Annotated in this window: 45 protein-coding genes, 1 tRNA gene and 1 pseudogene (3 of these 47 only partly in view); 16 read left to right on the top strand and 31 right to left on the bottom strand. The window is 53.6% G+C overall.

What is annotated here, in order from left to right:
• The 4 genes from H7849_RS07195 to H7849_RS07180 all read right to left on the bottom strand — a co-directional run.
• Nucleotides 1-173, bottom strand: the start of a protein-coding gene (locus H7849_RS07195) for a glycine betaine ABC transporter substrate-binding protein (protein ID WP_349627458.1). 664 nt of this gene lie to the left of the window's left edge; only the first 173 of its 837 coding nucleotides appear in the window; its start codon is at nucleotides 171-173; its stop codon lies off the left edge, out of view.
• A 92-nt stretch (nucleotides 174-265) separates the two neighbouring features.
• Nucleotides 266-907, bottom strand: a complete 642-nt coding sequence (locus tag H7849_RS07190) for an ABC transporter permease (protein ID WP_186745285.1) — start codon at nucleotides 905-907, stop codon at nucleotides 266-268.
• Entirely contained in the window at nucleotides 904-1662 is a 759-nt protein-coding gene (locus tag H7849_RS07185; protein ID WP_186745283.1) for an ATP-binding cassette domain-containing protein, read from the bottom strand. The genes H7849_RS07190 and H7849_RS07185 overlap by 4 nt, the downstream gene beginning before the upstream one ends.
• A 67-nt stretch (nucleotides 1663-1729) precedes the next feature.
• Nucleotides 1730-2557, bottom strand: coding sequence for an ATP-binding protein (locus H7849_RS07180; RefSeq protein WP_186745281.1), 828 nt, complete (start codon nucleotides 2555-2557; stop codon nucleotides 1730-1732).
• Nucleotides 2558-2829: 272 nt separating this feature from the next.
• Here H7849_RS07180 and gap point away from each other — a divergent pair, with 272 nt between their 5' ends.
• The 6 genes from gap to H7849_RS07150 all read left to right on the top strand — a co-directional run bounded on the left by gap (nucleotide 2830) and on the right by H7849_RS07150 (nucleotide 7852).
• Entirely contained in the window at nucleotides 2830-3834 is a 1005-nt protein-coding gene (gap, locus tag H7849_RS07175; RefSeq protein WP_186745279.1) for a type I glyceraldehyde-3-phosphate dehydrogenase, read from the top strand.
• Between the two features lie 171 nt (nucleotides 3835-4005).
• The gene (locus tag H7849_RS07170) at nucleotides 4006-4380 is read left to right on the top strand and encodes a RidA family protein (protein WP_186745277.1); all 375 of its coding nucleotides are present in this window, start codon (nucleotides 4006-4008) and stop codon (nucleotides 4378-4380) included.
• A 156-nt stretch (nucleotides 4381-4536) separates the two neighbouring features.
• The gene (locus H7849_RS07165; RefSeq protein ID WP_186745275.1) at nucleotides 4537-5751 is read left to right on the top strand and encodes a phosphoglycerate kinase; all 1215 of its coding nucleotides are present in this window, start codon (nucleotides 4537-4539) and stop codon (nucleotides 5749-5751) included.
• Nucleotides 5752-5896: 145 nt separating this feature from the next.
• Nucleotides 5897-6151 (top strand): GIY-YIG nuclease family protein, encoded by a 255-nt coding sequence (locus H7849_RS07160; protein ID WP_251106675.1) that lies wholly within the window; start codon nucleotides 5897-5899, stop codon nucleotides 6149-6151.
• 177 nt (nucleotides 6152-6328) lie between these two features.
• Nucleotides 6329-7081, top strand: a complete 753-nt coding sequence (tpiA, locus tag H7849_RS07155) for a triose-phosphate isomerase (protein WP_186745274.1) — start codon at nucleotides 6329-6331, stop codon at nucleotides 7079-7081.
• Nucleotides 7082-7354: 273 nt separating this feature from the next.
• On the top strand, nucleotides 7355-7852 hold the full coding sequence (locus H7849_RS07150) for a YdeI/OmpD-associated family protein (protein ID WP_349627474.1): 498 nt from the start codon (nucleotides 7355-7357) through the stop codon (nucleotides 7850-7852).
• A 208-nt stretch (nucleotides 7853-8060) separates the two neighbouring features.
• Here the strand turns inward: H7849_RS07150 and H7849_RS07145 are convergent, their stop codons facing one another.
• The 5 genes from H7849_RS07145 to H7849_RS07125 form a co-directional block, all read right to left on the bottom strand.
• Complete coding sequence (locus H7849_RS07145) at nucleotides 8061-8468, bottom strand: hypothetical protein (protein ID WP_186745270.1); 408 nt, start codon at nucleotides 8466-8468, stop codon at nucleotides 8061-8063.
• Nucleotides 8469-8617: 149 nt separating this feature from the next.
• Nucleotides 8618-11743 (bottom strand): type 1 glutamine amidotransferase family protein, encoded by a 3126-nt coding sequence (locus H7849_RS07140; protein ID WP_186745268.1) that lies wholly within the window; start codon nucleotides 11741-11743, stop codon nucleotides 8618-8620.
• Nucleotides 11744-11814: 71 nt separating this feature from the next.
• Nucleotides 11815-12684 (bottom strand): hypothetical protein, encoded by an 870-nt coding sequence (locus tag H7849_RS07135; protein WP_186745266.1) that lies wholly within the window; start codon nucleotides 12682-12684, stop codon nucleotides 11815-11817.
• Between the two features lie 272 nt (nucleotides 12685-12956).
• Nucleotides 12957-14663, bottom strand: coding sequence for a 30S ribosomal protein S1 (locus H7849_RS07130; protein WP_186745264.1), 1707 nt, complete (start codon nucleotides 14661-14663; stop codon nucleotides 12957-12959).
• Nucleotides 14664-14735: 72 nt separating this feature from the next.
• Nucleotides 14736-16910, bottom strand: a complete 2175-nt coding sequence (locus H7849_RS07125; RefSeq protein WP_186745263.1) for a tetratricopeptide repeat protein — start codon at nucleotides 16908-16910, stop codon at nucleotides 14736-14738.
• A 166-nt stretch (nucleotides 16911-17076) separates the two neighbouring features.
• Between H7849_RS07125 and H7849_RS07120 the strand changes: the two genes are divergently transcribed.
• Nucleotides 17077-20550, top strand: a complete 3474-nt coding sequence (locus H7849_RS07120) for a glycoside hydrolase family 38 N-terminal domain-containing protein (RefSeq protein WP_186745261.1) — start codon at nucleotides 17077-17079, stop codon at nucleotides 20548-20550.
• Between the two features lie 252 nt (nucleotides 20551-20802).
• On the opposite strand, the gene H7849_RS07115 is transcribed toward H7849_RS07120, so the two are convergent.
• The 6 genes from H7849_RS07115 to H7849_RS07090 form a co-directional block, all read right to left on the bottom strand.
• Nucleotides 20803-21801, bottom strand: a complete 999-nt coding sequence (locus tag H7849_RS07115; RefSeq protein WP_186745259.1) for a phospholipase D-like domain-containing protein — start codon at nucleotides 21799-21801, stop codon at nucleotides 20803-20805.
• Between the two features lie 3 nt (nucleotides 21802-21804).
• The gene (locus H7849_RS07110; protein ID WP_186745257.1) at nucleotides 21805-23655 is read right to left on the bottom strand and encodes an ABC transporter ATP-binding protein; all 1851 of its coding nucleotides are present in this window, start codon (nucleotides 23653-23655) and stop codon (nucleotides 21805-21807) included.
• 159 nt (nucleotides 23656-23814) lie between these two features.
• The gene (locus H7849_RS07105; protein WP_186745255.1) at nucleotides 23815-25023 is read right to left on the bottom strand and encodes a hypothetical protein; all 1209 of its coding nucleotides are present in this window, start codon (nucleotides 25021-25023) and stop codon (nucleotides 23815-23817) included.
• A gap of 4 nt (nucleotides 25024-25027) precedes the next feature.
• On the bottom strand, nucleotides 25028-26104 hold the full coding sequence (locus H7849_RS07100; protein WP_251106674.1) for an alkaline phosphatase family protein: 1077 nt from the start codon (nucleotides 26102-26104) through the stop codon (nucleotides 25028-25030).
• A gap of 192 nt (nucleotides 26105-26296) precedes the next feature.
• A complete protein-coding gene (locus H7849_RS07095) occupies nucleotides 26297-27694 on the bottom strand; it encodes a tetratricopeptide repeat protein (RefSeq protein ID WP_186747281.1) in 1398 nt (465 codons plus the stop codon).
• Between the two features lie 131 nt (nucleotides 27695-27825).
• The gene (locus H7849_RS07090) at nucleotides 27826-31635 is read right to left on the bottom strand and encodes a TonB-dependent receptor (protein WP_186745252.1); all 3810 of its coding nucleotides are present in this window, start codon (nucleotides 31633-31635) and stop codon (nucleotides 27826-27828) included.
• A gap of 528 nt (nucleotides 31636-32163) precedes the next feature.
• On the opposite strand from H7849_RS07090, the gene H7849_RS07085 reads away from it, so the two are divergent.
• The 3 genes from H7849_RS07085 to H7849_RS07075 all read left to right on the top strand — a co-directional run bounded on the left by H7849_RS07085 (nucleotide 32164) and on the right by H7849_RS07075 (nucleotide 39538).
• Nucleotides 32164-35793, top strand: a complete 3630-nt coding sequence (locus tag H7849_RS07085; RefSeq protein ID WP_251106672.1) for an FG-GAP-like repeat-containing protein — start codon at nucleotides 32164-32166, stop codon at nucleotides 35791-35793.
• A 189-nt stretch (nucleotides 35794-35982) separates the two neighbouring features.
• Nucleotides 35983-37698, top strand: a complete 1716-nt coding sequence (locus H7849_RS07080) for a CRTAC1 family protein (RefSeq protein WP_186745250.1) — start codon at nucleotides 35983-35985, stop codon at nucleotides 37696-37698.
• A 70-nt stretch (nucleotides 37699-37768) separates the two neighbouring features.
• Entirely contained in the window at nucleotides 37769-39538 is a 1770-nt protein-coding gene (locus H7849_RS07075; RefSeq protein WP_186745249.1) for a CRTAC1 family protein, read from the top strand.
• A 2-nt stretch (nucleotides 39539-39540) separates the two neighbouring features.
• Here H7849_RS07075 and H7849_RS07070 read toward each other — a convergent pair whose 3' ends face one another.
• The 4 genes from H7849_RS07070 to H7849_RS07055 form a co-directional block, all read right to left on the bottom strand.
• Nucleotides 39541-40005, bottom strand: coding sequence for a GlcG/HbpS family heme-binding protein (locus H7849_RS07070; RefSeq protein WP_186745248.1), 465 nt, complete (start codon nucleotides 40003-40005; stop codon nucleotides 39541-39543).
• A gap of 50 nt (nucleotides 40006-40055) precedes the next feature.
• The gene (locus H7849_RS07065) at nucleotides 40056-41729 is read right to left on the bottom strand and encodes a tetratricopeptide repeat protein (RefSeq protein ID WP_251106671.1); all 1674 of its coding nucleotides are present in this window, start codon (nucleotides 41727-41729) and stop codon (nucleotides 40056-40058) included.
• 103 nt (nucleotides 41730-41832) lie between these two features.
• The gene (locus H7849_RS07060) at nucleotides 41833-43185 is read right to left on the bottom strand and encodes a Gfo/Idh/MocA family protein (RefSeq protein WP_251106670.1); all 1353 of its coding nucleotides are present in this window, start codon (nucleotides 43183-43185) and stop codon (nucleotides 41833-41835) included.
• A 96-nt stretch (nucleotides 43186-43281) separates the two neighbouring features.
• Entirely contained in the window at nucleotides 43282-44583 is a 1302-nt protein-coding gene (locus tag H7849_RS07055) for an FG-GAP repeat domain-containing protein (protein ID WP_251106669.1), read from the bottom strand.
• Nucleotides 44584-44799: 216 nt separating this feature from the next.
• Here H7849_RS07055 and H7849_RS07050 point away from each other — a divergent pair, with 216 nt between their 5' ends.
• Both H7849_RS07050 and H7849_RS07045 read left to right on the top strand, forming a co-directional pair.
• The gene (locus tag H7849_RS07050) at nucleotides 44800-45972 is read left to right on the top strand and encodes a Gfo/Idh/MocA family protein (RefSeq protein ID WP_186745246.1); all 1173 of its coding nucleotides are present in this window, start codon (nucleotides 44800-44802) and stop codon (nucleotides 45970-45972) included.
• A gap of 85 nt (nucleotides 45973-46057) precedes the next feature.
• Entirely contained in the window at nucleotides 46058-48019 is a 1962-nt protein-coding gene (locus tag H7849_RS07045; protein WP_251106667.1) for a CocE/NonD family hydrolase, read from the top strand.
• A 7-nt stretch (nucleotides 48020-48026) separates the two neighbouring features.
• Here H7849_RS07045 and H7849_RS07040 read toward each other — a convergent pair whose 3' ends face one another.
• From H7849_RS07040 to H7849_RS07025, 4 genes are all read right to left on the bottom strand, one after another.
• Nucleotides 48027-49664, bottom strand: a complete 1638-nt coding sequence (locus H7849_RS07040; RefSeq protein ID WP_186745243.1) for an L-lactate permease — start codon at nucleotides 49662-49664, stop codon at nucleotides 48027-48029.
• 131 nt (nucleotides 49665-49795) lie between these two features.
• The gene (locus tag H7849_RS07035; protein WP_186745242.1) at nucleotides 49796-50464 is read right to left on the bottom strand and encodes a hypothetical protein; all 669 of its coding nucleotides are present in this window, start codon (nucleotides 50462-50464) and stop codon (nucleotides 49796-49798) included.
• 257 nt (nucleotides 50465-50721) lie between these two features.
• Nucleotides 50722-51141: a PqqD family protein gene (locus H7849_RS07030; protein WP_186745241.1), complete on the bottom strand. Its 420-nt coding sequence runs from the start codon at nucleotides 51139-51141 to the stop codon at nucleotides 50722-50724.
• A 219-nt stretch (nucleotides 51142-51360) separates the two neighbouring features.
• Nucleotides 51361-51825 (bottom strand): PqqD family protein, encoded by a 465-nt coding sequence (locus tag H7849_RS07025; RefSeq protein WP_186745240.1) that lies wholly within the window; start codon nucleotides 51823-51825, stop codon nucleotides 51361-51363.
• A gap of 240 nt (nucleotides 51826-52065) precedes the next feature.
• Here H7849_RS07025 and H7849_RS07020 point away from each other — a divergent pair, with 240 nt between their 5' ends.
• From H7849_RS07020 to H7849_RS27060, 3 genes are read left to right on the top strand one after another with little or no spacing between them, the layout of a single operon-like run.
• Nucleotides 52066-52845, top strand: a complete 780-nt coding sequence (locus H7849_RS07020; protein WP_186745239.1) for an SDR family NAD(P)-dependent oxidoreductase — start codon at nucleotides 52066-52068, stop codon at nucleotides 52843-52845.
• A gap of 14 nt (nucleotides 52846-52859) precedes the next feature.
• Nucleotides 52860-53330 (top strand): catalase, encoded by a 471-nt coding sequence (locus H7849_RS27065; protein WP_285288933.1) that lies wholly within the window; start codon nucleotides 52860-52862, stop codon nucleotides 53328-53330.
• Entirely contained in the window at nucleotides 53327-53485 is a 159-nt protein-coding gene (locus H7849_RS27060) for a catalase-related domain-containing protein (RefSeq protein ID WP_285288932.1), read from the top strand. Before H7849_RS27065 ends, H7849_RS27060 begins: the two co-directional genes overlap by 4 nt.
• A gap of 383 nt (nucleotides 53486-53868) precedes the next feature.
• Here H7849_RS27060 and hemQ read toward each other — a convergent pair whose 3' ends face one another.
• From hemQ to H7849_RS06980, 8 genes and pseudogenes are all read right to left on the bottom strand, one after another.
• A complete protein-coding gene (gene hemQ / locus H7849_RS07010) occupies nucleotides 53869-54714 on the bottom strand; it encodes a hydrogen peroxide-dependent heme synthase (protein ID WP_186745238.1) in 846 nt (281 codons plus the stop codon).
• A gap of 61 nt (nucleotides 54715-54775) precedes the next feature.
• The gene (locus H7849_RS27355) at nucleotides 54776-54943 is read right to left on the bottom strand and encodes a sigma factor-like helix-turn-helix DNA-binding protein (RefSeq protein WP_432756544.1); all 168 of its coding nucleotides are present in this window, start codon (nucleotides 54941-54943) and stop codon (nucleotides 54776-54778) included.
• Nucleotides 54937-55380 carry a sigma factor gene (locus H7849_RS27350; protein WP_186745236.1) on the bottom strand — a complete coding sequence of 148 codons (444 nt, stop codon included), beginning with the start codon at nucleotides 55378-55380 and terminating at the stop codon, nucleotides 54937-54939. The genes H7849_RS27355 and H7849_RS27350 overlap by 7 nt, the downstream gene beginning before the upstream one ends.
• Before the next feature lie 28 nt (nucleotides 55381-55408).
• A complete protein-coding gene (locus H7849_RS06995) occupies nucleotides 55409-55777 on the bottom strand; it encodes a glutamyl-tRNA reductase (RefSeq protein WP_186745235.1) in 369 nt (122 codons plus the stop codon).
• A gap of 52 nt (nucleotides 55778-55829) precedes the next feature.
• Nucleotides 55830-55874, bottom strand: a pseudogene (locus H7849_RS27345) (hypothetical protein); the annotation flags it as partial.
• A gap of 208 nt (nucleotides 55875-56082) precedes the next feature.
• A complete protein-coding gene (locus tag H7849_RS06990) occupies nucleotides 56083-56403 on the bottom strand; it encodes a ferrochelatase (protein WP_186745233.1) in 321 nt (106 codons plus the stop codon).
• A 176-nt stretch (nucleotides 56404-56579) separates the two neighbouring features.
• On the bottom strand, nucleotides 56580-57503 hold the full coding sequence (locus tag H7849_RS06985; protein ID WP_186745232.1) for a LysR family transcriptional regulator: 924 nt from the start codon (nucleotides 57501-57503) through the stop codon (nucleotides 56580-56582).
• Between the two features lie 107 nt (nucleotides 57504-57610).
• Nucleotides 57611-57671: transfer RNA gene (locus tag H7849_RS06980), tRNA-Glu, on the bottom strand (it continues 16 nt past the right edge of the window).
• On the top strand, nucleotides 57662-57671 hold the beginning of the coding sequence (locus tag H7849_RS06975; RefSeq protein WP_186745230.1) for a hypothetical protein. It continues 134 nt past the right edge of the window; only the first 10 of its 144 coding nucleotides appear in the window; the start codon lies at nucleotides 57662-57664; its stop codon lies off the right edge, out of view. The two genes, H7849_RS06980 and H7849_RS06975, sit on opposite strands and share 26 nt — an antisense overlap.

Raw genomic sequence — 57671 nt, 5'->3', positions numbered from 1 at the left:
ATCAATGCCTGATTGCAAATGTAACTTCCCGCCAGATAAAAGCGGCGCTCCACCTTCATGCCGGTCTTCGCTTCAATCTGCTGTGCAAGCAATTCGCCAAGCACAACCTGCTCAGTGAAGTTCTTCGCGCCAATCACCGGATGATTCGGATGCGGCGGGCCACAACTTGTCACCAAGAAGCCAAGAAGTAAGGCGAGCAAAGTGCAAACATGGGTGCCCCAGGTCTGCGAAGAAGACCTGGGGTCCTTCGCAGGATAACGCCCAGTCACGCCTTCGCCGCCCCAGGCACACGAAGCCAGTGCTCAACCAACCCCAGCAGAGCATCCGCGCCAAGCGCCAGCAGAGCCGCAGGAATCGCCCCAGCCAGCACCAGCCGATTATCCACCGACGCAACACCGCGAAAAATAAATTCACCCAGCCCGCCCGCTCCCACAGCAGCCGCAATCGTCGCAATACCAACGCACGTCACTGTCGCCGTGCGTAGCCCGGCAAGAATCACGCCAGCCGCCAGCGGCAATTCCACCTTGAAGAGCCGCTGCATATCCGTCATACCCAGCGCGCGCGCAACTCCAGTTACAGTAGGATCGACACCACGAATCCCCGCGTACGTATTGCGAACAATCGGCAACAGCGCATACCCGGTAAGAGCAACAATGGCAATGCGCGCTGCCTCTTCACCCAGCCACGGCAACGGCAGCAGAAAACCAAACATCGCCAAGCTGGGAATCGTCTGCACAATATTCACAAAACCGAGAACCGGCTTCGCCCAGTTTGTGTGCCTTGTCAGCCAGATGCCGGCAGGCACACCGATCGCAATCGCGCAAAGCATGGCCGCGCCTGTAAGCCAAAGATGCTCGAAAGTCAGTGACAGAATCTGATCGCCATACTGCGCCAGAAATCCGCTCATCGTTGTTCCTGCCTTAGATCTTTCTGGCCACGATGAAACGCCTCGGCGTACGCCTTAACCGCCGGAATCTCCGAACGCAGAAAATCCTCCGCCGCTACATCCGTCACAACACGACCCTCTTCCAGCAGCACAATGCGCGACGCGAGATACAGCGCCTCATCCAGATCGTGCGTCACGATCAGCACCGTCTTCTTCAACCGATTCAGCAGATCGCGCAGCATGTCCTGCATCTCGGCGCGTGTCAGCGGATCAAGCGCTCCAAACGGCTCATCCATCAACAAAAGCGATGGCCCTGCCGCCAGTGCCCGCGCCAGGCCAACGCGCTGCCGCTGCCCCCCGGAAAGTTGATGCGGATAGCGCTCCGCAAACTTCTCCGCGTCCAACCCCACCTGATCGAGCAGCCCACCAACCTTTTCCTTCGGAAGCCGCTTGCCATTCAACTCAGGAACCAGCCCCACATTCCGCGCCACCGTAAAGTGCGGAAACAATCCTGTCTCCTGAATCACGTAGCCAATACCGCGCCGCAACGTGATCACGTCGTGCTGCTCGCATTCCATGCCGCGAATGAAGACGGTCCCATCCGTCGGATCGAGCATGCGATTCACCAGCCGCAGCAGCGTCGTCTTGCCTGACCCGCTGCGACCCAGCACTGCCGTCGTCGTTCCCTCTTCCAGACTCAGATGAACTCGGTCGAGCAACACGCGGCCCTCCGCTGTCTTCAGGCTCACCTCCCGAAATTCAATCGCTGCCGCCATGATCCTCGTAAAAACAGAAAAGCCGGGCGTTCGCTGCCCGGCTCTCTTTATCTCACATCAGCGAGTCTTATGCTCCCTCGCTCGTTGTCGGCTCTGCTTCGGCTATCGGCTCAGGTTGCGCAGCGCCCTTCACGCGCACCACCGTGATTTTCGAAAAACCTTCCTTGAAGTTCGGCGGACGCAGACGTTCTGCCATCTTCTGCATCACCTCGTCGCTCACCACGCGCTCGCGACGCCGGTTCCGCTCCATGCAAACCTCAAACGGAACATCGAAGAAGACCGCCTGCACCTCGTAGCCGAAGCTCTTCGCCATCTTGATCCACTGCCGCCGCTCATGCGGAGAGAGATTCGTAGCATCCACATAGTTCCACGGCATCTTGGCAATCAATCTTGCCCGCAGCAGTGACCGCAGCGTCGAAAAGACCAGCCCCTGATACCGCTGCTCCGTGATGTCATCAAATAGAATCGTCCGCAGCAGATCACTCGACAACGGCGTAACGCCGCGTCTCTTGAACCACGTCGTCTTGCCTGATCCAGGCAGCCCGATCGTCAGCACCACAAATCCACGCGGACTGCGTTGTGCCGCAGCCTGTTGCTCCGGTGGCGGCACCGCAAGCGATTCCGGCTGGGTCTCGACTACAAGCTTGCCGGCTGGCTCTGCTTCAGATGCCTGAGGCTCCGTCGTCTGCTCCGGTTCCCCCGCCGCATCCGCAAATACCCCAAAAGGCTCACCTGCGACTTCGTCATGCTGCTCTGCGGCTTCTTCCGCTTCACCGGCAGCCTGTGCTTCCGGATAGGTGGGCCGCAAAGGAGCGGGTTGGTTGGCAGGTATCTCCTGCCCTATCTTTCCAGTGGACTCCGAAGTATTCGGTCCACGCTTTGAGCGTCGTCTCATTCGTTCGCGCATCCATTCGCGCATGATTGAGGATGTAACACAGTCCCCCGCCCCGCCGCAAACTACTGTGTTGAAAAGCCTAAAATTGCGAATAAATTTTCCTGATCCGCCCCAAAGACTTTCTTGATGTTGACGACAGTGCTAGCATCGATATTTGGTGGCGCCCGGCGGTGCCCGCGCATCGGGGTCCCCAAAACGCGCGGTGTTCGCGTTCTGGGGTGACTATCACCTGCACTCTAGTCCCTCTAAGCAAAAACAAAGGAGAAGTATCAATGGCAGTTAAGGTTGGCATCAACGGTTTTGGCCGCATTGGACGTAACGTTTTCCGCGCAGCACTTGGCAATCCTGAATTGGACATCGTCGCCGTAAATGACCTCACCAGCCCGGCAACTCTCGCCCACCTGCTCAAGTACGACTCGATCCTCGGCAACCTGAAGAACAACATCGTGGCAGGCGAAGATCACATTTCCGTCGACGGCAAGAAGATCAAGGTCTACGCTGAGCGCGATCCCGCCAAGCTCGACTGGAGCTCCGTCGGCGCAGAAGTCATCGTCGAATCGACCGGCATCTTCACCGATGCTACCAAGGCCAAAGCCCACCTCCAGGGATCGGTCAAGAAAGTCATCATCTCCGCGCCTGCCACTAACGAGGACATCACCGTTGTTCTCGGCGTCAACGAAGACAAGTACGACGCAGCGAAGCACAACATCATTTCAAACGCCTCCTGCACAACCAACTGCCTGGCGCCCGTCGTGAAAGTCCTGCACGAGACCTTCGGCATCGTCTCCGGCATCATGACCACGATCCACAGCTACACCAACGATCAGGTCATCCTCGACTTCCCCCACAAGGATCTCCGTCGCGCCCGCGCCGCTGCCATCAACATGATCCCCAGCTCCACCGGCGCCGCCAAGGCACTCAAGCTCGTCATCCCCGAGATGGCCGGCAAACTCGACGGCTTCGCAATCCGCGTCCCAACCCCGAACGTCTCCGTCGTCGATCTCACCTTCATCTCCGAGAAACCCGTAACCGTGCAGTCCGTGAACGAAGCATTGAAGAAGGCCTCCGAAGGCGGACTGAAAGGTATCCTCGGATACGAGACCGGCGAACTCGTATCGAGCGACTTCAAGGGTGACGCCCGCTCCTCGATCGTCGATTCGCCGCTGACGAAGGTCGTCGGACAGTCGGTCAAGGTCATCAGCTGGTACGACAACGAATGGGGCTACTCGAACCGTGTTCGCGACCTCATTCTCTTCCTCGCGAAGAAGGGCCTGTAGTTCTAGTCTGATTGCAACGTTGAAAAGGCAGGAGCAATCCTGCCTTTTCAAAAGGGTGAAAGCACCGGGCTTTAGCCCGGTGAAATAAGACCATAATTCGGGGCTTTAGCCCAGGGCCGTTTTCACTGCGTCCGCGCAAAGCGCGCACCTCATCCTTGGAAAGCACCACCGATGCGCAAGAACATCTCAGGCTCGTCCCCCTTTGAGCCCATCATCGGCTTCTCCCGAGCCGTGCGCGTCGGCAACACCATCCACGTCTCCGGCACCGGCCCTGTAGGCGCAGATGAAGCAGATGCCGCCGCGCAAACGCGTCACGTCCTCACCCTCATCCAAAGCGCTCTCAAAAAAGCCGGAGCCAGGCTCGAGGACGTCGTCCGCACCCGCATGTACCTCACCCACGTCGAAGACTGGGAAGCCGTCGGCCGCGTCCACGGCGAGTTCTTCGGAGCCATCCGTCCCGCGGCAACCATGCTCGTTGTCGCCAAGCTTCTCAACCCATCCTGGCGCGTCGAAATAGAAGCCGACGCTGTCATTTCCGACTCGTAAACTTCTAAAATGATCTGCACCATGGTTTTTCGTCTTGAAAGGGCACGACTTCACTAAAATGCAGGAGCCGAGGGATTCAGGTTCCCTCAAAGTCGCGTTATGAATCACTCATTCTCAGGGACTGTGACCCTTAAAAACACTTCAGAAAGTTCTGCCATGCCCAAACTATCGATCCGCGATCTTGATCTGCAGCACAAGCACGTACTCATGCGTGTCGATTTCAACGTCCCACTCACCGACGACGGCCGCGAAATCACCGACGACACCCGCATCCGCGAAACGCTCCCCACCATCGAATACGCGTTGCGCCATAAAGCGAAGCTCATCCTCGCCTCGCATCTCGGCCGCCCCAAGGGCAAAGTAAATCCGAAGTACAGCCTGCGCCCCGTCGTCGATCGCCTGCGCGTGCTCCTCGATCATCACCTCGGCGAGAGCGTCAACGTTGCCTTCTCGCCCGATTGCATCGGCGAGCTCGCCACCGAGCTCTCGCGGCAGCTCGAATCCGGCCAGGTTCTGCTCCTCGAAAATCTCCGCTTCCACGCAAAGGAAGAAGCCAATGACCCCGGCTTCGCCAAAGAACTCGCCTCGCTCTGCGAACTCTATGTGAATGACGCCTTCGGCAGCGCGCACCGCGCTCACGCATCCACCGAGGGCATCACGCACTTCGTCAAGCAATCCGCTGCCGGATTGCTGATGGAGAAAGAGTTGAAGTACATGGGCAAAGCGCTCGCTGAGCCGGCCAAGCCCTTCGTCGCCATCCTCGGCGGAGCCAAAGTCTCCGACAAGATCGAAGTCATCGACCACCTCCTCAGCAAAGTCGACGCTCTGCTCATCGGCGGCGGCATGGCCTACACATTCCTCAAGGCCAAGGGACAGGAAGTCGGCAAATCGCTGGTCGAAGCCGACAAGATCGACATCGCCAAGGAAGCGCTTGCCAAAGCAGAAGCCAAAGGCGTGCGCTTCCTGCTTCCGGTCGATCACATCCTAGCCGACAAATTCGCGCCCGACGCAAAAACGCAGCTTTTCTCCGGCACCGGCCCATTCCCCGCCGACTGGATGGCCCTCGACATCGGCCCCGAAACGATCCGGGTGTTCTCATACGAAATCGCCGAAGCCCGCACCATCGTCTGGAACGGCCCCATGGGCGTCTTCGAAATGCCAGCCTTCGCAGTGGGAACAACCAAGATAGCCAAAGCAGTAGCCAAGAACAACGAAGCCATCTCGATCATCGGCGGAGGCGACTCCGTAGCCGCAGTCAAGCAAGCCGGAGTTGCCGACCAGATCACGCACATCTCCACCGGCGGCGGCGCATCGTTGGAATTCCTCGAAGGCAAGAAACTACCTGGCGTAGAAGCACTGACCAACAAATAAACCACCAATCCTTAACGAGCCGTCATTCTGACGACCAACGGGAGGAAGAATCTCAACGGATTTCGGATAAGGCACACCTGAGCTCCAAGCAGCACAGCTTGGTAAGCCGTCATTCTGACGACCAACGGGAGGAAGAATCTGAACGATGATAGAAAAGGCATGGGTCTACATTTTGGCAAGCGACCGAGGCGTTCTCTACATCGGAGTAACAAGCAATCTATACAAGCGAGTGCTCGACCATCGATCCGGCATCCGCTCGGGAATTCGCAACGAAATACAAATGCCACAGGCTGATCTATTTCGAAGAATACGCGTACATAACTTCAGCCATAGCGCGGGAGAAAGAACTCAAAGGCTGGAGAAGATCGAAAAAAATCGCTCTCATTCAGCAAATAAATGAAAGCTTCCGCGACTTAGCCAAAGACTGGGGAAAGCCTTTGCAGAATCTTCATCCCTCACAGCCGTCATTCTGACGACCAACGGGAGGAAGAATCTGAAAGATGAGCGCTAAAGCAAAAATCGCAGAGATCTCCCGCATACTAGTCTGTAAGAAACTAAGCCAGGACCAAAACAAGAAATGCGCAAACCACCACTCATAGCAGCCAACTGGAAAATGTACAAAACCCCGGCCCAGGCCGAGGGCTACGTCAAAACCTTCCTGCCCCTCGTTGCAGGCCATGACCGCGACGAAATCGTCCTCTGCCCCTCTGACACATCGATCTGTGCCATCGTCCCCACCGTCGCCGGTTCCAACGTCGCCATTGGCGGACAGAACATGCACTTCGCTGAAGAAGGCGCCTACACCGGCGAAACCTCAGCTCTCATGCTCAAAGCCATCGGCGCAACTCACGTCATCATCGGACACTCCGAGCGCCGCCAGTACTTCAACGAAACCGACGAGAGCGTCAACAAGAAACTCGCCACCGCGCTCAAGCACCAACTCATCCCCATCGTCTGCATTGGCGAAGTCCTGGCGGAGCGCGAGGACGGACACACCGACGAAGTCCTGCGTAAACAAATCTCCCTCGCGCTCGTCGGAGTCACCCCTGAAGACGCGGAGAATATCGTCGTGGCCTACGAGCCCGTCTGGGCGATCGGCACCGGCAAGACGGCAACGCCGGAAATCGCAGCCACCGCGCACCTGCTCATCCGCAGCGAGATCGCCCGCCGCCTCGGCCGCCACGTTGCCGACACCGTCCGCATCCTCTACGGAGGCAGCGTCAAGCCCGACAACGCCACCGCCCTCCTCAACCAGCCCGAAATCGACGGAGCCCTGGTAGGCGGAGCCAGCCTCGACCCTCAATCCTTTGCCAAAATAGTGAAGTATTAGTGATCTGAGCCTTGCTAAATTATCCGATGTCATCCTGACCCTGAGGAACGAAGGGGAAGGATCGTTTTTCGCAAGCAGTGGCACGAAAAGCGGGTGCCCCATCCTTTCGCGCAGTTTGCGAAAGGGTGGGAGAGCAATTCCCCAACACTGCCGTCATTCTAAGCACGCAATCCGTGCGAGGAATCCAGCGGTACTAGCTCCGTCAAAACCGCCCTGAGAAAGCAAGACAAGGTAGAAGCACCGGGTTCTTCGCAAACACCATTGCCCATCCACATGCATCCACGATACAAACCACCCATGCCCATTCAATTCAAGGCCAAGCTCTGGACAGCGATGGAAGGCAAAGGCTGGACCTTCATCACCATGCCGAAAGCCGCCAGCGAAAAGCTCCCCAAACGCGGCCGCATCGCCATCCAGGGCACCATCAACGGCTTCGCCTTTAAAACCTCTGCCTTCCCCGACGGAGAAGGCAGCCACCAGTTCATGGTCAACGGAACCATGCGCGCAGGAGCGAAAGCCGCCGTCGGCGACACCGCAACCTTCATCATCGAAACCGCTGGCGACGCCGTCGAATTCGAAGTCCCCGACTACCTCAACGCCGCCCTGAAGAAATCAGTCAAGGCATCCGCACAATGGGTAAAGATCACCCCCAAAGCAAAAGCCGAATGGGCCACATGGATCACATCGTCGAAGAAAGAAGAAACCCGAACCGCCCGCGTAGCGAAAACCATCGAGCGCTTGGCAAAAGGCGACAAGCGTCCTTCGGAGTAGAGCAAAGATTTCAGATGAACCGTCATTCTGACGACCAACGGGAGGAAGAACCTCAGCGATTAGCATCGGGGCCAGAACGCAATATACCTGCACGTAGCTGTCAAGCCCATGTGGAAAACTTTCTCGGTAAACTCCTGAATCGAAAGACCAAATACTCTGCGCCATTTGGCGTGTTATTTCGATGAAATTCGTAAAATAGAAATAGAGACTATTTCACAAATACAAAGCGAATTATGGCCATTGCTAGCGCGAAGACGAACCCATAGCCAAAGCTTTCGATCGCAGCTGCCTCTTGGCCTCGACTACGTACAGCACGTCCTACTTGAGACATCACAAATCCGGTAATAAGTGGACTCAGCAAGAGGCTAATACCATGAAATTTCGATGGTGCTACGAGCCTGTGAGGAAAGACTGCTATGCTCGAAATTCCCGCGGCAACGCCAAGGAGTGCAAAACAGAGTGTAGTAATGAAACGGTTGGACTTGAGCAATGGTGCGAATAGGTTTCCAACTGCACGAGAAATCCATGCAATAACCGCTTCTCCGATGATTTCCAGCAGGGCCTCTAGCAGCGCCTCAGCAATTACATAAATTAAGCTAACGAGCAGATCGTCCATAGAACTTTCAGAATGGGAAGGCTACGTGAAGTCTTTTAGAATGAAATAGTTGCTCGTAACGTTCGTATAATCAAATACCTGCCGAATTAAAAAGTTAACCCGTCTGTTTTGAGGAATTTAGCCCCCTCCCCCTCTCGCAGGAACCGGGGCTATCGGGCAACTGCCGCCTGCCCATAAGCCGCCAGAACAGCCCCCTTTCGGCTGAGCAGAATCTCCGCTCCTCGCTGCGCCGACAGTTCAAACTTAAGGTGCGCACCGCTGACCGCATCCCGAATATCGACCGGATGATCGTCCAGCGACTCATTCGAGAAGCTGTAGAGCACCGCATCATCGAGCACTGTAGGAAACGCCAGCACACCCGGCGAAAGCGAACCCGTGAACGACGCCGCAACACCCGCCTCCTGCAACGCGTAACGATAAAGCGCCGCCGTAGGATCGTAGTCCTCTGAAAATTCGACCGGGTCAGCCGCCCAGAGAATCTTCCCGCGCCCATGCGCGACAGTCTCGACCGACTTGCCGTCGGCGAACCGCATCACCTCAACCGGATCCTGCTGAACGAGGGTGGGAAAGCTCACCTGCACCACAGGCTGCGCGCCAATCTTCAACTCCGACTGCCGAACAGTAAGCGGCTGAATCTGAGCTTTCAAACCCAGCGGCGCAAGCCGGTCGACAAACTGCCAGTGCTCATCGCGCGACACCGGCCCGGAGACCAGCAGCGTTCCACCGCCGTCAACGTAGGCCAGCAACTGTTGCCACGCGGCATCGGTCAGCGCCTGCGGAGCAGGCAGAATCACCAGCTTAGGCTGGCCCAGATCAGACAGGCGGTTCTCCTGAAGCATGCGCGTCGGCGTGTGATCGTAGTAGCACAGCGCCCGCAGCGCACGCTTCTGCGTGTCAATCGCCAGCGGATTCATGTTGCTGTACTGCATCACATTCGACGTCACCAACGTCACCGCAGGAGCCTGAATGTGCGTGTAACTCGAAGAATTCTTCGCAACAAACGCGGCAAACGCGCTCAGCACTTCCGCTTCAGGCTTCTCCGTCCCATCCGGACGGACAGCGCCAATCGGAATCTCGTTGTCGTTTGCCATGTAGCTGTTCACATTCCAAACCCACTCAAGCGCCCCAGTTCCCTGCGCAAAGGCCATGGCAATCTTCCGCTCCAGCTGCCAGCCTTCCACCTGTGCCGAGAAGCGCAGATGGTCGTCCTGCCAGAGACGCCGCTGCTCGCCCGTCTCCTGGATCAGCATCGGCTTGCCGGGAAACTTCGCCGCCAGAGAAGCCCACAGCGACCCATCAAAATCCCACCATGTGTGATCCGCTGTAAAGTCGATGAACTCCGAATAGAACGCAGGCGACAAGCGGCTCGCGACGCCGTACTCCTCCTGCCCGACAGTGATCAGCTGCTGCGATCCAGCAGCGCGGATGACATCCTTCGTCCGCTTCACCCAATCGGCAAAGAAATCCTGCGTGAACAGATAGTAGTCATACACCTTGAGCGGATTGAACCCCGACCGCACCGAATCAAACCCAAAGGCACCAGCCTTCGGCAGCGCAAACGGGTCCTGAGCCACAATCTCCGGAGAGTTGCTCGAAGGCTGCAACTGCAAATCGCGCCCGATGCCAAACGACGGCTCCGCCCACGCATGCAGGAGCCCCGCCTGATCGGGATACTTCGCCGTGAGCCACCTGCGCCAGGCCCGCTGCTCGAAGGGATCGCCAATCGGCAGTTCCTTCCAGAGATTGCCATTTGCACTCGGCTCATTGATCAAGTCCCATGCCAGAAACGGAACCTCGTGAAACCGCTTCGCCAACGAGTTGACGTAGAGCGCCTGCGCGCGCCATGCCGCCGGATCGAGATACGGGTTCACCCCACCCAGATTCTCCGGCAGAAACGCAAACAGGTTGAACTGAATAGGAAGATTGTTATGCCGCGCACACATCAGAAATGCTTCGATGGTCCGCAGCGCGTCTTCGCTGACTTCGCCGTTCGGAGCCAGTTCCGGATCCCATGCGCTCCACAGCCCGCTGCGAATCATGTTGAGACCTTCGCCGCGAATCTGCGCCATGTCCTGATTCCAGACGTAAGCATTTGGCCGCATCAGGTAAAGCCGCTGCACGTCGCTAGACATGTACGTCGTGCCAACCACCGGCAGAGGCTTGCCATCGAGTGCGAAGTAATCGCTGCCAACCGAAAGCTTCGGCCCCGACAGAAGGTAATTCCAGTCCCGCATCCAGAAGCCGCTGCGATAGACTCTCAGCGGCTTGCCGTCCCGCAGCAGCGTCGCTTCAATCGTATGGAAGCCATTGCCACTCGAAGCATCAGCCGACAACGAGATCGGCTGCGACGCATCTGCCGCTACCGTCAATTCAACCGGCGGTGCACCCTGTTCCGCCGTAACACGAATCTTCAGCTGATCGCCCTTAGGCTCGGCCGCCAGCGGATTCGCCTGCTCATATCGCAGCTCCAGCGCTTCTCCCGGCAGAAACAGCGGCACACGCGGACGCAGCGTGAATCGATCACTCTGCCGGACAGCCAGCTCCGCAAGCGAAGAAAGCAATTGCGTGTTGGAGAAGAAATCAGCATCCGGCTCGCATGCGACGAAGATCCATCGACCACCAACAAACCGATACGAGTTATGGTCAATCTCAAAAATCGGAGCCGCTAATTTGTGCCCATTCTTCGATCCCCAGGCAAGCGTTGTCAGATCGGCATCTTCGTCACCCGTCGCACCGTCGCGGTTGTACTTGGGAATCACCGACAATCGCAACACTGGGCTAAATGCCCGTCTCCAATGAAAGGCGGCAACCTCAGGTTGCAGATCATGATTCGCCTCGAAAGTCAGCGAATCCGACCCTGGAGTTTCCTGATAGTCATGAATCAGCAATTCCAACGATGCAGCCACCCTCGGTCCACGCAGTTGCCAACCCGATCCAGAAGAGTAGGCCGCTCGCGTAAACGGCTTGCCACCAAGCGCCAGCAGATTGCCGCCGCGATCCAGATACCGCAAAATCGCAGGCCACGCCGCCTCCGGATAGGCTGAGCCGAACGGCATCACCAGCAGATGCGTCTCAGGCTTCTCTAACGCAGAGACAATTTGATGAGCACCAGCGAATTCCGCATCTGCAAAAGCCGAATGCAACACATCTTCAGTGACAACAGGAGAATCTGCCGAGGGAAATCCCGGCTCAAAGAAAACAACGGTGTGAGAAGCAGCTCGCGCGCAGGAAATTCCCAGGAAACAGAAAAGCAGAAAACGAAGGGATCGAGTCATGGTTGGATATCAGTTGAATGTTAACGATATCCCATTCGCATCAAGAAACGGAATCTCCCGAGAGACCGCCTCTACTGTTTGGATTCGGTATCAACAGATGTGTTTTGAGCAGTTGTCTGTTTAGATGCGTCTTGAGCACTCGCCTGTTTGGCTTTCTTATTTCGATAGTGCCGTAAAATATCCGGCCAGAATTCGACTAGCTGCGCGCCAACCGCTCCTTCCGCTGTGACCGTCAGCGCATTGCCGAAAACAATGTCGGGTCCGCGATCCTCTTTGGGATAGTACAGATTGGAGATCGCGCCACCAACCATATTCCCCACAACATTCGCGTAGTTTGGACCCCATGAACCGTTATCCCGGCGGCACCACACAGTTGACAAAGCAGCGTGGAGCATGCGGCCCTTGATGCTTCCTGTTCCTTTGCGGAAATATCTCGGATCTTCATGCCACCATACGGGGAGGATGGCATTGCCCCACAGATTGCCGTCGAATGCATCGGCGTATGAAGCTCCAAAGCGTTTAAAGTATCCTTCAACGCCTTGTCCATACCCAGGATTGCTGTCCTGAGCCTGACCATAACCCGCTACAAAACCCGCAACAAAAAAAGCGTACGGATCGGTCGCGCTCTTCCAGAAAAGATGAAATTTCTGCTTCGGGCTCAAGGGCGGAGCCATCGCATTGTCCATCATGTTGAAATCGGGGACGATACCAAGAATGCGCTGGCGCTCTTCCTTCTTCAGATCTTCCGCCGCCTGCTCTCTCTGAGACTTCGGCTGCGGGATTACAGGCGGATCCACGACGGCTGCTGGCTGCTGAACAGCAGGTCCGGGAGCATCGGGCATATCAGATTGGGCTTGAGCCAGCAATGTCGTGCCAACCAGCAAGAAGGTGGCTACGGTGGCGGCAATCGCATTCCAGCGAGAAATTGTCGATGAGTACATCTTGTCTGTTAGTTCTTCATCCAGTTCTGCATCCCCTGTGCGACAAACAAGGCAGGCCGGCGTCCGTTGGTAGAGACGGAATTTCGCCTACCTAAGTCGCTCAAAACGCCAGATTTCATGTAATCTTCGAGGATTTTCCGCGCAAGGGGCTCAATATCTGCACAGAAAAACGTAGAAGGTCCCAAACAGGTCCCTATATTCTGCTCTTCCGCACGCTGTCTACCATTTTATAAGGAGAACCGGCAGACAGCGTGCATTTTGATTGGAATTGCTCAGACCAGCTCCAATTCAATACGTTTTGCCGCAGGATCAAGGTGCGTAATGCGAAAACTGCGAATTTGACCTGCCTGAAGAGGTGCAGTCTTCGAGGCACTCGGAGTTGCACCGGTCTTCCATCTGGCCTTTAACATTGAACTTAACGACGCAAGATCGACCTTGCCTACATCTTGCGACGCTTCGGGAGCTGAAGCTAGGTTCTTAAGGGTGGAATATCCCAGAATGCCTTCACCCAGTTCTACTCGAATTGGCTCCGTTGAGTCAGCCCGAGGAGCCTCCATCGTCCTTCCCGAAACTACATCGCCCAGTTTGTGCTCCGCCAGGTATTCATCCAGACTGGTGGGAATGAGTTGCTTCATGCTTAGACGAATTTGTCTCTTTTCCGCATCCACCGCCAACACAAGGACCTTGACCTGTTCTCCCTTTCGCAACACGTCCTGCGGATGATGAATGTGCTTATCAACGCTGATTTCGCTGACGTGTACCATGCCTTCAACGCCTTCGATTAGCTGAATAAAGGCGCCAAACTTGGTAAAGCTTGTAACCGGCGCTTCAATCTGCGAGCCCACCGGAAACCGCTGTGACGCATCAGCCCATGGATCCCCCAAGGCCTGTTTGAGTCCCAGGGAGATACGCCGCTCTCCAGCATTCACTCCCAGGATCACCGCATCTACAGTGTCACCTTGCTTCAAAATGTCGCTCGGCTTCCGAACCTTCTTTCCCCAGGACATCTCCGACACATGAATGAGCCCCTCAATCCCCGCCTCAAGCTCAACAAATGCGCCAAAATCCGCCAAGCGAGCCACGGTACCGCGTACGCGATCGCCGATCTTGAATTTTTCTCCGACGTCATCCCAAGGATGCTTCTGCAACTGCTTTAAACCCAATGAAATGCGTCGCTTGTCGGAATCAATTTTGAGAACCTTCACTTCAATGTGCTGCCCTTCGGACAGCACATCCGCGGGGTTCGTGATGCGGTTCCACGCGATATCACTGACGTGCAATAAACCGTCTACTCCACCCAGATCTACGAACGCGCCATAATCGGTCAGGCTGCGAACGGTTCCCTGCACCAGATCGCCTTCGCGCACTTCTGCGTAGCGTTCTTCACGCAGCGATTGCTGCTGCTCCTCCATCACGACGCGTCGATCGACCACCACATCTTCATCAGCGACATCGAGCTTGATAATGCGGCAGACAATCTCCTGGCCGATCAGCTTCTCCATCTCGGCTGCATCGCGCACGCCACTGCGCGAGGCTGGCATAAAGGCTCGAACACCGACATCAACCGTCACTCCACCTTTGACTACACCAGTTACGGTGCCGGAAATCGCTGTCTTTTCCGCGAACACTCGTTCAAGAGATGACCAGTCTTTGGGCTGCGCAATTTTGAAGAGAGACAGTTCGTAATAGCCTTCTTCATTGCGGCCCTTCACGGAAACCTGCAGCTGGGCTCCGGGCTTTGGCATCTCCGTCTCGCCGAAGAGTGCGACCGGCAGAACTCCCTCAATCTTCAGTCCAATGTCGACGAACACGAAGTCTGAAGAAGTCGAAATTACCGTGCCTTCGCGTTGTTTGTCATCGGCTTCTGCTTTGTGTGAGCGACTTTGCTCAAACTGGGAAAGAAGTTCGCCAAAGGATTCGTTGTTTTCGACTGTGGTTTCATCAGTGGATTGGGATTCCGGAAGATTTGAATTGGACATGGCTGCCTGTAATCTTCATTCTGGCACAGGACTCGACATGAGAAAAAGCGCGCCTGGATTTACAGCTGTGTCTTAGTGAGTTCCCGTCTCCATTGTGAGGATGAATACACTTCCCGTGTCCAAGCGAACGCTGTGACCGACGCTTGTTAGAAGAGCACTGCACTGCGGCCCACCCTCTGGGGTCATCTTAGTTCCCTTGAGCCCCACGACAATTCCGGGGTGGACGGTATTCGGGGGACCACCAGGATTCAGATTCTCATCTTCCTTATAACCCACCGCGGCAACAGCATCGGAAATCTGTCTGGCTCCGCCAGCTATTTGCGTAGGCATTGCATCATGGAATGCCTCGTGCTCTCCGGGCGGCCCCACAATCCCTATGAGTCGAAGTGACAGGCCTTTTTTACTCTGGTTGGAGCAGTCCCCATGATCAAAAGCCAAGGCTAGTTCGCTGCCATTCTTACCGCTCGACGATGCGAGCACGTTGCCATAGAGCAGTGCGCCGGCGGGGAGTTTGCAATCCTGTGCAGCCCATTCGTGAACGACCTTTAGAGTTACGGGCTGTCCCGGCTTTGTGTGTCCGGAATCCAACCAGCCCACAATTTGCGCTTCGATTGTTTGCTTCGTCGGCAGATCACCGGCTTGATCTACATAGCGATCGCATGCTTCGCGCCGCACTATGCTGCTGGGCGCGAAATTCGAAGCGGCGGCAATGGACACGCCCGGTTGGGGAGGAAGGCTCGATCCAGACTGGTCAAATTTCACGAGTCCATCGCGGTAGTCGAGGTGAACTGTAAACGTGTGGAGTATATCGAAGCCAAGTAAACCAGCTACCTGGAATCCGGCACTCTCGTCAATTACCGCGGGGTCAAACTCGAGAATGCGCCCCTGATTGTCGAGGGATAGATTGGCAAACTGAAAGGCGAAGCTGTCCCGGTAGAGTTGCACCGTTCCGCCAGAAACGGTTTGCATCGCGTTTGTAAAGTTGACCTTGGTCGACGAGACCAGGTGCGCAACTTCTGAGGTCATCGTACTCATGCGCATTCCCGAATCCAGCACGAACAACCGCTGCTCCCGCTTGTTCAGCATCACGGGAACAAGTAGATACTGTAGTCGATGATAGACGGGTGTGTAGCCATCTATCGCCGGGGCAATATAGCGATCCGACGGCAGGGCGTCCTCACGCGGGTCAGATAATACCGGTAGCGGAGCAATCTCCAGCTTTCCCATTGGATAATCCAGCGTGACCAAATAAGAAGCAAAAATATCGGTGCCGATAAAGCCATCTCCTTTATCCGGAAATGGAGTATCGCTTACTCCCACCGTGCAGTCACGAAACTCCAGGGATCCAATGTGCACGCTATCAACATGGACTGTGTTTGTTGGTTCACCAACTGCGTGTTGGAAGCCATTTTCATCGGCAAGTGCTCGGCTGATGTACAGTCCGGAAGCAGCCGTGTCCACGATCAGCTTCGCTTTCCGCTGCGGGAATTGGACCTCCAGCTGATATCCGCTGACGTGTTTCGTGTCTTGCAGCACAGGAACCAGTGGCAAAGCAAGCGCGGATGCCATCGAAGTGCTCTGGCATGTTTTCGAGTTCTCTGTCAGTTGCCCCATTAACGCATGCACCGACGCGGCGGCCTTCTCTCGCAGATCTGCATCGACATGGCTCATCGTGGAGAGCGCATCTTCCGTCCCCTGAATGTCCTTGGCGGCAGAATCGATCTGTAGCCATGCGTGCTTTATGTCTGGATCGCTCGGGTCGATATCGTAAGCGATCTGAAGCTCCTTACGCTCGGAGGCATACATCGAGTCGATGCGCAGAATCCGGCTACGAATGAGGTGCGCCCGAGCGTAACAGTCGTCTCGCTTTGCCGCCTCACTCAATGTCTGCATCGCCACCCAGGGCTGCCCTTTCCGGAATTGCACCTCGGCCAGCACTGTGAGGGTGACGGCAGAACTTGCGTCTTCAGCCAGAGATTTATTCACCTGGATTGTCGCATCGCCGATCTTGCCTTCATGCAGCAGCGTGCGCACTAACGCGGAAGACAGAGCGCTATCGTGTGGTTGTTGCAGCAAAGCCTGCATGTAGAGGGATTCCGCAGAGTCATATTTGCCCTGCGCATACGCCTCTTCCGCCGGCGTTAGATCGTGCGGAGCTATAGTGGTACAGTTGTGGCTCTGCGCATTGACAGGGACGGCCAGAGACAAGATTGTGAAGGCGAAAAGAGAAAGAGCACCAGTTCGCATCAGATTCCAGAAAAACCCAAAATCACGTTAAACGGGAGTATACGCTTCAGCGCAGTCTGGTTGGCTCGGTTTTCTATTGGTCGCCGGCCTCCAAGATTCGATGCCAGAGACAGCCTGCTCAATTTACTATTAGACCGCAGTGGAATCGCTACCATCAGGAGCAGGCATGCAATTCAGGGCCGCCAGCCTCTTTCTCGCCTTATCGGTTTCTTCATTCTTATCTGCTGTCGCCCAGACAACGAATGCAATTTGGCGTATTGGAACATTCGATCGCTCATCTGCTGAATTCGCCGATGGTTCACCTCAGCAACCTGTGACATTTGTCGTCCAGCAAGACTCGCCTGCCAAGAGTTGGTACAGCTTTGCGCCTGCTTACGTCCCTGCAAGTAATTCAGACATCGCCTCTGCGCCGCGCACGATTCAGTTTTCGATGACCGATAAGCCATCGACTGCTTATCGGTTGCGCGTCTCCCTGCTCGTTGAGCATTCCAGCGTACCCGAGCTACGCGTCTCCATTAACGGTCGCACCGGTATTTTCTACTTACATCCGGAACTGGAATACAGCATGGGCGACACCATGGCTGCATTCTTCCCGGCATATTCTCACTCGACAGTCGAATTTGATTTTCCTGGCGACTATCTGCATCAAGGATCAAACACGATCACGCTGCAAGCAGTGGCGACCGCGAGTAAAGCGGTGCCCGACGCGGGATTCAACTACGACGCAATCGAACTCGATCAATCGTCGGCTTTGTCGCACGATCCAGTCGTACACATAGAACCAACTATCTTCTATCAACAACTCGACAAACTGCTGACAGAACGAGTTGACGTTCTTGTTCGCTACAACGCTCGGCCAGGCTCCGGACAGATCGATCTCGAAGTTTCAGGTCATCACTTTAAACGCCAGATTCACATCGATCACGACTTCGGCGAAAAACGCATTCCCGTCCAGGTACCTGAATTTCCAGCCAATACTCCGGTCAGCATCACAGTAACGCTCGACGGTCACACTACGCATTCCACTCAAACCATAGAACCACAGAAGAAGTGGACTCTCTTCCTCGTTCCCCACGTTCACCTGGATGTGGGTTACACAGATTACCAGGCGAAAGTCGCCACGATTCAAAGCCGCATTCTCGACGAGGCGATGGATTTGTCCGCAAAGCATCCATCATTCCGATTCAGCACAGATGGCTTCTGGAACCTGGAGCAATATCTCAAGACACGAACTCCGCAGGAAAAGCAGCGTGTGATTCAGGCTATTAAAGAAGAAAAGCTTTATATCCCGGCCCAGTACAGCAATGTGCTTACCGGCTTCCCGACAGCGGAAACATTGATCCGTTCACTTTATCCGAGCGCAAACTTCAGTCGGCAAAATAAGACGCCTTTCGACTACGTGAACATCACGGATGTTCCGTCTTACACATGGTCGTACCCCTCCGTGCTGGCAGCGGCGGGTATTCAGTATTTTCTCGCCGGAAGCAACAATGATCGCGCTCCAGTTCTTCTTCAGGGGCATTTGAATGAAAACTCCCCGATGTATTGGGAAGGTCCCGACGGAAAGAGAGTGCTCTTCTGGTACTCGCGCCATTATATGCAAATGCAATTTCTTTTCGGGTTGCCTCCGCTCCCTGAAGTCGGAGAGGAGATGTTACCCGTTTTCCTGCAGATGTATCAAAGCAAGAACTATCAGGCTCACGCCGCCATCCTCTTCGGCACCCAAGTTGAGAATACTGATCTATTTCCTCAGCAGGCAGAATTGGCTGATCAGTGGAATGCGCACTACGCCTATCCGCATCTGCAATACTCCGGCTTTCATGATGCTCTTGAAGAAATAGCAAAACAGTTCGGCGACAACATTCCAACCATGCGCGGTGATGGCGGGCCCTACTGGGAAGATGGCATAGGCTCTGATGCTTTCTTTGCAGCCTTGGAGCGCGAAAACGAAAGCCGTGCTCCTTCAGCCGAAAAACTTGCTACGATCAGCACGCTCATCAATCCACGTCTGTCAGTCGATCATGACCTTCTAAGTCAAATGTGGAACAACATGGTTTTGATGGACGAGCACACCTGGCTGTCGTGGAATAGCGTGTCCGATCCATCCAGCCGCGAAGCCTCTGAACAACTACGCGTAAAGGACTCACGCGCCACGACTGCTTCTGAACTGCGGGACCACCTGCTTCGCAGCAGCATGGCCAGCGTAGCAGACTCCATCTCCGCAGGAGTCGGCAGTGTCGTCGTCTTCAATCCACTTAATTGGAAGCGAGATGGAATCGTCGAGATGGATCTAGATAAGGGCCTTGAGATCGTTGACCGATCGACAGATCAATCCATTGCCTATTCCGCTGTGCACCAGGGTAATGATTTTCGCCGAATTGAATTCGTCGCAACGGATGTACCGCCGGTTGGTTACAAAGTGTACGATCTTCGCCGATCCGATAAATCGCTCCCGGCAACCGAAAAAATCGGCGCCGCAACTCTCGAAAGTCCTTACTACCGCGTGGAACTCGACCCGTCCTCGGGCGCAGTGCGAAGTGTCTATGACAAGCAACTTCAAAAAGAGTTGGTGGACCAGAACAGTCCTTATCGATTCGGCCAATATCTTTATGTCGCTGGTGGAGATAAGGAGCCTAACAGCATCCTTCAATATCGTGTCGTTTCCCCTAAACCAGAGTTGCAGATTCACGCCGGTTCACAAGGCCGCTTGATTTCAGTCGAACGCACTTCCTATGGTTGGTGTGCCCACCTCGAAAGTTCCGCGGAAAACACTCCGGAAATCACTACTGAAATCCGCCTCTTTGAAAATGAGAAGAAAATCGAATTCATCGAGAACGTCGCGAAAAAAGAGGCCTTCACGAAAGAAGCTGTATACTTCGCTTTCCCCTTCGCAATGAATCACCCTCAATTTCGGTATGAGATCCAGAATGGTGTGGTTGACCCATCGACGGACATGTATCCGGGCGCTGGCCACGAGTGGTTTTCTGTGCAGCACTGGATTTCGGCGCAGCAGGATGGATTCTCTGGAGCTGTCATGCCGCTGGATACACCGCTTGTAACATTGGGGGATATCAATCGCGGAGAATGGCCGACAGAATTTGGTAAACGCACCGGGACCATATTTGCCTATGTCATGAACAATTATTGGCACACGAATTATCGTGCTGCCCAGGACGGTAATTTCCGATTTCGTTTTGTTGTGACCAGCGCGCCAGCCTCTGATTCTCTCGCCCTGAGCCGTATGGGGTGGGAGGAAGTTACTCCGCTAGAAGTAGATGAAATTCGTTCGCAGGATAAAGCGCTCGACTTATCTCGTCCATTGGATGGCAAAGAGGCAAGTTTTCTAACCATTGACGATCCAAATCTTCTACTAGACACCTGGAAGCCGGCGGAAGACGGAAACGGAACCATCCTCCGGCTTATCGATCTCGGCGGAGCTCCACGCTCAATCACGGTCTCAACACCGCTGCTCCTGCTCGACAAGGTTTTTCAAACAGACGCGGTCGAACGCAACCAGAAACTCCTACTCACAGAAGGTAGAAGCGCGTTCAAAGTCGATATCCACCCGCATGAAATTGTTACAGTTCGACTAATAGGCAATCCCGTTTTGCATAGCCCCAAACCGCTGTCAAGAGAGTAACTGCAAAGAAATCCTCTAACCCATTCATTCTAAGGAGAAAATACTTCATCCAATTTGGCGTGTTCTTTCCATCAATCCTGTAAAATTGAAATAGGGAATAAAAAAGCCCGCCGACACGGCGGCCTTTCTTGTTGGAAATAAAATACTTGCCTGTAAATCAAGTATTTTCAGATATCTGCGCCAATCTTTCGCAAAGAACCTGTGTTATCAGGAATTTAGCTTACATGGGATAGGCTGGAACGTTAATACTTCTCATTTGTTTTTTTTGTGGTTTTCCAGCGCCAGGTCTGCCGCAACATTTTCGTCGACGTCTTCGAGATCTGCCAAAAGGCCGTCGTCAGTCAGGTCGATCGCCTTCGAATTTTCCCAGTCACGATGTACAACTTCATGGATACGACTGGCGATGCCGTCATCGCGAACTTCGATGGCAAGCTCACGACGGCTATCGAAACTGCCCGGCGCCAGATTAATAGACCCGATGATAGCTCGTGCTCCATCAGCAAACAGAAGCTTTGCGTGAAGTTTCAGATCCTTCAGCTTGTGAACCTTGATGCCCACATCATCGAGAATCCGGACACCTCCGATGCCTTCGATGAGCTTGTCTTTTTTCAGCGTATGCGGAGGCCGCATCATCACCCTGACCTTGACACCTCGCCGGCTTGCACGCACGAGGCGTTCGATAATTACCGGGTCTTGATACCGCTCATTCTGCACCCACAAAGAATGTCTAGCCTCATCGATGAACTCTGCAATTCGTTGCCGCCCATTGCCAGTGCACCAGATAAGGTGTGATTGATTGTCAGGCTTAAACTCTTGCCTGCTCCAGTCAGCATCGAAGCATTCGATCACTTCATTCACCTCATGCTTATGCTGGGTCACAATTGCATAGTCTCGGGTTTTAGTGAAATTCTTGGTTTGCCAATTAAGCGATTGAATGTACGCTGATTCGTCATCGATCACCATTGATTTTTCATGCGTTACGTCGAATGCCGGATTACTGTCGAGCACCGCGATCCCGGCATCGGTCAGGATCCGATGAGTATCATCATTCTCCTTTTCGCCACTGCGCCGAGAAGGATTGAGCATGATGCGGACCTTAACGCCGCGCTTGTGCGCCGAAATCACAGCTTGAATAAGAACGGGATCGGAAAAGACGAACATCTTTATCCGCAATGTTTTAGACGCATGATCGATCGCCTCTATGAACGGACGGACTGAATCATCGGGTAATACGATCAGCGAACGGGACATCTTCTATGCTCCCTCCGGAGACAAGGACTTTAGGCTGGCTGAGACTACCGGTTGCTCTGGCAATGCGCGTTCACTTCTCGTTGTCTCGTCTTTGAATTGCGCGTGATACAGCCCTGCGAAAATACCGCCAAGAGCCAGTAGTTCGTTGTGCGTGCCAGCCTCTGCTACGATTCCATCACAGATGACAAGAATTCGGTCCGCGTCTCGAATCGTGCTCAACCTGTGAGCAATTGTGATCACGGTCTTACCCTTCATCAACCGTTCAAGAGCATCGATCACCAGATGTTCTGACTCAGTATCAAGAGCGGCTGTCGGCTCATCCAGCAAGAGGATCGGGCTCTTCCGAACCATCACACGGGCAATCCCAATCCGCTGACGTTGGCCGCCTGAGAGAGTCACGCCGCGTTCGCCCACCATCGTGTTATAGCCATCAGACATTTTCGCAATAAATTCATCAGCATTGGCTAGCTTCGCCGCAGCCACAATCTCCTCGGTTGTAGCGTCTGGTCTGCCGAAGGCAATATTTTCAGCCACGGTTCCCCGGAAGAGCACTGTATCCTGCAAAACGTATCCTATCTGGTCGCGCAGTTCCTTGAGCTTGACGTCGCGAAGGTCTTTTCCGTCAACCCGTACAACTCCTGAAAGCGGATCGTAGAAGCGAGGAATCAGGCTGACAATGGTAGATTTGCCAGCGCCCGTGGGGCCCACAATTCCGATAAACTGCCCCGGCTCGATCTTGAGATTCACATCTTTCAGCACTGGGGCTTCAGCGTCATATCCGAAGGCCACATTCTGGAACTCAATCGCGCCAGTGAGAGGTCCAGGATCAATTGCATCGGGCTTTTCCTCGATGATCGCATCCGTATCGAGAATCGTGCGCACTCTTTCCACCCCCACCGCGGCTTGCGCGATCTGATTGGTCATGGTCGCAAGATCCTTGACGGGCTTAAAGAATTTGCTCAAATACGCAAGAAAGACGGTCAATTCTCCGACTGTCATCATGTCGTGCACGATAAGCCATGCACCGCGCCACAATACGACGGCGGTACACGCGGCGACTGTGATTGTAACCACCGGCGAGAGCAAAGACTTGATCCTTCTCGCTCGTAAGGCGGCCGCGACAGTTGCCTGGCTCACATCTTGTAACTGTTTCTGCTGCAGTTCTTGCCTACCAAATGCCGTGATTACATGCATGGACTCTAAATCTTGCTGCACTACAGCTACGATCTCGCCCTGGTCTTTGCGAACCTCGTGAGTCGCTTTCTTGACCGCTTTCTTGAAGCGCGAAACAAAAAGCAACAAAAACGGAGTAATTCCGAGCGCGATCAGCGTGAAATCCCAATTGAGCCAGAACATCAGTCCCAGCATGCTAAGAATTGTGAACAGATCGACGAAGATATCGAGACTGGATGAGGATGCAAAACCCTGGATCGTCTGAATGTCAGTCGTGATCGTGCTCAGCAAAGCTCCCGTCTGATGCGTGTTGTAGTAGCCCAGAGAGAGTCTCTGCAAGTGGTGATATGTACGCATTCGCAAATCGTGCGCAACCCACTGGCCAACACTCTCGGTATAGTAATTATCGATATAGCTTGCAACCGCCCCAATCACCGCGATCAATAACGTGGCCAACGCCGCGAATGCTGCTACCTGCATCTTCTGTCCACCTTCAAGCATTGGGCGGACGATGTCATCCAGCCACGGAGTCAACCTGTGATGGCCTACAACGTTGTCAATGATGATTTTGAGTGGCCACGGAGCGGCAAGACTCATCGCCGTCTCCGCCAGCATCGCCGACAGAATGACCATGAGTGTGCCCCGATAAGGTCTTACCAGCTCGCGGATGAGACGCCACATGGAACGTTATTATCCCCGTAATCGCGGGTGCAACCAGTTGCAGCAAGAGTAACAAAGTGAGCCCATTTGAATTCAATTATTTCGAGCGGAGGCCGCTATTTCGTGGGCGATTATGGCGAGTCCGATCGCCTTTGCTTGCATCTGCTCTGAACAGCGTTCTCATCCGATCGCCCAGGAAAGTAGTTCTCCGAGATCGGCTATTGAGTTGGAGGTAGTTGCCCGTGCAAGAGTCGGTCCGATAGCTAAGGCCTGACCGTGTCCTTCAAACCATACTAGGAAGGAAGACCGCTCAGAGCCTGGTAATCGCTGCTGATTGATCCAGTTGTAGTATGCACCCATGTCCGCATCGATTAATGAGCCAATCAAGTCCAGATCCGGATTGCCAGCATTGTTAGACAGGAGCTCATTCATGGGACGCTGGCGTTGTCGAGGTCCAAACCGCACTAAGAGGGTTAACGGCTGGGCGCGCCGCAATGCTTCACGCGCTGCCCATTGTGCAAATGTGGTGCTGAAGATCTGCGTTCCAGACGCCTCGGTAAGCAACTTGAGCTCAAAGTGGTGTAAAACGGCATCTCCCGACTTGTTCATGCCAATATCCGATGGAGATAGCTGAGCCAAATGGGTACGCAGCTGTTCGGGTCCCATCCCTGGACGTTTAATTTCAGCTTGCATGTTGCGCAACAATGCTGTCCGCACTGGTTCCAGGGCCTGGTACGACACACAGGTCAGCAACGCGCTATAGTCGAACTCCTGTCCTCCCTCGATATACCAATGTCCGTACGGAACTGGATGTGCTTGTGCGCGTGCTGCAACAGCTTTCAATAGAAGTTCAACTCCGTTATCGGGTTTCACTCGCGCAAAGTAGGTGCCGTGCTCTCGCAAGTTACGAAAAAGTGGAGCGTCGTAGGATGAAAGACCTTGCCCGATGACTGCTATGCCAAGCCTGGAAGTTACAGGAGGTTCTGGAGGGACCGCCGATCGCAGCCGCTCGCCATATTCGGTCGCGACCTTTCTAAATGCATCCAGTTGGTGAGTCGACCAAAGATACTCTGAAAGCTGCTCGGTAAATTGAGCCGGATGCCCTACCCAGTTGAGCTGTTCAAATTTCGAAGAAAGCGATATTTCAGAAAAGGCTTGAAACCACTCCCTCATCTCCACTGGCGAAAGAGAACTAAGCTTGGCGAGTTCCTTTTCAATCGCAACACGTTCTGCCGGAAACTTGACATCGTAATCTATGACCTCCCGGAGGAGACTCGGCAGAAAGGCGAGGGGCAGCTGTTTTAGCGTTCCAATATACAACACGGCCAGCTTTCTCGCCTCGGTAGGATATCCGTTGAACTGTTCGGCTTGTAGATCGTGCGGAAGCATAAAATTACAACAACTCCTGAACTGGGCGCCCTTGCGAAAGCGATGGAGAAAACCCCATCATCGCTCCGAGGGTTGGCACCAGATCAGTGGATTGCATTGGATGGTCATAGATTACGCCTTCGCGGACACCCGACCCGAGCGCCATCATCCAAGTAGTGCGCGAGGCCGGATCGCCCGTGCGATGATGTTGAAACCCATTTCCTCCTGCGTCCCCATCGGAGTCCCGCCCAAAGTCTGGAAGGATAAAGAGTGTTGTGTTGCCCATGTATTCGGGTTCACTCTGGATTAATTTCCAAAACTCCCCGCAAAGGCGGTCTGTGCGGCGAATTCCTTCAATGTATAGGGAGTACGCGCCGGCATGAGCAACATCGATATCATGCATTGTGATCCAAAGCAGGCTGGGGGCCTGTTGTCGCATAAGCTGTCGTACCACATACATCGAAAGTTCATCCGGACTCGACAGGGTTTTCGCATGCGTTTTGAAATCATCAACCGAAAGCTTCAGGATCGTCTCAAGCTGCTGCAACTCGAACTCGTTGCCGCCAAGCCGTGGCGCATAAAGCGGAGTTTCGTAGTTGTCCCGGAGCAAATGTTCATAGTCAGTGGTTGTCCCCGACATGGCTGCAGTAAGCAAGTGCTTTGGAAGAATTACCCTAGCACCTGTGCCCGGACCATAAGAACTATAGTCACTCTCACCAATCCGATTAAACCCATTGCTTGGCGCCACCACCCAAGTGTCCGACGACGGACGCTTCAAGTCTTTCCTGAAGTATTCAAAAATCGTCGGGTGTTCCGGCGGAATAGCTGCAAAGTTATTGAATGTTTCGTAGACCCCTGTTGCCAGACTTGCGGTCGCAACATAGTGTCCGAGAATTCCTTGATTCACCATCTGGGTGAAGAAGCTGGATTGCGGGATGAGCTCATGCAACAGATGCGGAATATTTTCCTGGCCCTCTGGCGCGAATGTCTCCTGGTCACGCGCACCCCCGCCAAATGTAACAACAATGATCTTCCGCTTTTTTCCCGCAACGACTCCACGAACGAAAGGACTCGCGCACATCAGAGCGGAACCCAACGTCACCCCTGTTGCGCTACGAAGGAAGTCGCGTCTGCTGCAGCTGAGGTGACGAGCGAATTCCCGAGAGGTGGAGAGGCCCGCCTGAACCATACCACTGACTGAACCCTTCGATGTCAATTCAAACGCACCTTACTAGTAGAAAGTGCTTTGTTGTCCGAACTTTGCACTTTCACCATGTTCGTCTATGAGTAGAAATCACTGCTTTGCGGAGGGGGCAATTTTCGCCGAATAAACGAATTGCTGAACCTCTGCCCTCTCTTTATCAACCTCAGCCAAATGCTGTGCCCGAAGTCGCTGGTAAACATCGAACTCTCCCTGGGCCCGATCTTTCTGCCCAGTGTGTACGTAGTCCTGTCCGAGACGATAGTGTGCGTCGGAAAGGTTCGGATTTAGCTTTAGAGCCGCTTCATACTCCGGAATGGATTTGGCATAGTCGCGCTGATCAGCGTACAGATTGCCGAGTTGCAAGTAGGCCTCAGCAAGCTTGGGATCAAGTGTTATTGATCTTTCCAACAAAGACTGGACCTGTTGCAGGTTCAATGTTGGATCTTCTGCCCGCTTACCCTTCCATAAACTGATCGCATAGTAATAGAGCGCATCTGCATTCTTGGGTTGAAGCTCTGCAAAGCGCCGGAATCTCTGAATTACATCCTCCGCCTGATTCGGCGAACTGTCGTAGGCCTTCGATAAGAAAAGATAGCAACGGGGATCAGAGGGATTCAAATCAGCCGCTTTGAGGAGTGCCTTGACTGCATCGTCATACTTGCCGCGCGAATACAACGCCATTCCCAATCCGATCGACAGTCGAGGCGAGTTAGGATAATGCTGAACTCCCCATGTGAATACATCTATGGCGGGTTCGTAGGTTCGGTGGAGAAGAAGTTCGCTCCCCCAATCGAACAGGTTATCCTCGCTCGGATCCATGTGAGCGGCTGTCTCGTACTCGTTCACCGCCACCACAACTTTTCCGTCCTTCTCTTCGATCTGACCCATTAAGTTATGCAGCTCGCCGGTATTCTTAATCTGTTCAAGACTGTTAACCAATTGCCTCGCATTGTCTAGCTGTCCGGTGAGGAGATATGCCAGTGCCAGATCATAGCCATTGTCGTAGGAAGGACGAGCCTGTTGAGCTTTCTCCAGGAGAGGAATCGCGTCTGTGATTTTCTTAGACTGGATGTAGAACTCACCGAGGTTATGGTTGGCGTCATAGTCTCGAGGTTCAAGATCGAGTGCCTTCCGAAACTGCTCCTCCGCCAACTCAGGCTTTCCTGAATGGAGTAGAGCGGTGGCCAGGTTTGTTCTTGCGAGCGCCGAATCCGGTTTCAATCGCGTCGCAATTTGGAGCTGTTCAGCTGCTTTTGCATCTTCCGACAGTCCGGCGTAGACCAATCCCAGAAGTTCGTGAACCTCGAAGTTCTTCTGGCTATACGGCAACAGGCTCTCAAGTTGCGTCGCGGCATCCGCCAGGTGCCCAGCGTTATATTGGGCGACCGCTGATTGAAACTGCCGATCCAACGCTTGATTCTGGGATTGGTTTTGCGTGTCCTGACCTGCGGCCAACAGCGCGTAAATCAGGAAAGAACCCAAAACCATCCATTGAGACCAAGGCCTTTTGCTCACAGCCCACCCTTGTTGTCACCGCGTGAGCGAAGTGCTACGCAGAAGAACACCCCGAACTGGCGTCCCGATGAGGCGCGCCTTCTTCGGGGTGTTTTCATCTTAGCCTAGTAATACAGCTTCAAAGCAAATTGTATCTGTCTCGGATCATAGGGAGCATCGCGAGTCGATCCGATTTCGCCAAAATTGGAATTGTTGAAGTTGGTCGAGTTGGAAATCGACACGACGCCGTTGCCACCGAATCCGGGCGCATTGAAATTCGGGTGGTTGAAGATGTTGAAGAACTCAGCCCGGAACTCCATGTTGAAGCGTTCGTTAATCGGAATTCTCTTGAATGTGGAGAAATCGAGCCGATGGAACCCCGGTCCCGTGGTCGTCGTCGGACGGTAACCCAAAGCTCCCAAACCAGTCAAAGGAATGCATCCGGCTGGTGAATCTGGAATAGGACTAAGATCGGATCCCAACTGGCAGGGTTGTTGGAAGGCTTGTGGATTACCGAACCAACTCTGTTTTCCGTTCGAATCGGTATGCAGTCCTAGCTTTGCACTCTGTCCTTTGACAATCACATCATAACAGCCTGAACCAGCAACTGTTCCAGTGGGGCACCCCAAGGTGATTGGCTGGCCACCCTGAAGTGTGGTAATCCATTGTGTGGTCCACCCTCCAACCACTGCGTTCACCAGCCTCCCTGAGTCGTGCATGAAGCGCTTGCCAGTGCCGAATGGCAGCTCGTATCCACCACTGAAATGGAATACGTTGGTGATGTTGAAAGAGGCCAATCCCCAATCTCCACGGACACCAAAGGCCGGGATATCCACTGCTCGGCCGTTCTGCGCGCTGCCACCATTTAGCAAGTCGCCGGCGTCCGTAAAGGTCTTCGAGAAGGTGTACGTAAAGAGGAAATTCAGTCCATTTGACAACTGCTCTTCCAATTTCGTCTGCAGGCCATTGTAAATGCTGGCGCCAATCATTCGCCCGGACGAACTGCCCGAGAAATCCGGAAACGGTCTTGTACCTGTGGTACCACCACCGACAACACCATTGGTGCTCGCGTCGTGCGGCAGCAGTGCAGTAACGTTATTGGCGCCAAGATTCATCTGAAGATTATTCGCGTCCGTAAGCACGTAGCCGATCTGCGCCGCCAGCGAACGGGTAATCGCATATTGGAAAGAGAGATTAGCGGCAAGTGTTCTGGGAGTTACGAACTTGAACTGAAGTCCCTGCAGTCCCAAGTTGGATGCGTTCACATTCAATGGCGTAAATCCAATGCAGGAGAAACCGGACTCAAGAGTCGCGGTTCCGCCGTAACCTGCGGTCCCACCCGAGCACGAGCTAAATGGAGTGCCGTAGCTTACAGGTGCAACTGTGCTTAAACCGGGAGCAGCATTGGTAGGAACCTTGGGAACATAGTTGAAGTTGTACACAAACGGATAGTTCTCACCGATGTTAGGCCCATATCCCTGATTCTCGAAGGCGTTGTAAAAGAAGCCAAACCCGCCACGCACCACCAGCTTCGGGTCCACTTGGTATGCAAAGCCGACCCGTGGCGAAAAGTTATTGTATTGGGGTTTGAGCAATCCCTGGCCATACCTGTCGGTCTGTAATAGCGTGATATTGTCTTTTGCCAAGAGATCAAGAAAGCCCTGACCGTTGAGCGACGGATTGTTTGCAGTGGACGACAGTGATCGATCATCTTTTCCGCTTGCTGGAATGATGAATGTCGGAGTGCCATTTGGCGGGCCGTTATTCCATACGAAGTTGGCCTGGCCTCCATTCGTTTCGTTGATCGGGCCAAAGTAATCCCAGCGTATTCCTGCATTGAGCGTGAACTTGGAATTTACCTTCCAGTCGTCCTGGATGTAAGCGGCGAAATACATTCGCTCGTCATAGGTCTTGTTGATGTTGGAGGCCTGCACTTGGTCAGACCCGCCTGAAACGATACCGCCAGGAACTGTAGGCGCAACTGGCGGCAGAAGGAACTGCGCGATGCCTGTGGTGCTGCTGTTGTTACTCGGAACATCCGTAAAGTTGCCGTTGTAGTCCCACTGGCCATGCGAATAGGCCGGCTGTAAAGTATTGAACCTTACGTGCTGATATTCAATACCTACTTTGAAGCTGTGGGCCTGGTAGACCTTGGAGAAGTCATCAACGACCTGGGTGGCCTGTGTAGTTTCGTCCGATGGCAAGAAGTTGTTGCTGCCCAGCGTCGAGAGGCCGCCAAATGAATAGGCGGGGAGGCCGCCGTTGTTATCCGTCTGTGGAATATCCGGAATTCCAAATTGCTTGGGGATACCATAGTTGCTGCCCTCAGGACCGAAACGCGAGGTGTGCAGGTGGCTCCATCCAAAACGCGCCACATTGACGGTGCTGGGGGAAAACACGTGCGTATACGCAGACACGCCCTGGAAGGATTTCGCAGTCTGGTCGCCCTCCTGGAAGCCGCCGCCATCCGCAATGCCCCCAAAAGGCCCCGGAATATACTGCGGGTTATCCCAATAACTGACACGCGCAAACACCTGATCTTTTTCCGACGGATTGAAATCGGCCCGGACGTCAAACTGGTTGTTATGCTGGTAGAGATTGGGACTGTCCGCAAAGTTTGACGTGACTCCGCCGCTGGTCGGCAGCGGGAAAAGGTTCAACAGCGCGACAGCATTCGGATCGATCCGGTTGCCAGGAATTTGATTCAATTGCGGGCAGCTGGCGAGAGAAATAGTCGGGCCGGTGCAGCTCGAGAGGCCGAACGGGTCGCGAACCCAGCCGCCGCCGGGCGCTGGGCGCGTGGTCGCCGGATCGAGCACTGTGCCGACCGGGATCGATCGTCCCAGAGCGTCGGTTCGCGGCGCACTCGAGGCATTTGCGGTAATTAACTCGGAGAGATTTGAGTAACCGCTGTTGCGCTCCAAAACGGTCGGCACGCTGACTCCAGACTGAGTATTGCCTTGCACATGCCGAAAACCCTGATAGTCGCCAAAGTAAAAGATCTTGTTCTTGATGATGGGACCGCCGATGGAAGCTCCGAACTGGTTCCAGCGCAACTCGCCTTTCTTGACGCCGTTGTTGTTCTCAAACCAGTCAGCCGCGTCGAGCACATCGTTGCGGAAAAACTCCCAGACCGCGCCGTGGATACTGTTCGTGCCGGACTTGACAGTGGCATTGAGGACGGCACCCGCGGCGCGGCCCAGTTCAGCGCTGTAGTCGGAAGTCTGGACTTTGAACTCCGCGATCGCATCTGGCGGAGGAAGCACGACAAAGTTTGTTCCGTTCAGGAAATCGACGTTGTCAGAATTGTTATCAATGCCGTCAAGCAAGTAATTGTTCTGGGCTGGACGCAGGCCGTTCGCGGAAAATGCGCCGTTAGCAGCATTGCCGCGAGTGTCCGCCTGTGGAGTGTTTACACCGGCACTGAGCTGCGCCAGAAAAGTAAAGTTGCGTCCATTCAACGGAAGATTGTTTACACTCTGTCCATTGACGACTTGTCCGACCGACGCATCCTCGGTCTGCAACTGCGGCGGTGCGGCAGTCACTTCAACCGTTTGAGTTGTGGCGCCAGCCTTCAGCTCAACGTTTACCCGCAGGTTCTGGCTCACAGCCACCTGCAAATTCTGCTGGGTCGTCGTTGAGAAACCGGCAGCACTCACGGACACGGAATAATGCCCGATTCTGACCGGCGTAAATGTGTATATACCGCTGCTGTTTGTAGTGGTTACGAGCGACAGACCCACGTCCGTATTGAGCAGCGTCACCGTCGCATTCGGGACAACTGCGCCCGTTGAGTCCTGAACGACCCCGGTGATTGATCCTTCATCTACCTGCCCGAAACCGCTTGGGGTCTGGATCAGAAGAAAGCAAAGGCATGCAATGGTTATGCAGCCCAAAGACCTGAACAGACTGAGAGTATTCCGACGAAAGGCCATCCCAAAACCTCCGCTTTCCTGCGCACAATCTGTGCGCAGTGGAGAAAACAAATCTGCACTAACTCAATGAGGTAACCGCTTACATTGAACTTGCGCGGCAATCTAATACCTGCAAATATGCTTTGTCAAACAAAAAGTAGGTGGTCAGTCTCCACCTAAAGATGGAGGCTGATTTTCAGGCGTCATGAACCGTGTCTCTGGACACGTAAGCACAATTGGTCAAGGTGGGTTTGGGTTGAATTTGCAAGATGCTACGATGCTTTTGACGGGATGCAAAGACTTGATGGTCACTTCTGAAAACGCTGTGACGGAAAACTCTGAGGGATGTTGAGTCGTAAAAAGCCTGACCAATTTTTTTCCCGCCGGGCGTTTCTTAAAAAGATGGGCTTGGCTCCTGTCCTTTTTCATCCGGCGCCTTTTCACCGGCTGCCGTTTATATTTCCGCCTGCCCTAGACCAGCATCCGCATTTGCCCCTCGCGGATTTTCGCTTAAAACCAACCTACCCGACGAAATCTCCTCTTGAAGATGTGTTAAAGCGCGTTGCTCCCGGTTCGGATGAGTACGTCACGGAAAAGTATGCGTTTGAAATCGAGTCGATGCTCGATCAATGGAGCGAATCTTTAAGAAAGTCAGCTCATGACTTCTCATCTTTGGCAAAATTTCTTAGCCCTTCCATTGTGGCAACTCCTTTCTCCTCCGGGAAAGATCGCTCACTGCGTACGGGCCAAGGAATCGAGGTAACCAGACAACAATTTGGCGAGAGCGCTGTGCTTTCACAGGAACGATTCCTGAAAGAATGGCATGACTATCTGGAGCCAGCCGTCAATGTAGAAACGGCAGAATTCCAAATTGTCGGTATTGAAGAACTCGCGAATAATCCGCTGACGCTGCGCCTGGATATCCGGTATGACCTGGTCATGAAACATGATGACCGTCACGAAGAACGAGTCGGTCACTGGAAGACAGAATGGTCGCGCAATGTCTCCAGTGCATGGAAGGCTCAAAGGTGGGAAGCTACCGAAGAAACACGCGCCGTGGCGCACTCCCCTGCATTCATCGATATCACTCATCAAGCGCTAGGGGCGACGGAATCATACAAAGAACAATTGCTTCATGGCTCTGACTATTGGCGCACTGTTCTTGATGCCGCAAGCGGCATCGATGTGTACGGGAACAACGGCGTAGTGGCAGGCGATTTCGACAATGACGGATTCGACGATCTCTACATTTGCCAGCCTGCTGGTCTCCCAAACCGCCTTTATCGCAATCGTGGAGACGGAAGTTTCGAAGATGTAACAGAAAGAGCCGGCGTCGGAGTGCTCGATAATAGTGCCTGTGCCCTGTTCGCTGATTTTGAGAACAAGGGGCTTCAGGATCTTCTGGTAGTTTGCGGCAGTGGTCCTTTACTCTTCAGCAACCAGGGAAACGGAAAATTCTCGCTGAAGGCTGACGCCTTTAAGTTCGCGCAAACTCCCCAAGGGACATTTACGCACGCGGCCATAGCCGATTACGATTGCGATGGGCATCTTGACATCTACTTTTGTGTATATAGCTACTACCTTGGCTTAGACCAATATCACTATCCGGTTCCCTATTTCGATGCGCGCAACGGACCTCCGAATTTCTTGTTCCACAATGAAGGAAATGCGACATTCGCAGATAAAACTGAATCGGCTGGGTTGAACGCCAACAACAATCGCTATAGCTTTGCCTGCGCCTGGGGTAATTCCAACTCCAAGGGATTTCCCGATCTCTATGTAGCGAATGATTTCGGACGAGGCAATCTATATCGCAATAACGGCGATGGGACCTTCACTGACACTTCTACGGACGCGCACGTGGAAGACGTTGGCGCAGGGATGAGTGCATGTTGGTCTGATTTCGATAATGATGGGAACCAAGATATATACGCTGCGAACATGTGGTCAGCGGCCGGACAGCGCGTCTCGGAACAAAAGATCTTCCATCAAAATGCAAAGGATGAAATTCGAGCACTTTACGCGCGCCATGCGCGTGGTAATTCCCTTTATCGAAATCAGGGAGATGGGAAGTTCCAAAACACCAGTTGGCAGTCTGGAGTTGGGATGGGTCGCTGGTCCTGGTGCTCCGATTTCTGGGACCTCGACCACGATGGCTATCCCGACCTCTATATCGCGAATGGATATATTTCCGGACCGGAGCGCAACGACTTCAGCAGTTTCTTTTGGCGGCAGGTGGTGGGAAAGTCTCCCGAAGACAACACCCCATCCCAAGCTTACGAACTGGGGTGGAACGCGCTGAACGAACTGATCCGATCGGACAGTTCATGGAGCGGGTACGAAAGAAATGTGGTGTTTGCGAACAATCGCGATGGCACATTCTCTGAAGCTTCAGGCGCCATCGGCTTGGACTTTCTCGAAGATAGTCGATCGTTTGCACTGGCGGACATTGACCACGATGGGTGTCAGGAGATCATCCTTAAGAACCGAAACTCGCCGCAGATACGAATTTTGCGAAATGCGATGAAGGACATCGGACATGCCATCACCTTCCGTCTTCGGGGAACGCGGAGCAATCGCGATGGCATCGGAACCGAAATCACTGTAGATGCTGGACCGCTTCATCAGACAAAATATCTGCAGGCGGGATCCGGCTTTCTGGCCCAGCACTCGAAAGAAGTTTTTTTCGGAGTTGGAAGTTTGGATGGCCCGGTTCAGGCTTATATTCGCTGGCCCAGTGGATTCACCCAGGAATTCAAGGACCTCCCTCTCAATCACCGCATCGAGATCGAGGAAGAATCGGCGACGTTCACTGCCAAGCCCTTTGCTGCACGACCTGCTTCCTACGCAGATCCAGGGCCACAGCTGCCACTAGAGATCCTGCCATCCGTGGCAGATGCCTGGCTTATCGATCCACTAAAAGCACCTGACTTTTCCCTTCCAGATCTCGCAGGGAATGTGCGAGATCTTCGCTCATTCTCTGACGACCCAATACTTCTGAACTTCTGGGCTATAAAGGCTCGAGGGTCCATGGACGAACTGAAGCGCCTTCAACAGCATCGGTCAGCGTTTGCTGCTAACAAGCTGAGTCTCTTGGCGATCAACGTCGATGAAGCGACGGATATGCAAACAGCAAAATTGTCCGTGAGCCAACTGGGACTTTCTTTTCGTATTCTCTTTGCGACGGCGGAGGTGGCTGGAATCTACAACATCATCTATCGATATTTGTTCGATCGGCGAAGAGATCTAGCTATTCCAACATCATTCCTCCTGGACAAGGACCGCATGATCGTCAAGGTTTACCAAGGTAGGATTGATCCACAACGAGTGTTGGAGGACGTTAAATCCATCCCGATCACAGCTGCCGATCGCATGCAAAAGGGGCTTCCTTTCAATGGTGTACTCTATCAGGACGCTTTCCAGCGTAACGACTTTACCTATGGAGTTGCGTTTTTCCAACATGGTTATCTCGACGCAGCAGCTTCCTCCTTTGAACAGGTCATCGCCCAGAAACCGAATGATCCGGAAGCCTACTACAATTTGGGCACGCTTTACTTGCGCAGAAATAACCTCCAACAGGCGCGTCAATATCTGGAGCAAACAGTAAGACTGCGCTCGGATTATCCAGAGGCTTGGAACAATCTCGGGATGATTGCAGCTCAACAGGGACAACCGGAGGAAGCAATACGAAACTTTCAGCAGTCGCTGGACCAGAGGCCAAATTTCGCCATAGCTCTTCTGAATCTAGGGAATCTCTACCGCAGACAGGGCATGTTTGATAAAGCGCAGGCCCTTCTGAATCGCGCTTTTCAAATTCAGCCTGACGATCCTGAAGTGAACTACAGCCTTGGAATGCTTTGTGCTCAGCAGGGACAGATGCAGTCCGCTGTGGATTATCTTGAGAAGGCTATCGTACTGCGTCCGGACTATCCTGAAGCCTTGAACAATCTTGGCGTTATCTTTGTTCGTAGCAAGGATTACGCGAAGGCTGAGGAGCAATTCAAAACCTGTATCCGAGTGGCTCCAAACTTCGATCAGTCATATCTCAATCTTGCCCGTGTCTACGTGATACAGCACGATAAGGAGAAAGCCCGGCAAGTGCTGCTCGAATTACTCAGGCTGCAGCCTCAACATCAGGGAGCGCAGCAGGCCCTCGAAATGCTAAAATCGCTACCTTAATGGGCCTTTGGATGACCTCGCAGATAAAGAATTACACATTGGAACTTCCCTCCATTGCCAATGAACCTATGCCGATGGCGAGTTGTCAGCAGTTACAGATGGCTTTGGCGCTTGCAGATCGAACTCTCTGAAAAAATGGGATTGCTATTGCCGGTACTCCGGGGTCAATCACAGGAACTCATGCGCTGTGTGGCAGTTCTCCTTTTAGCTCTGCCGTGGGCTTCTATTTCGGGTCAGACTTCCGCGCCATCGTCTACAAAGACGCAAGAAGCTCCCATTCCGGTTCATTTCACAGACGTACGAAAGGCCGCCGGGATCACGTTTGTTCAGGACTCTACGCAATCAGATCAAAAATATTACCTGGAAACGATGGGTACGGGTCTTGGATGGATTGACTACGATCAGGATGGATTAATGGATCTGTATTTCGTCCAGTCCGCACCCACCGACATTTACAAGCCGTCTCATCCGTTGCGCTCGGCACTTTATCGCAATAACGGAGACGGGACATTTACTGACGTCACGGAAAAGGCGGGTGTTGGTGGTGAAGGACATTATGGTCAAGGCGTTGCTGTCGGAGATTTCGACAACGATGGGTACCCCGACCTCTACATAACCGGGTATGGTCGAGCCATTCTGTATCACAACAATGGAAACGGCACATTCACCGATGTCACAGCCAGAGCGGGAGTCGCTGATGAAGGTGGTTGGTCAACAAGCGCAGGATGGTTTGACTATGACAAAGACGGATATTTAGATCTCGTCGTCACCAACTACATTGAGTGGAACCCGAAAAACAATCTTTGGTGCGGTGAGCGTGGCCCCGGCTACCGCTCCTACTGCAATCCTAATAACTATAAGGGGCAAAAGACCAAGCTCTATCACAATAACCACGACGGCACCTTTACAGACGTCAGTGACAAATCCGGAGTAGGCATTCCGGAATCAAAAGGTATGGGAGTGGTTCTCGCAGATTTCAACAACGACGGCTGGCCCGACATCGCCGTTGCCAATGACACTTGGCCAAATTTTCTCTTCCTGAATAATCATGATGGAACCTTCAAAGATGTCTCCCTACTCTCAGGAATAGCGGTAAGTGAAGACGGACGGTATGAAGCCGGGATGGGCATCGATGCGGCGGACGTGGACGGCGATGGCTGGCTCGATGTATATATCACCCACCTTGATCTTGAGTTGAATCGGCTCTATCACAATAACGGAGACGGCACCTTCACCGATGACACTTATAACTGCGGAATTGGCCAGAAGGCAGTACTACTGAGCGGCGTAGCAGCCAAATTCATCGACTACGATAACGACGGCTGGCCCGACATTTTGCAATTGAACGGAGCCATGCTCGACAATGTGAGCCTGTATCACAGCGAAGTCTCTTACAAAGAACCGCTGTTGATGTTCCGCAATACTGGCAAAGGCCGCTTTGAAAAGACTTCAGACATGTTAGGCGCCGACTTCATCCGTCCTGTAGCAGGACGCGGCCTCGCTACTGCGGACTACGACAACGACGGAGACATCGACATCGCAGTTAACGCACGTGGCGAGGCTCCGGAATTGCTACGCAACGATGGAGGCAACGCCAATCACTGGTTGGAAGTTTTGTTGATTGGAACAAAATCCAATCGTGATGGCATCGGCTCTGTTCTAAAGCTAACCTCGGAAGGGGTGACTCACATGGAGCAGTCTAAGGGCGGAATGAGTTACATGTCGGCCAGCGATCCGCGCATACATTTCGGCCTGGGTAGGCGCTCCAAGATTGAATCTCTCGTCATTACCTGGCCCAGCGGCCACATCGACAAGCTGACCAATGTGCCAATCGACACAATCATTGCCGTCAAAGAAGGCGCAGGAATTGTTCCGCATCCATTCCCGAAATTTACAAATCGATGAGAACAGCGCAACTTTCAGACCATCATCGAATCTCGCAAAAATTGGCTCTCTATAATCTCAAGCGATATCTATGAATTTTCCCCGGCGACGATTTCTCGGTTCATCTTTCTTCCTGCTCGGCGGCACGCTGCTCGATATTCTAACAACTCCACTCTGGAAATGGAGAAATCCATCCCTCGTTCAGGCTGCGACGACGAGTTCCTCGTTCCCCGTTCAATATGTCGACGTTGCACAACAAGCCGGGCTCACCACTCCCAACGTATGGGGCGGCATCGATCACAAGCGCTCCATCATTGAAGCGAAAGGGAGTGGTTTGGCTTTCTTCGACTTCGACAATGACGGGTGGCTCGATATCTATCTCACAAATGGAGACCGACTTGATGCAAACTGGCCGCCAGGAAAGGCGCCGACATCTCATCTCTATAAAAATAACCGCGACGGGACCTTTACCGACGTGACTCAGAAATCGGGACTCGGACGTACTGGTTGGCAGACTGGCGTGTGCGTGGGCGATTACGACAACGACGGATGGGATGATCTTTTCTGTTGCTTCTGGGGACACACCGCTCTTTTCCACAACAATGGCGACGGAACGTTCACCGATGTGACTCATAGAGCCGGCCTCTCTCAGGATCAGATCCGTTGGGGTGCCGGCTGCACTTTCCTAGACTACGACCGCGACAGCCATCTCGATCTCTTCGTGTGCAATTACATTAAGCTCGACCCCGGCAGCATTCCATCCCCTAACGACACGAAGTTTTGTCAGTGGAAAGGTGTGCCTACCATGTGTGGCCCGCGCGGACTTCCAGCAGACACCAACATTCTCTACCACAATAATGGCGACGGGACCTTCACCGATGTCTCCGAAAAGTCAGGCATCCTAAAACCAGGTCCGCGATACTCCATCACCGCCGTCTCCTATGATTTTGACAATGATGGATGGCCCGACATTTACGTTGCAGTGGACTCAGAACCTAGCATCCTGTTCAAAAACAATCATGACGGCACCTTTACGGACGTGGCCGTAATGGCAGGTTGCGCCTACAACGACAACGGCCACGAACAGGCTGGTATGGGCGTGGCGGTAGCCGATTATGACTGCGATGGGTGGTTCGATATTTTCAAGACCAACTTCGCCGACGACACTTGCAACCTGTACCACAACAATGGGGACGGGACGTTCAGCGACATGACCTTCGCGGCCGGCGTCGGCATCAACAGTAACTATGTGGCGTGGGGCTGTGGTTTTGTTGATTACGATAACGATGGTTGGCCCGACATCATCCAAATCAACGGCCACGTCTATCCCGAGATCGATCAATACAACTTCGGCCAGACCTACAAAAACCCTCGATTGGTCTATAGAAATCTGGGTAATGGCCGCTTTAAAGATGTTTCTTCAGAAATGGGACCTGGGATCAGTGAGCGGTTCTCTAGTCGCGGCGCAGCCTTCGGAGACTACGACAACGATGGCGACGTGGACGTGTTAATCCTCAACATGAATGACCTGCCGTCTCTTCTACGCAATGATGGCGGCAATAAACAAAATTGGATCAAAATTAAACTCATCGGAACAAAGTGCAATCGCACCGCAATTGGAGCGCGTGTGCGAGTAACCACCGACAAGCACACACAAATGGACGAAGTCCACAGCGGCGCCAGCGTAATGTCGCAGAGCGATCTCCGCCTTCACTTCGGTTTAGGAAAAATCGAGACCGTAGATGTGATTGAAGTGAGGTGGCCAACCACCCAAAGAGTCGAGCGATTCACGAAGATAAAGGCAAATCAGATACTCATAATCAAAGAAGGTGAAGGTATCATCAAGACTCATCAAGCATAAAGCTACTTCTTTAAAAGCGCGTCGATGCCTGCCTGAGCGATCTGCTCATCAATCTCAGACTTGGCGCCGCTGGCAGAAATTCCACCGAGTATCTGGCCATCGACCTTTATCGGCAATCCCCCCTGATTAGGAAAGAATTCCGGAAAGGACATCGCTTCGACGCTACCGCTTTTTACAGTGTCCGCTCCATTCTTTGACGGATTGCCGTAGAACGCCGCATGCCGTGCTTTCTTTTGCGCAAACTGGATCGTATTGAGCGAGGCAGTCTCGCCCTTTTCCAGAAAAAGCAGATTTCCGCTCTCGTCCACAACGCAGATCGTCACGGAAACATTCAGTTCCTTGGCCTTCTCTTCAGCCGCAGCAACCATCATTTTGATATTGGCAAGGTTCAAATATTTCTTGCTAGGGAGATCGCTGGCGAACATCGTCATAACTGGGAAAAGTATCACAGCTAGAAGCTTAAGCATGAAATTCTCCTGTTAATTTTCTTTTGCAGTTGCGTCGCAATCTCCGCGACTCAGTGAACCGTCGGCCTTCCCTGTAGCACGACTAGAAACTGCTTAACTTCCTGGCGCTGTCGTTCGATTGCAGCAGACTGGGCCTTCTCGATCTCATCGTGCAGCTGGAATTCCTGCTTCGCCTTTGCAGACTCTCCCCTTCGTTCATACACTACACCCAGCCTGTAGTGCGCCTCGCTTAGCTGCGGATCCACCTCGATTGCCTTGATATACGAGCTAATCGCTTTGTCAGAATCCCTCTCATCTGCGTAGAGGTTCCCGAGTTGAAGGTAAGCTTCACCATATTTAGGATCAGCGATCACTGCCTTGGTGAGCGAACTCTCTACCTGTTGCATCTTTTGTGAATTTTCTGTGCCCTTTTGTTGCTTCCAGATCGCCATCGCATAGTAATAATTCGCGCGGGCGTCGTCCGGCGTTTCCTCTAGAAACTGCTTTAGCTTAGTCTCAGCACACGGCAGTGGCGAAGGCGCAGCAATATCAATCTTGCCCAGAAATATGTAAGGAGCAGGATCAGCAGGATTCAAGTCAGAGGCCTCACAAAGACGGCGAGCCGCTTCATCATAAAGAGCACTGGCGAAAAGAGCCGCACCCAGCGCAGCTAGCATCCTGGCCGACTTAGGATGTATCTCACTTCCCTTTTTGAAAACCTCAGCCGCAGGCCATACCGCCCGATGCAACAACAACTCCGAACCCCATGCAAAGTAATTTTGCTCGCTTGGATCCAGACGAGCGGCTTGTTCGTACTCCCGAACAGATTCCAGGGAGTCTCCCATAGTTTCATCCAAATCGCCCAACGCACGATGAAGGCCAGCATTATCTTCATGATTGAACAAGTTCTGAATGTGTTCTCTGGCCTGCGAGAAATCGCCAGCTTCTTTATAGGCAAGCGCCAGGTCAAATTCGTTGTCATGATTCGCAGGATTAATGTTGTACGCAGTCTCTAGTAACGGAATCGCTTCGCGGTAGCTTTTTGCTTGCAGGCAGAATTCACCAAGTTGATGGTTCGCTTCGAAACTGTGCGGAGAGGCAGCAAGAGCCGCGCGCAACTTCGCTTCAGCTTCCTTGTCAGCTGACATCACAGAAGTATTGAATGTTCCATGACCAGCACTCTCGGGCATTAGTGTTGTGGTTTCGCGAGCGAGCGCCTCGCTGGTTCTAAGGCTTGCATCTGAGCCGTGCCCACCGACTGCAGTCCAATCTGTGATTCCTGCAACGGTGAAATTCGGCTTGTCTGCGAAGGCCATCCCTTCGCTGGAGGGTGACGATGACAATTGGCTTGAACCAAGTACTAGTTGAATACTCTCTTGTGCTGTTGGAGATGCAATGGCGGCGACGACAGAACTATGCTGTCCGGATTTCTCCGCACTTACTTGATAGGTTCCGGATCGAATCCCAGAAAATACAAAAGCTCCATCCGAAGTCGTCGTCGCCACAGTATCCGGGTTTCCTTTTTGTTCCAGCCGCACCCGAGCCGCACCAACAGGCCTACCCGCCGAGTCCAGAACAGTCCCATGAATTGAAGCTTCTTGCAGCTGATGCGAAGGAGCGCCCTGCGCACCAGCAACTCCGTCCAAGAAACTCGCCAAGGCCGCGAGAATTATGACCAGACGCCATAGCCTCGCGGCTCCTTTGATTCTTTCTGAGCGGGATCGTAGCCTGTAGAAAGCTTTCATTGCTCGACGCGAAGTGCTTGCTGCGTGTGCATTTTACTCTGTCACCGTCTTGGTAGAAGCGTCTGCATTACCCCGCATTCTCGCAATGGCTGCTCTAGCTGTCTCACGCAAGCTTTATCGTATCCGGATTCCACTGCACCACGGCGCCGCGCTCCATACTGAGATTGCTTAGAAGCGCAGCTCCAGCTGCACGGTACCCAAATACAGCATCTTCGACCACAGGTTGCCGCGTGCGGACGGCGTTGAAGAAGTTCTTGAAATGATCGTAACTGTCACTGTATCCATGTGGCGCCACATACTTTTCGTAACCCATTGAAGGCGCCCCTGAGGGATGAACAGGCGGGTATTTTGCCTTGTATTCTTCGAGGATTTGTTTCTGCATTGCTTCTGTGAACGTCTCGATGGTATAGCCAGGCTCCTTCTCGCGAGGAACTCGGTTTACGCTGACCGTGTTGCCGGCAATCTCCATCGTTCCCTCTGAGCCGGTAAAGATCAGCCCCTCGCTTTCTTCACCACCATCCACGAAGTTCACGTGCAGACTCAGGTTGAATCCTTCCCTGTAATCAAACAAACCCAGCATCACGTCTGGCACGTCGCGGCCGTCTTTCCAGAAACGCAAGCCCCCTGTAGCCATCGCACGCGTGGGCCCGTGCGTGCCTGTGATGAAATGGGTTCCACTAAAGAGGTGAACGAAAAGATCGCCAGCAACGCCGCTTCCGTAATCCCTCCACTTTCTCCACTGAAAGAAACGTTCGGCATTGAAAGGGATTTTCGGGGCTGTACCCAAGAAACGCGGCCAATCGCATGTTTCAGTTGAAGCGTCCAGGGGGACCGTGTAGTTCCAAGCTCCCATCGATGAATTGCGGTCCCAACGCGCTGTAACCATATTCAGTTGTCCAATGGCGCCCGCAGCAAGTAGTTCTTTGGCCTTCGCATAGATGATCGAGCTCACGCGCTGGCTTCCGACCTGAAGGATGCGTTTCGTGGCATGCGCTGTCTCTATCATCTCTGGTCCATCCGCGTAAAGATGGATCATCGGCTTCTCACAATAGACATCCTTTCCAGCCTTCATCGCGTCGACCGAAACTTGCTTATGCCAATGATCTGGCGTGCCAACAATCACTGCGTCAATATCCTTGCGCGCCAGAATCTCGGCGTAATCGCGGGTCGTAAAAATGTCCTGCCCCCACAGTTCTTTGCTGTGTTGAAGCCTCCCATCGTAGCAGTCCGCAACAGCCACGAGCTTCACTCCCGGAACCTGAATTGCTGTTTTGGTGTCCCCTTGTCCCTGACCTCCGGCGCCTATCAACGCAATCTGTATATGATCGTTCGTGGCAACTGCCTTCTCCGGTTCAGCTTGAGCCTGCGCCAACATATTTACCTTTGCTCCCATCAGCGTCTCGGCCGTTGCGACTCCCGCAACCTTGAGAAAATTCCTACGATTCAATTCGTGCACAGCAATCCCTCGTATCGTGAAAATATTATTGGTCAATTTGATGAAGAGTACGATGTAACCCGCCTCACGCACCCTGAATAAAAGAATCCGAACCGGTCATTGCTGAGGCGGAGGCCCGTTCTCCTGCTGCACAATCTCACCCTCGCCATCGAAAGGCCACTTCTTATCGAGCAACAGGTCGTCCTCGCGAGATTCGTTTGGTACATGGTTTACTTTTAGATTCTCAAAGAAGTGCACACCTGTCTTCCCCGCAGTAGCGACATCCAGATCACCATCTCCATCCAGATCCTCGACAACGAACTGCGTCCCGCCACCGCCTGTACCATTCACGGATATGGGATAGCGCGTAAATTGCCCAATCTTGCGGTCGATCTTGTAGTAATAGACCACCAGCGGATCATACGACCCCGGATCGTGGCCATTGTGCCCGCGGTAGCGTTTGCCTGTCAGCAACTCGGGGACGCCATCCCCGTCAATATCGACAAGCTTGAGCGCATGACTCTGTGAGAACGACTCGTCGATAACGTGCTTCACCCAATGCCGGCTGGTCCCTTCACCTTGCTGCTCGAGCCAGTAGAGCCCATACCCGTGGCCCTGGCCGTAGATGATATCCATCTTCCCATCATTGTTCACGTCGTAGCCAATAATTGGGAACCCGGCGTCCCCGAGCTGCCAGTCTCCGTGCCATTCCCACTTGTCGTTGTCAGCGTCGATGTTCTTGAACCATCCGAAAGGGGTAAGGAGATCCACCTTGCCGTCTCCATCCACATCCGCCATGCCAATGCCGTGACCGTCCTGTTCTTTGCCACCTACGTGATGAACTTTCGGCTCTAGCTGCGAAAAGTCAACCCACAAGATACCTGAATGGTTATAGTGTGCCAGTGCTAAATCGGGCTTGCCATCGCCATTGAGATCAGCAAAGGCGCCACCTTCCGTGTCATAACTATCTGTGATTTTGTGCTTCTCCCACATCACATCAGGACGCTTCGGATTCTCATACCACCACAATCCATTGAGCATCCAGCCCGCAGTGACAACATCAGGGGCGCCATCATGATTCACGTCGATAGCCCACTCGCCGCAGTCAGAAACAAACTCCCCGAGAATGCCTACCGATCTAAATTGATGGCGCTTCCACTCCCCTCCGGCTGGTCCCGGATTCTCATACCAGTAAGCGCCACTTAGCAGATCAGGCCGTCCATCTCCATTCATGTCGATGGTTGTGATGCCTTCGGCATGGTCTGTCCCCAGGCGATGCGCTAGAAATGTCACCTGGGGAAGGCCAGCAGGACCATCGCCAGGTGTTGGTTTGCGAATCTCTTGCGCCCCACAAATCCAGCTGAAAGCCGTATACATTGACGCAAAGACGAGGCCTGAAAAGTTCATTTTCTTCGGCAAATTGACTCTCCCGGAGCTACGATGTGAATTCGACGTGTGTGATTACTCTACCGTTTCTGAGTTGGTAAGACTTAACCTTTCACAAAAGGGAGATTTTAGAGCATGTCTTCTGTAACAGTCACGCTCCCGCTGGCCTCCGATTTCTGTGCGCCTGGTTCGCGTTTTTTTGCGAACCTTCATGGATAATGATCGACGAGAACATTCGACGGGAGAGTCATGCCATATCAACCAAATCGCCGTAGCTTTCTCATTGCCAGCGGGCTTACTGCTCTTGCCTCAACCAAAGCGTTTGGCGCAAACAACACCATCCGTATAGGGGTCATTGGAGCTGGCGGACGCATGCAGAACCTTCTGGATTGTGCCGACAAGGTTGGCCCTTGCCAAATCGTGGCTGTGAGTGACGTCTATGGACCACATCGCGACGCCGTTAAGGAAAGATCAAATGGGATAGCCACTACGCATCTGGATTACCGTGAGGTTCTTGATAAAGATATCGATGCTGTCATCATTGCCTCGCCGGATCACTGGCATGTACGCATGGCCGTCGACGCACTGTCGGCTGGCAAAGACGTCTACCTGGAAAAACCAGTAACCCATACCATCGAGGAAGGCGCTGCACTTACTCGAGCTGTGCGCTCCGGCAAGCAAATCCTGCAGTGTGGCATGCAACAGAGAAGCTGGACCCACTTCCGCGATGCAGTCGATCTTATCCAGGGAGGAAGCCTTGGGCGCGTCACCCAGGTCAGAACCTACTGGTGGCAGAACTATGGCCTGCACTGGCCGACCAAGCCAGTCGACACTCAGGCTCTCGATTGGAAGCTTTGGCTGGGTGCCGCTCCCGATCAGCCGTTTAGCGAAGAGAAGTTCCATCGCTGGCGTTGGTATTGGGATTTTGGCGGCGGTGCCATGACCGACTTATTCACCCATTGGATAGATGTGGTTCATTGGGCAATGAAGACGGAACAGCCGCGCCAAGCGCAGATCATCGCCGATAAATTCGTGTTTGAGCAATGGGACTGCCCTGACACCCTTCAAGCAGCGTTCCGTTATCCGGGCTTTGATGTCGTGTACGAGGGCATGATGAGCTCCTCTATTGATGATGGAGGACTTGAATTCCGTGGAAACGAAGCTACGCTGAAGATCAACCGCAGCGGATTTGCCGTATATCGCGAAGGTGTGAAGAATGACCAAAATCCCGTTCTCAAGTCAGAAAGCTTCCGCGATGGCACTATTTCGCATATGGAGAACTTTTTCGAATGCGTCCATTCCCGCAAAGAACCGAACGCTCCGGTGGAAACAGGCGTGGCGGCCGCACGTGCCGGACAGATAGGCAATCTTGCCTACCATCGCAATGGCCAGATCTCTTGGCCAACTAAATCGTCGACTTGAGAAATTAACCCGACTTGAACGGAGACTGAATTCCGGCGCCGTTGTGATACCTTGCCTTTACTATTTCCTGAAAAGGTGTTCGCTCTTGCGTAAGAATTTTCGCTGGCTTCACTCGTCAATTTTTGCATTTATTCTTTTCGTTGCAGGCGCTCTAAGCGCACAAACAACTCAAGCGCCGCTCTATCCGAATTATCCTAGCGAGACGCCTGCAACCTTTCAGCCGTCCACCTTCGGCATGGACTTCGAACGCCGCGAAGTCATGATTCCCATGCGTGATGGAGTAAAGCTGCACACAGTCATTCTGGTGCCCCATGGCGCAAAGCACGAAGGCATTCTCTTGACGCGCACTCCGTACAGCGCCAATGCGCTCACAATGAACACACCCAGCGTGCATCTGGCAACCAGTTTGTGGGGCTACGACAATGCAACCGAAACGATCATTGCAGGCGGCTACATCCGTATTGTGCAGGACATTCGCGGAAAATACGGCAGTGAAGGCGACTACGTGATGAATCGTCCGATCCATGGGCCGCTCAATCCGACTCCGGTTGATGAATCAACCGACACCTACGACACGATCGATTGGCTGGTAAAGAACATACCGGAGACGAATGGGAAGGTCGGCGTCCTGGGAATCTCCTATGACGGCTTTCTCTCTCTCATGCCTCTCATTCATCCGCATCCGGCTCTGAAGGTTGCCGTTCCTATGAACCCGATGGTGGACGGCTGGCGTGGCGACGACTGGTTTCATAACGGCGCCTTCCGAGAACAAAACATGCCGTATATCTACGAGCAGACGGCAACCCGCTCGAACGACGCGCACTGGCTCTCCAGCAACTTCGATGATTACGACACCTACATGAATGCGGGGTCGGCAGGCGAGTTGGGCAAGCAACGCAAAATGGATCAGATTGGCTTCTGGACGAAAGTGACCGGGCATCCAGCTTACGACAGTTTCTGGAGCGACCAGGCAGTAGATCGGATTCTCGCTAACGAGCCGACGACTGTGCCGACCATGCTTGTAGCCAGCTTGTGGGACCAGGAAGACATCTACGGCGCTATTGCTGTCTACAAAGCCCTTGAGCCTAAGAACACAAGCAATAACAAGCTGTTTCTCGTCCTGGGTCCCTGGCACCACGGCCAGGAAATCGAAGATGCCAGCTCGCTCGGCGCAATTAATTTCCATAGCGACACTGGACTTTATTTCCGCGAACAAATTCTTGCGCCGTTTCTCGCGCACTACCTGAAGGACGATGCGCCGCCGATGGACACGGCTCCGGTCACTGCATTTGAAACAGGTACGAATAAGTGGGAGCGCCTCCAGGCATGGCCCTCAGGCTGTGCGAATGGTTGCACGCCAAAACCAACGCCGCTTTATCTGCAGGCGGAAGGGAAGCTCGCGTTCACAGCCCCCACAAAGAAAGCAGCATTCGACGAATATATTTCAGATCCAGCTAAACCAGTTCCTTTCCGCGCGCGCCCCAGCCAACCTGTCGGTTATACACCAAACCTGTCATGGGTACGATGGCTTGTGGATGACCAGCGCGAGTTCTCTGGGCGAACCGATGTTCTGACCTTTACCACAGAGACTCTCACTGCACCTGTTAAGATCAGCGGCGAGCCCATTGCGAATCTGTTCGCATCAACCTCCGGAAGCGACGCCGATTGGGTAGTAAAGCTAATCGATGTTTATCCCGATGAAGTTGCTGGCCAGCCTGAGTTAGGAGGCTATCAGTTACCCGTGTCCATGGACATCTTTCGAGGTCGTTATCGCGAGAGTCTCTCCGAGCCCAAGGCGATCCCACCAAATACACCGCTGCAATACAAATTTGCGTTGCCAACCACGAACCACATCTTCGCTGCAGGGCATAAAATCATGGTCCAGGTGCAGTCAAGCTGGTTTCCGCTCTACGACCGAAACCCCCAAACTTTTGTACCGAACATCTTCTTTGCACAGCCTTCGGACTATCAAAAAGCTACGATGCGCATCTATCACTCCCCTACACAGGCAAGCTTTGTAGAGTTGCCGCTTGTAACTGAGCACTGAAGTGCATTCAACTCCAGCGAAGGTGAACTACATACACGTAGAGAAGTGCCAACCCGCCGATCACGCTCGCCAACAGAAGGCTGTGCTTTAGCGTAAAGCGAAAGAGCTTTGATTGGTCGGCGACGGACATCCCCGTCGCAGCGGCGGCAACCGCAATGGTTTGCAGACTAATCATTTTGCCCATCACCCCTCCCGCAGAGTTCGAGGCAGCGAGCAGAACAGGGTCCATGCCGAGACGGCCAGCTGTAATCACTTGTAAGCCCCCGAACAACGCATTCGCCGCGGTATCGGAGCCAGTCAGAAACACGCCAAGCCAGCCCAGAAGAGCGCTGAAGAAAGGAAACACCGCTCCCGTGGCCGAGAACGCCAAACCCAGCGTTGCAGTCGCTCCGGAATAGTTCATCAGGAAGGCCATCGCGAGCACCGAGGTGACCGTTACGGTGGGCAGGAGCAGTGTACGCACAACTGATAAAAGCACGTGCACAAACTTCACGGGGCTCATCCTCAAGCAGATCGCCGAAAGCAAGGTCGCAATCATGCATGATGTGCCCGAAGCAGCAAACCAGTTCAGATTGAAGATCGCAGGGTAAGGCGCAGACCGGGCAACAATCGGCGGCATACGCCAAACGACGTTATGTAGAAATGGCCATGGAATCGCAACACTCACCGAGTTCAGCAGGGTCTGAATCGGTCTATACCCCCACAGAAGAACGCAGACCACCAGCAATACATAAGGCAACCATGCGTAGATTGCCTCGGCCATGCTGTACTCGGAAACATTGCGTTCCAGCAACCCCCTTTTGCGCAAGTATTCGCTCGCATGATCTGTCGTGGGGTGCCAATAGCGCAGGACCACAACCAGCGTGAGCATGGCGGTGAGCGATGCCAGAATGTCAGTTAGCTGCGGCCCGATGAAATTCGACACCACGAACTGCACTGAGGCAAAGGACAAACCTGCTGCCGCGGCGGGAAACCAGATCCCCGCAACACCTCGGAATCCCCACATTGCAACAATCAAATAAGTCGGAAGGACGAGAGAAACTGGGGCGCAAAAGCTGCCTACTGCGGAGCTGAGTTTATCCAGCGCCAGACCTGTGGTTCCCGCCAGCGTCACGACTGGAATGGCGATAGATCCAAACGCAACTGGTGCCGTATTCGCCAGTAGACAAAGAGCCGAGGCAGTGAACGCCGAAAAACCCAGCCCTGTAAGCATCGTCGCAGCAATTGCCACGGGAGTACCGAAGCCAGCCGCACCTTCAAGGAATGCCCCAAACGCAAAAGCAATCAAAAGGGCTTGTAGACGAAGGTCGGGTGTCAATCTGCTGACTGATTGCTTAATGATTTCGAACTTACCCGTCACCTCGGTAACGCGAAACAGCGCGATTGCCCAAAAAACAATCCACGATATGGGAAACAGCCCGAAAGCCGCTCCCTGAAGAGCTGCACTCACCGCTGTCGTAATGGGCATGCGGTATCCTCCAATCGCGAGCGCGAGAGTGATACCGAGACCGGAGAGCCCGGCAATCCACGATGGCCTGCGAAGAACGCCGAGAAGGACTAGTAGGGTAAATATAGGAGTCGCCGCAAGAAGAGCGGAAAAGGCCAGACCTTTCCCAAACAATAAATACGTTTGCGGCCATGCCATGCTTTAGGTTGTCCAGCTGCGTGGATTTGGCGAGTGACAGTGGGCCAATGGTATGTTGCCTATCTCGAAGTGTCAAATTACCGGAAGACCGCTTGAACAAGGACGCTTGTAAAGGCCGCACCGGATGATTATCAAACACCACCAGTCAACTGTAGGACATGGTCAGCCGCGTCAGCCACTTCGCTCCTCCGCCCGGCATAACATGCGGCTCCCGCAACCGCGCGCTGAAAGACGCCTATCATATCCGGCATCTCCGAAAGAACGTGCGGCGTATTCCGCAAGAGGTTCAGCAGAGCCTCGCTTTGAGGAACCGTAGCAACATTCCATTTACCCTCCCGCATATATTCCAGCGAGACAATCCATCCAACTGGTGCGGCAACATCACCAACCGTAGCGTTGTATTCTTCCGCAAGCATAGGGAGTTGCTCTGGACAGCCATTCCGCACGAGCAGTGGGCGCGGATACGGATGCACGTAGCCTCTTGAATCAATAAACGCATACTCATCAGAGAAATAAGTAGCACCACGTCGCAAAAGTTCTGCCACCAGTGACGATTTGCCCGCATGCGTAGCACCCGGTAGCAACAAGGCCCGCTCTCCCAATAAGACCGCGCCCGCATGAACAGCGCGCAGTGTGGTCAGGCGTGGAATCACAGCATCGTCCAATGCCCTGATGAGATCGGGCACCAGATTGATCGCTTGCCCGGATGACGCGACTACAACATTATCCACAGACAAATGAAATTGATCCGCCACCTGTACTATGCGAACAAAGACATCCGCCGGACCCGCGTCATCCATTCGTCTCGACAGCGACGGGAAAACATAACGTTTTAGGACCGAGTAGGCGTCAAGGGACTCAGACGCCACACGCATATTACAGCCAAATGCGGAAACACCGAAACTGTAAGTAATTGACATGAAGACCGCGTGGCAAACAAATTAACTCAATTGTTGATTCTGAAGGACAGCAGTTTAGGAAACAATTGCTCTCCGAAAATCCGCAGACTGATCCACTCGTGATGGAGACATCACAGTTCCCCGCATTCCTTACATTCTTAGGAATGCGGCTTCGGGTCCGGGTCGGGGCGCGGCACAGATCGTGTTTTCTTGGCAAACGCCTGTTGCTCAGCCACTGTCAACGAAACAACCAGCGGCAACGCGGCGGCTGTCAAGGACGCGAGGAACTCGCGCCGCGTCGCCTGCGAGAACGATCCTGTTGCCGTCACCAGCTTGTTCTTCTGCAATTGGAGAATCGCCTCTTCCGCCAATTCCTCGCTTACCCCCGAACCGATCGACTGCCGCATGTTTTCCCTAATCACGGAGAGTGTCGTCGGAGTGCTGCATGCATCCCACGCTGCGCCAGCTGTCGAGTTCAGAGCAAAGACCGTTTCATTCGCACGATCCGTAATGACCTTGGAGCCGTCAGGCAACTGGTTTATCACTAAGCCGTCTGCATTCGCTCGCTCTATGTGCATTTTGGCCTCTCTTCTTGGCATTTCACCAATGCGGTCGTTTCCGCACTTCCTTCACTTAGGAAGTGTAAGCGAGCCAGCCTGGTTTCTATCGATAATCTCTTGGTAACTTTCTACGAGTCTTCGGTAACTCAATTATTCGAGTCATTCATTGCAATGAGTTGCGATAAGTTGCAAAAAATTGCAACTTGTCGCCGAAGTCTGGGCGATCCGAGTAGCCGCTTACACAAGACCCAGCAAGTGCAGGATCCACCAGAGAATCCCATGCCCGTTGTCAGGAGGTGGTGTCGAAGGCGGCGGTGTCGAGGGTGCTGACCGCGCCTTCTGCGCATATGCTCGCTGTTCCACCAACGGCAGCGATGCGACTAGCGGCAAGGCTGCGGCACCCAAAGTTGCCATAAATTGCCTGCGATTGGGTTGCAGTCCGGATGTTTTCACAAGTTGCTGCTCCTCCAGGCGCAGAATCGCTTCTGCAGCTAGATCCTCAGTGACCGTCCGGTCAAAGGAACGCCGCATATCTTCCGTCACCTTAGATAGAGTCGTCGGACTGCTGCACGCGTCCCATGCCGCGCCGGCTGTTGCGTTTAGAGCAAGAACCGTCTCGTTGTTGGGGTCGACAATGACTCTGGAACCATCGGGAAGCTTATTAACAACCAAGGCGTCAGAATTGGTGCGCACGACTTCCATCTTGAGCTCTCCTGATTCAACAGTTCAGCGGAGGGAGAGTCGTTCGGGTCCGCTATTTACTGCAAAGTGTACATGAGTCTCCTTGATTTGCTCGGTAACTAATTATGCCTTTCTAGTAATCTGTTACTGTCGCTGTTTTTCTTCATCAATTGCACTAGCTATCACTTATCGCTTGGGCTTTATGCAATCCGAACTTAGCACCGTTGAGACTGGAAGATAACTCCGTAGAGAAAGAAATCCATGGGAACCAGACCTACAGCAGTCGTTACAGGCGGAGCACAAGGGATTGGCCGACGTACCGCTGAGTTGCTAACTAAGCGAGGATACGCGATCGTCATTATCGATCTGCATCAACCTGACGAAACCCTGAAAGCCGTCGAGGCAAGTGGTGGGAAAGCCATCGGTCTTGTTGGCGATGTGACCGATGAGACCGCAGTCGACTACCTCGCTCGCCAGGTCTTCGACATCTATGGACACGCAGATGTTCTCGTAAACAATGCCGGCGTCAGTCTCATATCGCCAGCGGAACGCACAACTGTAAGCCAATATCGCCGCGTCCTCGATGTGAATCTCATAGCGCCGTTCATCCTGGCTAAGATCTTCGGAGGAAAGATGCTGGAAGCGGGCAAGGGCTCAATTATTAACGTTGCGTCGATCGCTGGCCTTGTCGGCATCGCAGATCGGGCGGCCTACAACGCGTCAAAACACGGGCTCATTGGGCTTACCCGCACTCTCGCGGCCGAATGGGGAGGCCGGGGAGTGCGTGTCAATGCTGTTTGCCCAGGCTGGGTAAAGACCGAAATGGATGCCGCCGATCAGGCCGGAGGAAGTTACAGCGACGTCGACATTACAAGCCGCGTGCCCATGGCTCGTTTCGCAACTCCAGACGACGTGGCCCGAGCAATCGCCTTCCTGGCCGACAACAATGAGAGTAGCTTCATCAACGGCCATGCGCTCGTCGTCGACGGAGGCTGGACAGCCGACGGCAGTTGGGAATCGCTGCGCCGGCAAAAGCGCTGAACACGCAGTCTTCAATGACTGCTCGTTCTCCATTCCGCTATGGCAGAATGAGTCGTTCGGTCTTTGCGGAGGGGGAGCCGACCGATGTCCGTAACCAGGAGAACTACTTTGCTGAAGTCGAACAGGCCGCATTTGCGCCGACGAATATCGTACCCGGCATCAGCTTCTCTCCGGACAAACTCTTGCAGGGGCGTCTCTTCTCCTATGGAGATGCACAGCGGTATCGTCTGGGAGTCAATCACGATCTGATTCCCGTGAACGCTCCTAAGTGCCCGTTTCACAGCTATCACCGCGACGGCGCCATGAGAGTCGACGGCAATGGCGGCGGACTCTCAGCTATGAACCGAATAGCTACGGTGAATGGGAAGAGCAGCCAGACTACTCCGAACCACCCATGGCAATCGATGGCGAAGCAGCGAAATTCGACTATAGCAAGGATGATTCGGACTACTTCTCTCAGCCAAGAGCTCTCTTTCAACTCATGACTCCTGACGAGCAACAGCGTTTGTTCGAAAACACCGCGCGAGCAATCGCGGGCGCTTCAAAGGCTGTTCAGGAACGGCACATCAGCAATTGCACGAAAGCGGATCCAGCCTATGGTGAGGGTGTTGCGAAGGCCATCGCGGCACATGGCAAGTAGTCGTTCACACTTAACATTCACTGAGCAGGCTGATCTTCCTCGGGTTTAAACGCTCGAACGATCGGCAGCCTGCAAAATTGAAGGTGTAAGCAAGAGCGCCTGATTGGTGACGTTGCAAGCAACGAGACCGGATCGTTGGTTCTACGAGTTTCTTGGGGAGCCACAAAAGTGGTAATCGGAGCTTTTCACTCCATCCGATGTTCTGTCCGCGTTCGTCGAATCGGCGCAATAGTAGCAGGCTTGCTACGACGCAGGTCCGAAGCACCAGGCTTCGATCGATGGGCCAGCCTAGCCACGATTACTAAAAAAAATTACGAAGAGATCCCAGAAGCAGCGCACCCACTTCTTGGCTAGAGAAGCATCATCGAACATGGTCGCATCGCTTATTCCCTGGAGCCGTCGGCCCACTGGCCAAGGGCATCCAATTGCAGTCGAACGCCTAAATGAAATGTGCCAAACTGGGCAAAGACTGCACTGACTTCATCGAAACGCATCTCGTAAATGAGTTTCTTGAAGACCAGGGCATCGTCAGCAAACAAGTCAACCGCCCACTCCCAATCGTCGAATCCGATCGAGCCTGAAATGATTTGTTTCACGTGTGCCGCATATCGACGTCCGATGAGGCCATGTTCATGCATCATTCGTTGGCGCTCGCCCATCTCCTCGGTGTACCAATTTTTGGATTCGCCGCGACGGCGATCCATCGGGTAAAAGCAAAGATATTTTGTCTGCGGGATAGAGGGGAACAAACGGGTTGTCATCGCATTCTTCTGCCGTTCGAGCACGGCTTTTATTTCTTCATTCCACTCGGGCGAATGAGGTTCGATTTGTTTCTCAATCAGATCGGCATATGTCTTTGCAGAAGACTCATAGAGTCCCAACTCGACGATTGAGATATAGGATCCTGCCGGATCGAGAAAGCGATACAGCGCCGTCTGAGCAAACCGGATCTCAAATCGATTGAGATCTTCCATCGAGTCGGCGAAATAAATAAGCATCAAATCTGCCTTCTGACCAATGACTGAATAAAGGGCGGCTTGATTTGATTGGGAGGACCCGCCAACGGCTTCCTGGAGAAAGTCCGCAGCTTCACCAAGAGCACTTTGCCTGTCTGCGGAAGATTGCGTGCCCCATTCTGTCCACCGGAACTTATACATGAGGTGCAGGATGCAAGCTCCTTCAATAGTCAGAGGCACTGCAGGTAGTTGGGCGTTTACTGTTGATGCCATTTCATCTCTCCATTCATCTGCCGGAAATTGTATAAGCCTGACGTATTGCTCCGGTTCGCTCTCAGCACGTACTAAGGCTCTCACGAAGCCGACGGCGCGCTCTCAGGACTCTGCGTTTCGCTGCAGCCACACTAATCCTAAGGGCATCTGCCGTCTCTTCTATGCTCAATTCGTCAACATGACGCAAGACAATTATCGGACGAAAGGCTGGAGGTAGTTTCCTCACCAGTTTATGCAGGCGAGACGTGGCTTCGGTTTCAACGTACTAAAGTTCCGGTGTTGGCTGCGTTTCCAATGGATCCGGGAATACCAGCCCATCTTCGGTCTCAACGGGAGCATCGAGTGACAAATGATCCGCCCGCCTTTGCGAAGACACGACAAGGCTTCGTTCACGACGACCCGCGTCAACCACGTGCTAAGCGCGGAGTTGCCCTGAAACTGTGCCAGATTCTGATGGGCTCGAAGGGATCCTTCCTGCACCGCATCCTTCGCATCCTCTCGGTGCTGGGTTATCCGCAAGGCAACTCTGATCAGTTTAGCCCTGTTGTGTTCGATGACGCGCGCGAGGGTTTGCGAGTCTTCAGATTTTGCCTGCGCTGCGAGACGATGCTCATCCAGTGGGCGAGGTTCTCCAGAGAAGTTCCTTGGTCTAGTCTCCAGAATCATGCGATGACCCTCTCGGCCTCAAGTCTGGTCATAAGTTCAGCGCTGACAAGGTGGCGCGTCGGTTGACCGACGCTATCGATACCGATGCGTTGCCGACTTGCGTCTCCGTTCGCACTTTCTTTGCAACAAAGAAAGCCGATTGCAGCAACTTCTCAAGATGTGGACCGATCGTTCCGCCCAACCGACCTGCAGCATAGGCATTCTTCACTTGTCCCAGGATCTGCGGCTCTCCAACCACCATTGAATCGAGACTTGAGGCCACACGAAACAAGTGCTGGACCGCATCGATCTCTCGGTGCTCATAGAAATACGACCGTAGCGTGCTGGCATCCAGATTGAATTGTTGCCCAACCCAGCCTGATAGATCTTGGCCTGTCTCCGGGGTAAGGGATGACAACCTCCACGCGCTTGCAGGTCGAAAGCACCATGACTTCATCGACGCCGGGGATTGCACGGAGTCCACGCGTAACCTCGTCAAGGTCATCCGCATTCATCGCCAATCGCTCAAGAAATTCAACGGAGGGTCTTGTGATTTGTCCCTACAAAAAGAAAATGCATATCGTGTCCTACACGCGACCGTTCAGCGAATGCTTGAATCAACAACGGGTGGTCTGCCCCTCCGGCAATAAACTCGACATCGATCGAGTCGCCTGCTGCTTCGTCGATCGCTCGCTTATAAAGTCCCACGCTGGTACGCGAATTCTACGGTGCCAGGCAGATCGTCTTGGCTTTCGTTATCCCATCTCGCTTCATCTCTTCCACAACGTCGAGAATGAATGGTGTCCAATTACGCATGCCCACATATATCTTTCGTCCAAGCCGCTCCTCAAGAAGCGCGGCCTGCCGAAGTGTCGGATAAACCGTTCTGCGCGTAGCGCTCCTGCAGTTCATGAACAGCTTCCGGGGGTACGCCCGGCCGCCAGTCACCAGTTTGAGATAAGCATGCATCTCCCCCAGAACATCGGGGGTTCCGTGAGCCAGCAGGATGATGCCATCAGAGGCAGCATGTGGCCATTCCATCATTCACCTCGCATGAAATCCTGGTACACCTCTAGGATTGGCAGCAATCTCCGGAGCTTCGATCTGTTCGGCAATCATGGTGTGGACCAATGCCACTGCTTTACCGTAGCTGTTTTAGGAACTGTGAGGTAGAACCCGCCCCTATGACAGCGATAGGCTGTCATTGTTCTTTGCCCTGCTCACACTGCCGAATCGCAGGCGCGGTCGGGACTGTCCGTTGGAGGTGAATTTGCAGGGCGATTTGCATCCGCAGCCACGGTACGGAGCCATTTGGTAAATGCGGTAAGGGGCTTGAAGTGCGCACCGCTTTTCAGTCGCGCGAAACCCACGCGGCGAAACTGCGGCCGGGCAAGCGAGACAATTGAGCAGCCGTGAGCATGGTATGCGGCCATCAAAGGCGCAATACTCACTCCGGCGCCAGCAGCTACCAGCGGAAAAATTGATCCGAAGTGATCCGACTCAAACGCTGGGGCCATCTCCGCCTGACTACGCCTGCAAGCCGTCAACATGTCTTCTCGAAAGCAATGCCCTTCCTTTAAGAGAAGCAATCGCTCTCCAGACAGGTCTCGATTCGCGCCAACCGGGAGTGAGACGAATTTGTGGCTCTTGGCTGTAACCAGGACAAGTGGATCACGAAGCAATTCCGCGCCTTTCAGAGGGAGGCTAACAATGATCAGATCCAGTTCGCAGGCCTTGAGATTCTCGGTGAGCTGTTCTGTCAGAGCCTCTTCCAGGATTACTTCAACCTCGGGATATTGGGCGGAGAACTCATGAAGGTTAGGAGCTACGAGGTACGGAAGAACTGTCGGGATTACACCAACCCGAAGCGGACCACGAATTTCGGTTTCAAGCTGTCTGATCTGAGTGGTCGCGCGCTTTGCCTGATTCAAGATATCGCGCGCGTATGGATAAAAGACGGTGCCAGCATGTGTGAGTTGCACCGATCTTCCGAGACGGACAAAAAGCACCGTACCCAGAGTTCTCTCCAAACGCTGAATCTGTTGAGATAGCGAGGGTTGCGCGATACCCTCTTGCTCAGCTGCCTTCGTAAAGCTTCCCGCCTGTACCACCGAGCAGAAATATTGAAGCTGACGTAGTTCCATGCCTATTTGATGGCCATTGAAGTCAAGAGACTCGTCCAGCACGCATGCGAAATCCGCCTTACTTCCTTGAAACTCAAGTCAATTACCGCAAGCCGGAATTTGATGCGTGGTAGCGCCATCGGGGATCGAACCCGAACTCTCCGCCTTGAGAGGGCGGCGTGTTAACCA

Origin of the sequence: Alloacidobacterium dinghuense (genome assembly GCF_014274465.1) — a bacterium.
In the GTDB taxonomy this organism is placed as follows: Bacteria; Acidobacteriota; Terriglobia; order Terriglobales; family Acidobacteriaceae; genus Alloacidobacterium; species Alloacidobacterium dinghuense.
The sequence above is the reverse complement of the archived record's forward strand: the minus strand, read 5'-3'. Positions and strand labels throughout refer to the sequence as shown.

Bases quoted from the DNA above. Each gene is read 5' to 3' on its own strand.
- H7849_RS07190 (WP_186745285.1), bottom strand. From the start codon at position 907: ATGAGCGGATTTCTGGCGCAGTATGGCGATCAGATTCTGTCACTGACT.
- H7849_RS07185 (WP_186745283.1), bottom strand. From the start codon at position 1,662: ATGGCGGCAGCGATTGAATTTCGGGAGGTGAGCCTGAAGACAGCGGAG.
- H7849_RS07180 (WP_186745281.1), bottom strand. From the start codon at position 2,557: ATGAGACGACGCTCAAAGCGTGGACCGAATACTTCGGAGTCCACTGGA.
- gap (WP_186745279.1), top strand. From the start codon at position 2,830: ATGGCAGTTAAGGTTGGCATCAACGGTTTTGGCCGCATTGGACGTAAC.
- H7849_RS07170 (WP_186745277.1), top strand. From the start codon at position 4,006: ATGCGCAAGAACATCTCAGGCTCGTCCCCCTTTGAGCCCATCATCGGC.
- H7849_RS07165 (WP_186745275.1), top strand. From the start codon at position 4,537: ATGCCCAAACTATCGATCCGCGATCTTGATCTGCAGCACAAGCACGTA.
- H7849_RS07160 (WP_251106675.1), top strand. From the start codon at position 5,897: ATGATAGAAAAGGCATGGGTCTACATTTTGGCAAGCGACCGAGGCGTT.
- tpiA (WP_186745274.1), top strand. From the start codon at position 6,329: ATGCGCAAACCACCACTCATAGCAGCCAACTGGAAAATGTACAAAACC.
- H7849_RS07150 (WP_349627474.1), top strand. From the start codon at position 7,355: ATGCATCCACGATACAAACCACCCATGCCCATTCAATTCAAGGCCAAG.
- H7849_RS07145 (WP_186745270.1), bottom strand. From the start codon at position 8,468: ATGGACGATCTGCTCGTTAGCTTAATTTATGTAATTGCTGAGGCGCTG.
- H7849_RS07140 (WP_186745268.1), bottom strand. From the start codon at position 11,743: ATGACTCGATCCCTTCGTTTTCTGCTTTTCTGTTTCCTGGGAATTTCC.
- H7849_RS07135 (WP_186745266.1), bottom strand. From the start codon at position 12,684: ATGTACTCATCGACAATTTCTCGCTGGAATGCGATTGCCGCCACCGTA.
- H7849_RS07130 (WP_186745264.1), bottom strand. From the start codon at position 14,663: ATGTCCAATTCAAATCTTCCGGAATCCCAATCCACTGATGAAACCACA.
- H7849_RS07125 (WP_186745263.1), bottom strand. From the start codon at position 16,910: ATGCGAACTGGTGCTCTTTCTCTTTTCGCCTTCACAATCTTGTCTCTG.
- H7849_RS07120 (WP_186745261.1), top strand. From the start codon at position 17,077: ATGCAATTCAGGGCCGCCAGCCTCTTTCTCGCCTTATCGGTTTCTTCA.
- H7849_RS07115 (WP_186745259.1), bottom strand. From the start codon at position 21,801: ATGTCCCGTTCGCTGATCGTATTACCCGATGATTCAGTCCGTCCGTTC.
- H7849_RS07110 (WP_186745257.1), bottom strand. From the start codon at position 23,655: ATGTGGCGTCTCATCCGCGAGCTGGTAAGACCTTATCGGGGCACACTC.
- H7849_RS07105 (WP_186745255.1), bottom strand. From the start codon at position 25,023: ATGCTTCCGCACGATCTACAAGCCGAACAGTTCAACGGATATCCTACC.
- H7849_RS07095 (WP_186747281.1), bottom strand. From the start codon at position 27,694: ATGGTTTTGGGTTCTTTCCTGATTTACGCGCTGTTGGCCGCAGGTCAG.
- H7849_RS07090 (WP_186745252.1), bottom strand. From the start codon at position 31,635: ATGGCCTTTCGTCGGAATACTCTCAGTCTGTTCAGGTCTTTGGGCTGC.
- H7849_RS07075 (WP_186745249.1), top strand. From the start codon at position 37,769: ATGAATTTTCCCCGGCGACGATTTCTCGGTTCATCTTTCTTCCTGCTC.
- H7849_RS07070 (WP_186745248.1), bottom strand. From the start codon at position 40,005: ATGCTTAAGCTTCTAGCTGTGATACTTTTCCCAGTTATGACGATGTTC.
- H7849_RS07065 (WP_251106671.1), bottom strand. From the start codon at position 41,729: ATGAAAGCTTTCTACAGGCTACGATCCCGCTCAGAAAGAATCAAAGGA.
- H7849_RS07050 (WP_186745246.1), top strand. From the start codon at position 44,800: ATGCCATATCAACCAAATCGCCGTAGCTTTCTCATTGCCAGCGGGCTT.
- H7849_RS07040 (WP_186745243.1), bottom strand. From the start codon at position 49,664: ATGGCATGGCCGCAAACGTATTTATTGTTTGGGAAAGGTCTGGCCTTT.
- H7849_RS07035 (WP_186745242.1), bottom strand. From the start codon at position 50,464: ATGGATGACGCGGGTCCGGCGGATGTCTTTGTTCGCATAGTACAGGTG.
- H7849_RS07030 (WP_186745241.1), bottom strand. From the start codon at position 51,141: ATGCACATAGAGCGAGCGAATGCAGACGGCTTAGTGATAAACCAGTTG.
- H7849_RS07025 (WP_186745240.1), bottom strand. From the start codon at position 51,825: ATGGAAGTCGTGCGCACCAATTCTGACGCCTTGGTTGTTAATAAGCTT.
- H7849_RS07020 (WP_186745239.1), top strand. From the start codon at position 52,066: ATGGGAACCAGACCTACAGCAGTCGTTACAGGCGGAGCACAAGGGATT.
- H7849_RS27065 (WP_285288933.1), top strand. From the start codon at position 52,860: ATGACTGCTCGTTCTCCATTCCGCTATGGCAGAATGAGTCGTTCGGTC.
- H7849_RS27060 (WP_285288932.1), top strand. From the start codon at position 53,327: ATGACTCCTGACGAGCAACAGCGTTTGTTCGAAAACACCGCGCGAGCA.
- hemQ (WP_186745238.1), bottom strand. From the start codon at position 54,714: ATGGCATCAACAGTAAACGCCCAACTACCTGCAGTGCCTCTGACTATT.
- H7849_RS27350 (WP_186745236.1), bottom strand. From the start codon at position 55,380: ATGATTCTGGAGACTAGACCAAGGAACTTCTCTGGAGAACCTCGCCCA.
- H7849_RS06990 (WP_186745233.1), bottom strand. From the start codon at position 56,403: ATGATGGAATGGCCACATGCTGCCTCTGATGGCATCATCCTGCTGGCT.
- H7849_RS06985 (WP_186745232.1), bottom strand. From the start codon at position 57,503: ATGGAACTACGTCAGCTTCAATATTTCTGCTCGGTGGTACAGGCGGGA.